A 56,008-nucleotide genomic window follows, 5' to 3' on the forward strand; every position below is an offset into this window, starting at 1 on the left:
CCGCCGGTCAGGGCGTGGCCGAGGTAGACCCGATCCTTGAGCAGGCGCCCATACTGGCGCAGTGCGCCGGACAACGGCTGGCGCGGCATATGCGCCGGCATACTTTCCGGCAAGCCCAGTGCTACCGCGAGGCCAGCCAGTGCGCTGAACCCGGTCAACACGAGGAAAATCGACTGCCAGCCGGTGGTGTTGACCAGCAGGCCGCCGAGCATCGGTGCCAGAATCGGCGCCAGGCCCATCACCAGCATCAGTTGCGAGAAGACTTTTGCCGAGCCCACTGCGTCGCATTTGTCACTGACCACCGCCCGCGAGATCACCATCCCTGCGCAACCACCCAGCGCTTGAACGAAGCGCGCGCCGATCAGCCATTGCAGATTCGGCGCATAGGCGCAGGCCAGTGAAGCCAGGGTGAACAGCGTCAGCCCGACGAGCAGCGGAATCCGCCGACCAAAGCGATCCGCTACCGGGCCGTAAGCCAGCTGACCGATGGACAGGCCAGCGAAATACGCCGCCAGGGTCATCTGCACGTGTTTCTCGTCGGTGCCGAAGGCCAGCGCCATCGAGGGAAAAGCAGGCAGATAGAAGTCGATCGCCAAGGGCCCGAAGGCGGTCAAGGCACCGAGAATCAGAATGGTACGGAAGTTCATCAGGCATCCAGGTAGACAAGTCGGCAGCCCGACAGTCTAGCTGCGCCCGGACGCCTTGAACATTCCGATAGCTCGCTAACTATAAAAACAGCAAAAGATCGCAGCCTTCGGCAGCTCCTACATTATTCAGTGCAGGAGCTGCCGAAGGCTGCGATCTTTTGCTTCTAGGCGAGTTTGACGGCGTAGCCCTCGTCGCTGATGACCTCAATCACCTGCTCGGCACTCAGCGCACTTTCCACGCCGACCTCTTTCGCCGCCAGATCGACCCGCACGCTGGCCGCCGGATCTTTGGCCTGCAGCGCGTTAGTGATGGCTTTGACACAGTGACCACAAGACATGCCCTGAACATTGAACACTTGCATGGAATGACTCCGTTGAGTGGGGTTGCCGGCAGTCTCGAGCTTGCCACGATGGCAAGGTCAAGTTCTTGAATAAACTGCCGGGCTGGCAATCGGCGCCGCGCTCGGCCAAGCTGCGTAGATCAATGACTTCAATTCAGGAGATTCAGCCATGCGCTGGTCAGTTTTCAGCCTGTTTGGCTTTCTCAGCCTTTTTACCGCCCTCCCTCAAGCGCAAGCTGCCGGCGAGGATTACGCAGTGCTGATCATTTCCCGCGAGCGCCTGGAAGTGTCGACCTCCTGCGAGATCGGCGTGTACATCCAGGATCAGCTCTCGGCGCGGCTGCTGCAGGAGCAGAGTATTTCCTTCAACCTGCCGCCGGGCACGGTGTCGCTGCGCTTGAAGTTGCTGCCGGGCCAGGTTGCCGGTTGCAACCCGGGCATGCTCGCGCCGGGTTCGCAGGAGATCAAACTGCATGCCGGTGACGTGTTGAAGTATCGGTTGGCGATGAATTCGGAAGGCGTCTATCTGAAGCGCGCCGATCTCGAATATTGAGTCGCTAGCCAAAAGATCGCAGCCTTCGGCAGCTCCTACAGGGGGATCACATTCCAATGTAGGAGCTGCCGAAGGCTGCGATCTTTTGCTTTCAGATGGCGCTTGACCTTGCCCGCATGGCAAGGTTGATCCTGTAGGCAACTTCTACAGGGAGCGTGACCGATGTCCGAATCCATCACTTTCGATCTGCCGATTGCCGGCATGACCTGCGCCAGTTGCGCCGGGCGTGTCGAACGGGCCTTGAGCAAAGTCAGCGGCGCCAGTGCCGTCAGCGTCAATCTCGCCACCGAGCAGGCCCGCGTGCAAGCGCCCGGCGACAGCTTGCCAGCGTTGATGGAGGCGGTTGAACGCGCCGGTTACACAGTCCCGCAACAGAGCCTTGAATTGAATATCGACGGCATGACCTGCGCCTCCTGCGTCGGTCGCGTCGAGCGTGCCCTGCATAAAGTCCCCGGTGTAAAAAGCGTCAGCGTCAATCTGGCCAACGAACGCGCGCACCTCGAATTGCTCGGTCAGGTCGATTCACAACCCCTGCTCGACGCGGTGAGCAAGGCCGGCTACTCGGCCAGCGTCTGGCAAGCCGAACACCCACAAACCGATAATCAGCAACGGCGTCTCAAGCATGAGCGTTGGGCATTGATCTGCGCGATCGTTCTCGCTTTGCCACTGGTAGCGCCGATGTTGCTGCAACCGTTCGGCGTGCACTGGATGCTCCCGGCCTGGGCGCAATTCGCCCTCGCCACGCCGGTGCAATTCATTTTCGGTGCGCGCTTTTATGTCGCTGCGTGGAAAGCCGTGCGGGCCGGCGCCGGTAACATGGACTTGCTCGTCGCCCTCGGCACCAGCGCCGGTTACGGCTTGAGCCTGTATGAATGGGCCACCGCCGCCGGGCGCATGCCGCATCTGTATTTCGAAGCATCGGCGGTGGTCATCGCTCTGGTGTTGCTCGGCAAATACCTCGAGAGCCGCGCCAAACGCCAGACCGCCAGCGCCATTCGCGCCCTCGAAGCCTTGCGCCCGGAGCGCGCGATTCAAGTGATCGACGGTCGTGAACAGGACGTTGCCATCAGCGCCCTGCGCCTCAACGATCTAGTGCTGGTTAAACCCGGCGAACGTTTCCCGGTCGATGGCGAAGTCATCGAAGGCCAGAGCCACGCCGACGAAGCGTTGATCAGCGGTGAAAGCCTGCCCGTGCCAAAACAACCAGGCGACAAGGTCACCGGCGGCGCCATCAATGGCGAAGGCCGTTTGCTGGTACGCACTCAGGCGCTCGGCGCGGAAACCGTATTGGCGCGGATCATTCGTCTGGTCGAAGACGCACAAGCGGCGAAAGCGCCGATTCAGAAACTGGTGGATAAAGTCAGCCAAGTGTTCGTGCCGACCGTGTTGGTTCTCGCGCTGGCGACGCTGATTGGCTGGTGGCTGTACGGCGCGCCGCTGGAAACCGCGTTGATCAACGCCGTCGCCGTATTGGTGATCGCCTGCCCGTGCGCGCTCGGCCTTGCCACCCCGACAGCAATCATGGCCGGCACCGGCGTCGCTGCGCGCCACGGCATTCTGATCAAGGATGCCGAAGCGCTGGAACGGGCTCATGAGGTCAGCAGTGTGGTGTTCGACAAGACCGGCACGCTGACCTCCGGTACGCCGCGCATCGCGCATTTCAGCGCGGTCGACGGTGATCAAAACACCCTGCTGAAACTGGCCGGTGCGCTGCAACGCGGCAGTGAACACCCACTGGCGAAAGCGGTGCTGGATGCCGCCGCCGAACGTGATCTGAACGTGCCCGATGTCAGCGACAGCCAGTCGCTGACCGGTCGCGGCATTGCCGGCACTTTTGATGGCAGGCGTCTGGCGCTGGGCAATCGGCGGATGCTCGAAGAAAACGGTTTGAGCGCCGGCCATCTACAGCACTCTGCTCAAGCCTGGGAAGCCGAAGGCCGCACCCTGTCATGGTTGATCGAGCAAAGTCCTCGACCGCAGGTGCTCGGCTTGTTCGCCTTCGGCGACACCTTGAAACCCGGCGCGCTGGAAGCCGTGCAGCAACTCGCCGCACGAAATATCCACAGTCATCTGCTGACCGGTGACAACCGTGGCAGCGCTCGCGTGGTCGCCGAGGCGCTGGGCATCCTCAATGTTCACGCCGAAGTCCTCCCGGCAGACAAAGCCGCGACCGTCGCCGAGCTGAAAAAAACCGGCGTGGTCGCCATGGTCGGCGATGGCATCAACGATGCCCCGGCGCTCGCGGCGGCAGACATCGGCATCGCCATGGGCGGCGGCACCGACGTCGCCATGCACGCGGCGGGCATCACCCTGATGCGCGGCGATCCACGGCTGGTGCCGGCGGCGCTGGAGATCAGCCGCAAAACCTACGCGAAGATTCGCCAGAACCTGTTCTGGGCATTCGTCTACAACCTGATCGGTATTCCGCTGGCGGCGTTCGGTTTCCTCAACCCGGTACTCGCCGGGGCGGCGATGGCGCTGTCGAGCGTCAGCGTGGTGAGCAATGCGCTACTGTTGAAAACCTGGAAACCCAAGGATCTGGAGGAGCACCGATGAACATCGGTCAAGCGGCCAAGCAAAGTGGCCTGAGCGCAAAAATGATCCGCTACTACGAGTCCATCGGCTTGCTCAAAGCAGCCCATCGAACCGACAGTGGTTACCGGGTCTACGGCGATGACGACCTGCACACGCTGGCGTTTATCAAGCGTTCGCGCGACCTGGGATTTTCCCTCGAAGAAGTCGGCAAACTGCTGACCCTCTGGCAGGATCGCCAGCGCGCCAGCGCCGATGTGAAGGCGTTGGCGCGCCAGCACATCGAGGAACTGAATCAGAAAATCCGTGAACTCGGTGAGCTGCGCGACACCCTGCAAGACCTTGTCGAGCACTGCAACGGCGACCACCGCCCCGATTGCCCGATCCTCAAGGAACTGGCGTCGGGCTGCTGCGCGCAACCCGCTCGCGCCTGAGTGCCAACAGTTTCACCGCGAGCAACGTGCCGAGGGGAATGCCGTGGAACAGCATGACCACGGCACCCGGCGTCCACCAGGCATAAAACGGCGCGGCGATCAGCATGCCGATGCCCAGACCGGTCATTTGCAGCAGGGTCAGGAAACTGAAGATCGGCAGGCGCAGGGATTCCGGTTCGCGTTGCAGACGTGACATCAGTCCGACCTCGGAGAAACCGTCGCCGAGGCCCGCCGGCAGTGAAAACAGCAGCAAGCCATACAGGCTGTGCTGCTGGAACATCAGGATAAAACCGCAGGACATCAGCGCCACGCCGAAAAAGAACCGGCGTTCGAGATGGATGTTGTCCGAGCCCTTCAGGCGACTGGCGATTCGCGCACCCAGCAGTTTGCCGCTGGCCCACACCGCGAGCATCAGGCCCAGGGTGGTGCTGGCGGAATCCGGGCTGAGCAGTTTCGAGATGATCGGAAAACCGACGTTGTGCGCCGCGCTGCCCAACGTATCGCCCATGCTCACGGCAAGCATCGCGGCAATCACCGGAGCGCCGCGCAGGCATTGCATGAGGGCTGACCATTCGCCGCGCCCGGGTTGTTCATCGAGGGTGGTTTTCGCGAAACGCAGCGGCAGGATCAGCAACGCGGCCAGCAGGTAAGTCAGTGCGTTCAGCGCGAACACTGTTTCGAAACCAAACCCCGCCACTAGCAACCCCGAGACCAGACTGCCACCGACCATCGCTGCCGAGGAGGCCGAGGTGATCCAGGCGTTGGCCTTGAGCAATTGATCGCTGGGGATCAGACGCGGCAACTGGCTGTTGAGGCCGATAGCGAACATCGAATTGCCCAGGCCCAGGCCGAAGGCAACCACGGGCAAGAAGATCGCCTGTTGTGCGACAGGCACGACCAGCAGCAAACCGAGCAGGCCCGCCCGCAGCAGATCGAAGGCAATCAACGGCACTCGCCCACCCCTGCGGCGGTAAAACGCGGTGCCGATCAGGCTGGCAAAAATCCCCCCACCCACGCGGCTGGCGAGAAAAATCCCGACGCTCATGGCGCTGTTGCTCAGCAGGTAGACGTAAGTGGCTAGCGCGACCATGTTGAGGAAGGCGCCGAAGTCGGAGATCAGTCGGGCGGTGACGATCAGTTGGGTGTTGCGCGGGGTGCTCACATTCAGTCCTTGAGTGTGCGGAGGCCGGTCAGATTCCCACACAACTTTCAGCAACACCACTACCCCTGTGGGAGCTGGCTTGCCAGCGATAGCGGTGGTTCAGCCTGAGAAGATGTGTTGCCTGTAATGGCCCTTTCGCTGGCAAGCCAGCTCCCACAGGTTTTTTTGGTGATCTCTGGAGAACTGCAGGGCACAAAAAACCCGGCCGAAGCCGGGTTTCTCATCAAGCGATCACTGCATCCACGGTGGTGGTGGCGGTTCGTCGGACTTGCCTTTCGGCTCGTCGTCTGCCGCGCGGATCGCCTGTTTGCGTTCCTCGTCCAGCCGCGCCGCTTCGATCTCGCGCAACACCCCGCCAACATCGGCCAGGTCTTCCGGATCATCGAACTCGCCGGTCAGCACACTGTTCGGGTGCAGGATGCCGGCTTCGTACAACGCCCACATTTCTTTCGCGTATTTGGTCAGCTTCAATTCCGGCGCAAAGCGACCGAAATACGAAGCCATGTTGCCAACGTCACGCTCGAGCATGCTGAACGCGTGGTTGTTACCGGCAGCATCGACCGCTTGCGGCAGGTCGATAATCACCGGGCCGGTCGGGGTCAGCAGCACGTTGAACTCGGAAAGGTCACCGTGCACCAGACCGGTACACAACATCAGCACGATCTGCGAAATCAGAAACGCGTGATACTCACGAGCCTGATCCGGCTCCAGTACCACGTCGTTCAGACGCGGCGCGGCATCGCCGAATTCGTCAGCCACCAGTTCCATCAACAGCACGCCGTCGAGGAAGTCGTACGGTTTGGGTACCCGCACACCGGCACCGGCCAGACGGAACAGCGCCGCGACCTCGGCATTCTGCCAAGCATCCTCGGTCTCTTTACGACCGAACTTGGAGCCCTTGGCCATCGCCCGAGCCTGTCGGCTATTGCGCACCTTGCGGCCTTCCTGATACTCGGCCGCCTGGCGGAAACTACGTTTGTTCGCCTCCTTGTAGACCTTTGCGCAACGTAACTGATTGCCGCAGCGCACCACATAAACAGCTGCTTCTTTACCACTCATCAGTGGGCGCAGCACTTCGTCGACCAGACCGTCCTCGATCAGGGGTTCAATGCGTTTTGGAGTCTTCATCAGCTTTTATTGTGGGTCCTTTATTACCAAACACGCGAATGTCACTCGTTATACGGCAATCCTCGCGTCTCGGGGAGGGGTTGCCGACCTGTGAACCTGTGAATGCACACACTGTGCCGAAAAATCGACCGCAGCGAATCATAGCCGAGCCGGCCTTGAATGTTGGTATCGGCCGTGAAGGGCATTTGCGACAGAATCTGACATCAAGATCAAAAGATCGCAGCCTGCGGCAGCTCCTACCGGGAACACAGGCTGCGATCTTTCAGCGTTCAATGATCGCGGTAACGCCTTGGCCGCCGGCGGCGCAGATCGAAATCAGGCCTCGGCCTTTGCCTGCGGCGTCGAGCAATTTCGCCAGGTTGGCGACGATGCGCCCACCCGTCGCGGCAAACGGATGGCCTGCAGCCAGGGAACTGCCTTTGACGTTGAGTCGGCTACGGTCGATCGAACCCAGTGGCGCATCCAGGCCCAAACGGGTTTTGCAGTATTCGGGATCTTCCCAGGCCTTGAGCGTGCACAGCACCTGGGCGGCAAATGCCTCGTGAATTTCGTAGTAGTCAAAATCCTGCAAGGTCAGCCCGTTGCGCGCCAGCAACCGTGGTACTGCGTAGACCGGCGCCATCAGCAGGCCTTCGGCACCGTTGACGAAGTCCACCGCCGCCGCCTCACCGTCACGCAAATACGCGAGGATCGGCAAACCACGTTCCTTCGCCCACTCCTCGCTGCCGAGCAGCACCACCGAAGCCCCGTCCGTCAGCGGCGTGGAGTTGCCGGCGGTCAGTGTGCCTTTGGCACTTTTCTCGAAGGCCGGTTTCAGCGATGCGAGTTTTTCCAGGGTCAGGTCCGGGCGCAGATTGTTGTCGCGGGTCAGGCCGAGGAACGGGGTCATCAGGTCGTTGTGCCAGCCTTCGCTGTAAGACGCTGCGAGTTGGTGATGGCTTTCCAGCGCCAGTTGATCCTGTGCCTCGCGAGGAATATTCCAGGTCTGTGCCATCAGCTCGCAATGTTGGCCCATCGACAGCCCGGTGCGCGGCTCGCCGTTACGCGGAAATTCCGGGATCAGGTGTTGCGGGCGCAGTTGCAGGAAGGTTTTCAGTTTGTCGCCGGTGGTTTTTGCGCGGTTGGCTTGCAGGAGAATCTTGCGCAAGCCTTCGCTGACGCTGATCGGCGCGTCGGAGGTGGTGTCGACGCCGCCGGCAATCCCGCAATCGATCTGGCCGAGGGCAATCTTGTTGGCGACCAGGATCGCCGCTTCCAGTCCCGTGCCGCAGGCTTGCTGGATATCGTAGGCCGGCGTGGCGGGAGACAGGCGCGAGCCGAGCACACATTCACGGGTCAGGTTCATATCCCGTGACAATTTGAGCACCGCGCCCGCCACCACTTCACCGATGCGCTGGCCATGCAGGTTGTAGCGTTCGATCAGGCCTTCAAGCGCGGCGGTGAGCATCGCCTGATTGCTGGCGGTGGCGTACGGCCCATTGGAGCGGGCGAAAGGGATACGGTTACCACCGATGATCGCGACGCGGCGCAGCTGACTCATGAATAACTCCTTTTCAAATTGATCGAATTCAATGCAGTGCCCTGTGGGAGCGGATCTTGTGGCGAGGGGATTTATCCCCGTTGGGTGGCGAAGCCGCCCCCAAACCTGCATCCGCGACAAATCAGGCACACCGGATGCGATTTGAACGCGACGGCTGCGCCGCCGAACGGGGATAAATCCCCTCGCCACAAGATCCGCTCCCACAGGGTCGTTGGTCTACTCTGCTGTTCAAGCGTAGGCCTTATTGCGTGGATCGAACGATTGATTGCCGTGGGTAGTCCACACTTTGAACCCCAACTTTTGGAGAGCGTTCCATGTCTGACCGCTATATCGACTTCGTCAACTCGTCCATCGGCCATCGTCTGGTCGGGGCACTGGGCCTGCCGTCGCCGGTGCGGCTGGAACGCTGGCAGGCCGGACGCCTGCGGCCGGTGGAAGGTGCACTGCTGATCGGTGGCGGTGCGCTGGCCGAAAAGGTCGCCGTATTTGCCAACCGTCTGACCGAGAGCATCTACCGCTACGGCGAGTTGCCGGCGTCCGCCAGCGAGTGGATTCCCGGCCACGGCCCGAAACTCAAGGCTGTGGTGTTCGACGCCAGCGACTTGCAGCACACCGACCAGCTCAAACAGCTGCGCGAATTCTTCCAGCCGTTGATGAAGAACCTTGAGCACAGCGCGCACCTGGTGATTCTCGGGCGCGCCCCGGAAACCCTGCGCGAACCCTTTGCCGCCAGCGCGCAACGAGCGCTCGAAGGCTTTTCGCGGTCACTGGCCAAGGAGCTGCGCAGCGGCGGCACGCTGCAACTGATCTATGTCGGCGAAGGTGCCGAAGATCAGTTGGAAGGTCCGCTGCGGTTTTTCCTTTCTCCGAAAAGCGCATTCATCAGCGGTCAGGTGATTCGCCTGACCGCCTGTGCGACGCCGGTCACCGACTGGACACGACCGCTGGCCGGGCGCAAAGCGTTGGTCACCGGTGCTGCGCGCGGCATTGGCGCATCCATCGCTGAAACCCTGGCGCGCGACGGTGCCGAGGTGATCCTGCTCGACGTACCGCCCGCCAAGACCGATCTCGAGGCCCTCGCCGCCCGCCTCGGTGGACGCGCGATCACCCTCGACATCTGCGCCGAAGACGCCGCCACGCAATTGATCGAACAGTTGCCCGACGGCCTCGACATCCTCGTGCACAACGCCGGCATCACCCGCGACAAAACCCTCGCCAACATGACCCCGGAGTTCTGGGACGCGGTGCTGGCAGTCAACCTCAATGCGCCGCAAGTGCTGACCAAAGCCCTGCTCGACAGCGGCACGTTGCATGACCACGCGCGGGTGATTCTGCTCGCCTCGATCAGCGGGATTGCCGGTAACCGTGGCCAGACCAACTACGCCGCGAGCAAGGCCGGCCTGATCGGACTGGCACAGGCCTGGGCGCCGTCACTGCTCGAACGCGGCATCAGCATCAACGCCGTGGCGCCGGGTTTCATCGAAACCCAGATGACCGCACACATCCCCTTTGCCTTGCGTGAAGCCGGGCGGCGCATGAGTTCACTCGGCCAGGGCGGTCTGCCGCAAGACGTCGCCGAAGCCGTTGCGTGGCTGGCGCAACCGGGCACCGGCGCCTTCACCGGGCAGGCGCTGCGGGTCTGTGGACAAAGTGTTCTGGGGGCTTAGGCATGAGCATCGAATGGCACACACTGGATCGCGAACCGAGCCTGCCCGGGCTATACGCACGGGCGGCGACGCGACGCAAAATCACCGGCACGCAATTGCCTGACAGCGGCTTGCGCTGCTGGGTTGATATCGATGGCCAACGGCTAGCGGTGTATCGCAAGGTCTGTGGTTTCGCCGACGACGGCTTGCTGCCGCCGACTTATCCACACGTCCTCGCATTTGCCTTGCAGATGCAATTGCTGACCGCAAAGGAGTTCCCGTTTCCGTTGCTCGGACTGATTCACCTGAGCAACCGCATCCGCGTGTTGCGGCCGATGGGCGGAATCAGTCGCGCGCAAGTCAGCGTGCGGGTGCACAACCTGCAAGCGCATCCCAAAGGCGCGACGTTCGATCTGCTGACGACTCTGGATGATCAGCTCGGGCCGTTGTGGGAAGCCGAGAGCCAGATGTTGTGTCGCGGCGTGAAACTCGAAGGCGAACCCCTCGAGCAAACGTGGGAACCTGCGCAGGCACTGAGCAAAGTGGCGCACTGGAAAGCCCCGGCCGATATCGGCCGGCAGTACGCCAAGGTGTCCGGAGATTACAACCCGATTCACTTGAGCGCCGCGAGCGCCAAGCTGTTCGGTTTCCCCACGGCGATTGCCCATGGTTTGTGGAACGAGGCGCGCACCCTGGCGGCGCTGGCGGATCACTTGCCCAAGGCCAATCTCGAGATAGCGGTGCACTTTCGCAAACCGGTGCGCCTGCCGAGTGAAGTGACATTGCTCGCGAGCGCGGCAGGGTCCAGTGGCGAGCTGCGTCTGGTCGGCGCAAATGATCTGGAACACATGGTCGGACAATGGCAGCCAATCGCCTGATCCCGCCCCTTAGCGCCCTCGCCACAGGTTTCACCTTAGCCATCGGATGAGTGATGCGGCTGACCTGTTAATTGTGTGTATATCACTTAAGTTTTTCCGCGCCCTGCCCCAGCCGATGGAAAACACCCAGCCTTGATTCTCAAGGCTTTTTTTTGCGCGTTTATACCTTGGGTATTAGTCCTTAGGCGCTGCACTGCGCCTTATATATAAAGGCGTTAATACCAACTTGAGAATGGTCGAATTCGCGCCAGCACCTGAAATTGCAGCAACGGACGAGGCATTGCCGGCGACAGATCGGCGAGCCATCGAAGGCAACGAACGTTGTGACAGGTGCAAGGAATCTCGATCATGAAAACTCAAGACGTGTGGTGCAAATCAGCAATTGCTCTGGCATTGATCCTCTCCCTCGGCCTCGCCGGATGCAGCAGCGGCGGTGGCGGTCATCACAGCAGTTCCGGCAGCTCCTCGCCAACCAGCGGTACTGGCGGTACAAGTGGCACGGGTGGTACTGGCGGCACGGGTGATACCGCAGGCACAGGCGGAACCGGTGGTACTGGCGGCACGGGCACAACCGATCCGACCAATCCAACCAACCCGACGAATCCGACTGACCCTACGAATCCAACCGATCCAACCAACCCGACCAATCCAACCACCACGCCGCTGGTGACCACCACCCTGGTGCACGATGTCGGCACTACGGTTGCTGGCGTCGGCACCGGTGTTGGCCAGATTGGCGACTCTCTGAGTACTGTTCCGGTGGTCGGTGGCGTGGTGCAAAGCGCCGCCAACACCGCTGGCAACGTCGTCAGCACATTGGGCGATGGCGTGGCGAATGGCATCGGCAAACTGCCGACCGACCCTAAAGGCCTGACCACTACAGTGGCTTCGGTCAGCGGCGTTGTGACCGATGTCGGCGACGGCGTCTCTGACCTCAGTGGCAAGCTGGCAACCGCTACCGGTAGCGTTCCTGTGGTGGGTGGCGTGATCACCAAAGTCGCGCCACTGCTCGATGGCGTCGGTGCGAAAGTCACCATGCTCGGCAATACCCTCGACACCACGCTGACCAACGGCCCAACCAGCCAACTGACGGATAAACTCGGCGCCGGCCTGGTGCCAGTGATCGCGATGGTCGAAAGCACCACCGACAAAATCGGCGGTGCCACCGGCCTCGGTGATCCGCTCAAAGGTGTGATCCAGAAAGTCGGCGATACCGTCAATGGCGTAGGCGACAAAGTTACCGGAGCTGGCAATGGCAATGCCCTGACCAATACCCTCGGCGGCGCACTGAGCAACGCCGGTACTGCGGTCGGCAAAGCGGGCGGTCTGGTTTCCAACGGCACCGGTTCCGGCACCGGCGGTGGTATTGGCGGCGGCCTCGGTGGTGGCCTCGGCGGCACCGGCCTGCTGCAAACCGTGGGCGGCGCAGTGGTCAACGTCGGTTCAGGTTTGAATGCCGGCAACACTAATGGCGTGGTCAGTGCCGGTGGTGTCACTGCGGTTGGGCTGGGCAACACCGTCGCTTCGCTGAACACCGTGCTCGGCGGTTCGGGCTCACCGATCACTGCGACCACCTCGCCTCTGGCCACCGTTGGTGCCACCCTGGGCGCAGGCTTGAACCCGGTTACCAGCGCTGTCACCAACCTGACCCAACAAGTAGGTGGCGCTACCGGTCTCGGCTCGCCAGTCGCCGGCCTCACCGGCCAGGTCGGTGGTGCAGTCAGCAGCCTCGGCAACACCATCGCGGCCACCAACAATCCGGTCACCACTGCTGTCGGTGGCCTGGTCAACAACGTCGGCGGCACCGTTGCAGCAGTCGGCGGCCTGGTCAACGGCGGTGCCAGCGGGGGCACTGCCGGTGGAGTGGGTGGCGGGCTGGGCGGTGTGCTCGGCGGTTTGACCGGCGCCCTGGGAGGCAACAAACGCTAAATTGCACCTGGCCGATTCGACGGCCTCACCTACAGCGCCTACGCTTGGTTGAGGGCGGAAGATTCCCACGAGTCTTCCGCTTTTTTCTTAGGAAAAAACAGCCCCGAGCTGCGATCTGACCATGGAGTGTCCTATGCGCGTTATGGCGTCCCTGCTGTTCCTCAGCCTCAGTTCCGCTGCCCTCGCCGACACCCTGCCCAGCTTCCTCAACAGCAACGAAACCATCCGCAATCTGCCAGTGCCCAACTTGCCCGCCGATGCCTATCGGCCGAGCGCGGCCCCGGTGCAAGTCCCGGATGCCGGTGCGACCACTGCGCAGCCATTGTTGATGCAGACCAAGGTCAACCTGAAAACCGTGCAGATCGAAGGCGGCACGATCTACCCGCTCACCGAATTGGCGGAAATCTATAAACCCCTGATCGGCCACCAGACCAGCCTCGCTGACCTGATCGAAGCCACGCGCAGCATCACTCGGCGCTACCAACAGGACGGTTACCTGCTGTCCTACGCGTTTCTGCCACAGCAGAATTTTGATGACGGCGTAGCCCGCGTGGTGCTGGTGGAAGGCTATGTGCGCGATATCCAGATGCAGGGTGACGTCGGCCGGGTCAAAGGCCTGCTCGACAAACTCGCGGCAAAAATCCAGGCCGAGCGGCCGCTGACGCGCAAGACATTCGAGCGCTACACCACGCTGATGACGCGCATTCCCGGCGTGACCATCCAGGCGCAAGTGCCACCGCCGGGCACCACCGACGGTGCCACGACGCTGGTTGCCGAAGCCAGCCGCAAGCCCTTCACCAGCACGCTGAGCACCACCGAAGACAACCGCAACGGCACGCAAGCCTTGCTCGGTGTCAGCAGCAATTCGCAGACGTCGATGGGCGAACAGTTGTCCCTCAGCGGACTGTTTCCGCCGGGCGACGACAAAGAACATTACTACCGCCTCGACTACAACCAGTTCCTCAACGACGAAGGCGCGCAGCTGGCGCTCTCGGCTTCGCGTTATCGCGCCGATCCCGGCACCAATGTGCTGCTCGACAATGGCCTGGAGCTCAAACCGCATCGCGAGAATGACCGCTATTCGATCGGTTTCACCCTGCCACTGATTGCCGCCTCCAACGAACTGCTCACCGCCGGTTCGCGGCTGTATGCGGTCAACGACAAGACCCGTTACAACGTCATCGGCTATCCGCTGAGTGTTGAAGAACGCACCGACATTCGCGCCCTCGCCTTCGAGAGCGACTGGCGCAAGGCCGATGCCCGGCAACTGCGGATTTTGAGTGGCGGCGTGTATCAGGGCCTGGACAGCATGGGCGCGAAAACCAACAACAGCGCCATCGATCTGGACTTCTTCCGCGTGCGCCTGTCCGGGGTGCAGAGCGACAAGTTCTTCGACAACTGGCAGGGCGTGCTGTCGGCCGCACTGTACTGGAGCGACGACACCTTGCCCGACAGCGAGCGTGCAGTATTCGGCGGGCAGAATTTCGGTCGTGGTTACCCCGACGATCAAGCGTCCGGCGACAAGGGTTGGGGCGTGGCCTACGAGATCAACTACAGCTTCAACCGCGACGGCAATTGGCTGCGCATCCTGCAGCCGTATTTTGTGCTGGACCGCTCGCGCAGCTGGTTCAACGAACTGCCGGTACAAGCCAACAGCCTGTCATCGGCAGCCATCGGCCTGCGCTTTGGCGATGCCAAGTATTACAACATCGCCCTGGAAGCGGCGAAGGCCATGTCGGATGAAGCACTCGATACCTTCAACCGCCGGCCGCGTTACAGCATCAGCTTCAGCTACCAACTCTAATCCCCGTAGGAGCTGCCGCAGGCTGCGATCTTTTGATGTTGTTTTTTAAAAAGCCAGATCAAAAGATCGCAGCCTGCGGCAGCTGCTACAGGGTGGCTCAGGATTGTGGGTCAATCCGGTCCAGCGCGCGGCTCACCGCCAGTTCGGCCAGCATCACGATTTGCTGGATCGCCTGCGCCGTGTTGCGCTGCGGGCGGCTGAGCTGGTCGGCAAAATCACTGGCCATGACGTTGGCCGAGGCCAGCGATTCGCAGGCATGGGCAAGCAGGCTTTCGGTGTCGATGTTTGGCTGGACGAGAAACATCGTGCTCGGCTGGTAGGGTTTTGCAGGGGTGGGGCAAAGGTAGAAGTCGAGGGCGCGTTTGATCGCTTCGCGGTTTTTGACTTGATCGTCGATGCGGATGGCGTCTTCGAGGGGGGTGGTGAAATCTTGGGGCGGGTCGGGAATCAGCTTGTCCATGGAAAACTCCTACTTGGCTGTGGAAGCCAACTCTTGTCGTTTCCACACGACAAAAGGTGGCAGCTATGCGCAGGGTGGAAATACCGATAAGTAGGCAACCGGCCAGACCGAAGTCTGCCCACGCACAGCCGCCGCGACACAGTTTGCAGACGAAAGAAGTCGCCGACAACGATTACGGTGGTGGTGCAATGCATCTACTTGAATTTCAGGTTTCCACACCTGGCCGCTGCAATGGCAGCGACGACCCAAGCCTTGAGAGCGCACGTCTGACGGACAACCTGAAAACCTTGTGGGAAGGTTCTTCAAAATTGAAACAACTTTAAACATCAACATGATTCGGTGGCAGGAAGGGCGGCTCCCACATTGACCGCGACCAATGTAGGAGCTGCCGAAGGCTACGATCTTTTGACGTTGTTTTTTAAAAAGCCAAATCAAAAGATCGCAGCCTGCGGCAGCTCCTACAGGGGGTTAAGTTTCAGGTTTCAGGGTTACGGGCTGCCACCGGAACCGCTGTCGACCTTGCCGCCCTGCTCCTGATCGAAGAACGCCGGGATGTCATGTTGATAACTTTTCAGCCAGCGCTGCATGGCCAGTTCGCGTTCGGTCGGGGTCACGGTTTGCGGTTTCGGCGAGGCGACTTTGTTGCGGCCTTGCAGTTGCAGCCAGCCTTCGGTCTCCTGTTGCTGGGCCGAGGCGGGGCCGGCGTCGATGGCGTGACTGGTCAGCGGCAAGGTCAGCAGGCCCAGGCAGACAAGGATGGCTTTCATCATCGCGCTCCTTACTTGAGCATCGCCGTGACGGCGACGGTGGATCGGTTCGGCAGTTTGAGTTTTTCCGCGCGGCTTTGCGCTTCGCTGAATTGCGCGGGGCTCAAACCGAGGCGGCTGACCAGTTCAGCGGCACGGTTCCAGTCGTCCTGATAGAGCAGCAAGGTCACCAGATTCAGTGCCGCCAATTGATCGCTCTGCTTGAGTTCCATGGCGGTAAGAAACTCGAAACGCGCGTCGTCGATGCGCAATTGATTGAGGTACACCACGCCGAGGTCATTACGGATTTTTTCGTCGGTGGGCGCCAGACGCGCGGCGCGTTGCAGATGCGCCTGCGCCTGGCCGTAGTCGGATTTGGCCGCAGCGAGTTGTCCCAGACCGTGCTCGGCTTCGGCCGCCAGACACGAACCGAGCAGGCTGCGATACAACGGCTCGGCCTCGCTGCGCCCGAGCAGTCGATAAACCTTGGCCTTGCGCAAGCGCACGTCGGCGATGTTGTCCGGCAAGCTTTGCAGATTGGCGAGGCTGGCGTGCAGCTTGCCATCGTTGGCCATGTCATCGGCGAGGTTCAGCGACAGTTGCTGATCGGAACTCAACTTGGCGCAACTGGCCGAACCGGTCAGCGCCTCCCAAGGCATTTGCCCGGTGTTGGCACAGCCGCCAAGCAGCAGCAAACAGGCACCTGCAATCATTGCTTTCATCACGATCCCTCTAGGCTCCCAACGCTTTCGCCAGGGCGGTGAAACCCGGGCCGGCCAGGACAATCAATAACGCCGGGAAGAGAAACAGCATCATCACGACGGACATTTTCGCGGACATCTTGGAGATGTATTCCTGCAGACGCGTCAGGCGCCGGTCATCCAGTAATTGCTTGAGCGCCAGCAACGACTTCATCGCGCCGCCACCCTGATACAGCAACTGCTGGAGTATCACGCAGGTGTCGGTGAACTCATCGACCGCCAGTAACTGCGTGGCTTTGTTCAACTCTTCGCCCAGTTCGAGGCCGGAGTCGACACGGCTCAACACCAGGCGCAATTCATACGTCAGCACCGGCAACAACGCCTGACCTTCATGGCTGAGCACGCGCAACGCCTGCTCCACGGCCATGCCGGATTCGAAGAGAATGCGCAACAGTGGAATGAACGTGCCGATCTCGCTGGCCAGTTGTTTTTGCCGACGCGCGACGGCGATCACCAACAGGCGCTTGGGCAACAGATAGCCGACGCCAAGCGCGAACAACGGCGCGATCCACTGTTTTTCCACCGCCGGGAAAAACACCGATTGCAGCAACACCGTCAGCGCCAGCAACAGCAGTGGCGAGCCGATCTGGCAAGCCGCGAACAGTGAACGCTGACGCGCACTGCGCCAGCCAACTCGGTTAAGCAGCGACTGGGTTTCGTTGTCGAGTTTGACGCTGCGCTGGCCGACCTTGCTGTCGCCGAGCACTTGCAGAAGGTTGCCAAACCGGTTCTGGCGCAGCAGATCACCTTCCAGACGACGGCTGATCTGCCGGGCGCGGCGGCGCTGTTCCAGCAGGCCGGTGAGGAGTAAGGCGGCGGCGCCGAGCAGAAGCAGCGCGCTGATCATCAAGGGTGTGGTCATAGGCTGCGCAACATCCGCCAGAGCAACAGACTGCCGATCACCTGCATGCCGAAGGCCGTGGCCAGCATTCGTTGCCCCGAAGGGTCGTGCCACATGGCGACCAGATAAATCGGATTGGCCATCAGAAAATAACCGGCCATGACAATCGGCAGCAAACCCAGCACCCAAGCAGTGAGGCGGGTTTCGCCGGTCATCGCGCGCAACTGGCGCGAGGCCTGATCGCGCTCGCGGATCATCTTGATGAGGTTTTCCAGCAGTTCGCTGGCGTTGCCGCCGTAACGGTGATTGACCTTGAGGCCGAGGGCGAACAAACGGAATTCATCACGCTCGTACAGCTCCGCCAAGTCCGACACCGCGTCCGGCAGGCTCACGCCCAACTGCACGTTGCGCTGGACCCGGCCCATGGCGTTTTTCAGCGGGTCTTCGCTGGCTTCGATGCCGCCCAGCACGGCATCGGCGAGGGTGCGCCCGGACTTCAAACTGCGCACGGTGTGGTCGAGCAATTGCGGCAGTTGTTCGATCATCCGCCGCAAGCGCCGTTGGTAACGCCAGCTGACAAACAGGCGCACGGCCAGCGGCGGCAGCACGATCAACACCAGCAAACCGAGCACACCGGCAAGGGCAAAACCGATCAGCATGGCGAATGCCCACAACAGCAACCACAGGCCTAGGCGATCCGTCGGCCGACCGAGACCTGCACGCAAAAAAGCGCGCTCCAGTCCCGCCCAACGTGGCGCGTCTGCTGTCAGTTGTGGCAGGCCCTGATTCAGCCGATCAAGCACACGCTCGGTGCCGCCCTGGCGCCAGCCGTTGTAGAACAGGCGCAGCGACAACCCGAGCAAGCCCAGGCAAATCACGATCAGCAGCAACGGTTTGAGCATGCCGTGGCCCTCAGTGCGCCAGCGTCGGTTCGCGACGCAGCTTGTCGCCCGCCGGGTTGACCGCTTCGCGCAGGAAACCGAAACCGGTGCGCCGGTCGAGGCGAAACAGCGTATTGGTCACATAGACGTCATCGCGCACGCCGACCACCTCGACCACTTCGCTGACGCAGCGCCGCCCATCAGGCATGCGCGTCAGTTGAATCACCACATCGAGCGCGGCACAGATCATCTGCCGCAACGTGCGTTCGGCAATGGTGCGACCGGTCAGGCCGACCAGGGTTTCCAGGCGCAGCAAAGCGTCCTGCGCGTTGTTGGCGTGCACGGTACTCATCGAACCGTCGTGGCCGGTGTTCATGGCGGTCAGCACGTCGACCACTTCGACGCCGCGAATCTCGCCGAGGATGATCCGGTCGGGACGCATGCGCAGGGCGTTGCGGATCAGGTCGCTGGCCTTCACTTCACCGTGGCCCTCGGCATTCGGCGGGCGGGTTTCCAGGCGCACGACGTGCGGGTGGCCGAGCTGCAATTCGGCGACGTCTTCGATGGTCACCAGACGTTCGTGCGGGTTGATCAACTGGCTGAGAATGTTCAGCAGCGTGGTCTTGCCGGTGCCGGTGCCGCCGCTGATGAGAATGTTGCAGCGCTTGCCCACCGCCTCTTCGATGAAGTCGTAGATCGCCTGATCAATGGTCTGCATCGCCATCAGGTCGGTGCTCTTGAGCATGTCCTTGCGAAATTTGCGGATCGACAGACACGGCCCGTCGAGGGCAATCGGCGGAATGATCGCGTTGACCCGGCTGCCATCCGGCAAACGCGCATCGACCATCGGCGACGACTCGTCGAGACGCCGCCCGAGTGGCGCAAGAATGCGCTGCATGACCCGTTCGACGTGGTGCGCATCGATAAAGCGCAGGTCGCTGAGGTGCAACACGCCATCGCGTTCGATGAACACCCGGTGCGGGCCGTTGACCAGAATCTCGGTCACGGCGCTGTCGCGCAGCAGCACTTCCAGCGGGCCGAAACCGGTCAGTTCGTCGACGATTTCTTCGGCCAGACGCTCCATTTCATAACGCGAAATCGCCAGGTGCAGGCGCGCGATGTATTCGGCGACTTTGTCGATGACGAACTGCGAGAGCACCTGCCGCGAGCCTTCCAGCAGGTTTTTCCCAGACTCTTCAATGGCGTCGATGATGTAGCGGTGCAGCACCAGTTTCAGACCGTCGTGGTCGGTGTTGCCGGGCGCAGCGCGCTGCGGGCCACCGAACAGTTGTTCGCTGCTCATGACGTGCCTCGCAAGCGGTTGAACCAGTTGGCCTTGGGTTTGGCCAGGCCTTCGGAGCGTTTTGCCAGGCGTTCGCCGAGGGCGCGCAGGCTTTGGCTGATGGCTTCACGCGGGGCCAGTTCGAACAGGGTGACGCCCTGGTTTTTCGCGTTGAGGCGGATCTCCGGACTGAACGCCAACACCGCGATCACTTCGAGGCCAAAGGTCTTGCCGAGGGTTTCGGAATCCGGTGCGACGTTGCGCAGGTAGCGGTCGATCAACAACCGGCCGTGGTCGAGTTTCATGCCTTTCTCGCGCCACAGATTGAGCACCGCGAGGTTGCGCCGACAGTCGAGGACGTTCTGGTCGGTGTACCACAGCAGCTTGTCGCAATGGCTGACGAACGTGCGCAGCGCTTCACTGTCGGGCTGGCCGGTGAGGTTGACGACGATGTGCTGGAAGTGTTGGCGCAAGGCGCTGAGCAACATGTACAACTCGGCGGCGCTGGTGCGCTCCAGTGGCTCGTCACTGGCGGCGTACGCGAGAATGCGCAAGCCCGCTTCGGCGCTGGTGAAGGCGCTGTCGATCAGCGTTGCATCAAGACGCCGCAAATGCCGCAGCGCATCGCCGAAATGAAACGAGCTTTCCAGCCCGAGCAAGGCCAGGCTGTCGCCGCGCGGCAAACCCAGATCAAGCAGCAACGTCTGCTGTCCGCTCTTCTGCACCACCAGCGCCATGTGGTTGGCCAGCAGCGCGCCGTCTGCGTTGCTTTGCACGCCATAAAGCACAGTCAGACCACCGAGTTGGGTATTCGGCGTGACGGCTGGCAGGCGTTTGCTCAAGCGCCGTACCAGCCCGGCGACTTCACTGGAGCGCGAGCCATAAGCGACGAAATCCCGCGCACCGGCACGCATCGCGTTGAGCACCAACTGATTGTCCATGCCGTCGCCGAGGGCGACGATGGCGAGCATCGGTTTGGCTTCGAGCACGCCTTCGATCAACGCGCTCTGCGCGACCAGATGATCGCGATCCAGCCCGACGAACACCAGGCTGGCGAAGGTCACGTCGACCAGCGCAAGCAACTCGTCAAGGCTGCCGCCACCGGCGCTGACCACTTGGCCGAGCGGCGCCAACGCGCCCTGCAACCACTCCAGATCAGTGTCGTTGCGAGTGATGGCGAGGAAGGTCTGACTGAGGCTCTGGCTCATTGCGATAACCCACTGCGTTTATCGAAGTTGCCGTTTTCAAGGAAGTACAGGCGATACCAGTTCGGGTCGTAGTTGCGCAGTTTTTCACCCGGTAGCGAAGGCAATGGCGCGTTGACTGCCAATGGCTGCACCAGGTGGGGGGTGACGATCATCAGCAATTCGCGCTCTTCGCGATTGATCGATGAGTTGCGGAAAAACGCGCCGATGATCGGGATGTCGCCGAGGCCGGGAAACTTGTTCACTTGGGACGCGTTTTGGGTGCTGATCAAGCCGCTGATGACGAAGCTTTCACCATCGGCCAGCGAGATGCTGGTGTCGGTACGGCGGATGGTGAACGCCGGCACGGTTGTGCCGCCGATGGTCACGCCATTGTTGTAGTCCAGCTCGCTGACTTCCGGCGCGACCTTGAGGGCAATGCGGTCGCGGCCAACGACGGTTGGCGTCAGGGTCAGGCGGATACCGAACTCCTTGTACTCGATGGAGTAGCTGTTGCTGTTGGCGCTCGGTACCGGAATCGGAATTTCGCCGCCGGCGAGGAAGCTCGCGCTCTGCCCGCTCAACGCCACCAGGCTCGGCCGCGCCAGGGTGTAGGCGAAACCGCTGCCTTCCAGCGCATTGACGATGCCGAGGAATTTGCTGCTGCCGCCACCCCAAACGATGTTGAACATGTCGTTGGCCAGCGGAATGCTCGGTACGGCGATGCGCGGGTCGGGCAAGTTGCGCAGCGGCACGAAACCCGGCGTAACGGCAGTGTTGGGCACCGTGCCCGGACCGCCAAACAGAAAGTTGTTGGAACCCTTGCCGTAAATCGACGTGCCCGCCTCTTTCAATTTGGTGCGGCTGACTTCAACAAAGCGAATATCAGTCTGCACTTGCGACGGCAGGGTCGGATCGTCTGTCGCCGGCAGTGCCACCGCAGTCATTGCCGCACTGGCCTTGCCCTGCACAAACACCATGCTCTGGCGCGGTGAACTGGCGCAGGCTGTCCAGATCATCAGCGTGGTTGCGCCGGGCGCGACGCCGGTGAGCAAAACACCTTGATCACCGGTCACGCGCACGTCGGCAATTTTCGGATCGCCGACCGCCACGCGGGTGATCGCCACGGGTGATTGCAGTGCCTGTTGCAGACCTTCGCCGACTTCCAGCGTCGACGGTAACGGACCAAGTGCGGCGCAGTTGCCGACCGCGGCGACCGCGCTGCCGATCGAGGCGACGCTCAGCAGCGAGGCCCGGAGCAAGCCGTTGAACAGGGGCGTGAAGCATTTGCGCATGTAAAGGCGTCCTTGCTCGAATCAGGGAGTGGGTTGAGCGTTTTCGGCACCACGGATGACTTCCACGGTCGCTTTGCGCGCCGTCGGCTGCCCCGCCACGGCGAGAGGCCTGGGCGGTGGCGAGAGTGACAGTTGGCTGAACTCGATCAACTCGCGACGCGGCGTATCGAGCTGTCTGGCGACATCGTTGGCACCGGCCCAGTATTTCGCCAGTTGCTGTTCATCGGCGCTGCGCACCGCCAGGCGCAAGACGCCGGCACCGGACGCCAGCATCAAACGGCTGAGCAAGGCTTCCGGCACCGCCAGCACCACGCTGCGTGCAGCCATTCGCTGTTGTTCCTGCTTGAGTCGTTCATCGTCGCTGCGCGCCGGGCTGGTGGGTTGACCGTCGTTGGTCAGGCCCATCTGGCTGCCGACACCGAGCACGCGCACCGCTGGCACCACCAACTGCGCCGACGGCTGTGGATTGTTTTCGTCCTTGCGCAAAAACAGCAGCACATCGACGTAATCGCCCGGCGCCAGTTGCCCGCCAGCATTGATCACTTCATCCACGGCCACCGCCAGCGCGCGCTCACCGGGACGAATCATTCGCGCCAATTGGCTGCCGGGTTCGAAGCTTTCTTCACTCAGCCAACTGCCGGCACTCAACGGCCGCCATGGTGTGCGGCCGACGACTTGATCGACAGTACTGAGGCTGCCAGCAGGCGCGGTGCGCAGTTTTTCCACGGCGACATCGGCGGCGGTGATTTTGCCGAACGGCGCGATGTCGCGTAGCAACACTACTACCGGTTGGCGGGTCGGATCTTCAACGGGCGCCGCCGGTGCAGCGACGGGGGCAACGGGGGCGACCGCAACCGGTGCGGCGACAGGTTCCACGGGCGGTTGCCGACTCAATGTCAGCCCCCAATATCCGGCAATGATGGCACCCAGCAAAAACAAGCCGGCCAGGCCCAGAGTGATGCGACTGTTCATGACGGCTCTCCCTTTCCCGCTGCGCGTTCTGTCTTATGCAATGACCCGTAACTTCCAACGAGATAAATTCGCAATCAGGCAGCTATGAACAAGTAACTATTTCGCTATTTGACGGTAGTCCAGCGCGAACAAAACGCCATTAACAGCGATGAAATATCCAACGAAAGTAGGAGGCTAAAGCGCCAAACATGGTTTTTTAGTGTAATTGCGCCAACTAATACTTTGGCGTTAATACGTTCTTACAGTTGTTGGGCCGGGGAATGCCGACAATGCTGATGCTGGCACAGGGAAATCATGTTGCGAACGCGCAACACCTGGCGTGCTCAAGGAGAATCCTCATGTCGTATTCCCACATTGCGCAAAAAATCAAATCGCAAGTCGCCTTCTTCAAAGGCCTGGCCAAAGACACCGAGGGCGCGTCCGCCATCGAATATGCGCTGGTGGTCGGCCTCGTGGCGCTGGTGATCGCAGCCTTCGGTAACGGCATCGGCACTCAGGTCACCGCGATCCTGACCCGGATCCAGACGGCACTCACCTGATCGGACCGATAACTTGTCAATGCGGCCATTGGGTTCTAACGTCAGCACTCAGTCCATTGCAGGTGTTGCCTATGAACTCTCCACACACTTCACGCCAGCAGTTGCTCCTCGTCGACGATGAGGAGGACGCACTGCTGGAGCTGGCGGAGTTGCTGGAGGGCGAAGGCTTCACCTGTCATACCGCGACGTCGGTGAAACTGGCCCTGCACCATCTCACTCGCCATCCCGATATTGCGCTGGTGATTACCGATCTGCGCATGCCGGAAGAAAGCGGCATGTCGCTGATCAAGCGTCTGCGCGAACATACCTCGCGCCAGCATCTGCCGGTGATCGTGACGTCCGGGCATGCCGATATGGAAGATGTCAGCGACATGTTGCGCTTGCAGGTGCTGGACCTGTTTCGCAAGCCGATCTATCACGTGCGCCTGCTGGAAACCCTGGACAACCTGTTTCCCAAGGCCAAGGCGAATCAAGGTTGAGGCAGGGGGTTTTAATTGTTGCCGGAACCCACTGCGATCAGTGCGCGGTCACCCGTTGACGCAAGCCGGAATTGCTCGGCGATAACGCCAGGGCCAATTGGGTGCGGTTATGCATGTGCGTCAGACGCAGCACTTGCGAGACGTAGAGTTTCACCGTGTTCTCGGTAATCCCCAGTTCGCAGGCGATCTGATAGTTGGTCTGGCCTTTGCCCACCAGCCTGGCGACATCGAGCTGGCGCGGCGACAGTTGATTGAAGATCGCGGGTATTTCCACGGTTTCGCCTTCGCCTTGCTCTTCTTCACTCGAAGACGTGGGGCCACGGCGGACTTTGTCGAGGTCCTGGTACAGGTCGTCGATCGACTCGGAGAGGTATTGCAGCTTTTGATTGAGGTTGCCGAGTTGCAGGGTTTTCTGCCGTTCGGCCAACACCGCTTCCTGACGACGCAAACCTTCAAGCAGTTCGTCCAGGTTCACCGGTTTCTGGTAGTAGTCGGCAATCCCGGCTCGCAACGCCTTGATCACGTCCTGCTTGTCGGCCCGCCCAGTGAGCATGATCGCTTCAAAGAACCGCTGCTTGCCCGCCAAGCGTTGCAGCTCTTGCACCAGCTCAATGCCGTCCATGTCCGGCATGTGCAGATCGCAAAGCACCAGGCCGATGGCAGGGTCTTGGCTGAACTGGTCGATCGCCTGCTGGCTCGATTCGCACGGCACACAGCGGTAACCGCTGCTTTCGATGAATTCGCAGAGTTCTTCAACAATCAGCGGTTGATCGTCGACCACCAGAACTTTTACAGCAGACGTTAGCTTGCTCACTTGCTACTCCATGCCCAGGCCAAAGGCTGACCGTTCCTGTAATAACGCTGATTTGAAAGTAGACCCACTTTCCTACTATGTACATAGCAGTAGTGGCATGGGGCGACTAATGGATCCAAAGCAGGGTCAGGATTGCGCCCACCAGCACGAACGGTGCAAATGGCAGCTTATTTGACTTTTCCGGGGCCATATATCGAAGACGTTCCCTAAGCCGTTGACTCATATGCAGCCAGAGATTTGGCGCCAGCAGTAACCAGAAGACGCTGGCGATTGCCGCGCCGATAAATGTGCCGAGCAGATGAGTGCCGTCCGTCGCGAAAGCGAAAGCTGTCATAAGTTTCACATCGCCAGCACCGAAACGGTTCAGCAGATAGCCTGGCAGCGTCAGCAACAGCGCCAGCAAAAAAGCCCAGCCGCCCTGCACCGCGTCTGCGCCCAGCCACGTTTGGCCAGTCAACAGCAGATACACCGCCGCCAACCCGCCAACGCCGAGGGTCAGCAGATTGCCGATGTGCCGTTGGCGGGCATCCTGCGCCGCGCATAGCGTCAGCCAGATCAGTAGGACAAAGCTGTGCATGCGGTAAAAAACGTCCGTTTTGGCCGAATGATTCTATGCTGATATTACGTAGTGAATGTCAGGGTAGACGCACTCATGAAATCCGCCCTCCCCCGCAAGCAAAAAGGCGCTGTCGCCATCGAGTTCGCCTTGGTGTTCGTCATCTTCTTCGCCGTGTTTTATGGCTTGGTGAGCTACAGCTTGCCGCTGTTGTTGATGCAGTCATTCAATGAGTCCACCGCCGAAGCCGTGCGCCGCAGCGTGGCGCTGGATCCGGCGACCGCCAACTACTCGACCGCCGTCACCGCCACCGCCCGCACCGAGTTGACCCGACAACTGGGCTGGCTGCCCGCCGCGTTGAATTTCAACGCGGCCACCGACAGTTCGATCACCTACGTCGGCGGTGTGTTGACGGTGACCATCAACTATCCCACCAGCAAATTGAATCAGGCGTTGCCGTTTCTGGTGTTGCCGGGCGTCGGCACGGTGCCGCGCCTGCCGGCAACATTGCGCGCCTCGTCGAGCCTGCAATTTTGAGTGCCGGTGAAACGCTGTTCAGCCGCTTGCTCAATCGACAACCCGGCACCTCCCCACCACTGGAAAGCCCGGTGGCGCAAAGCGTCGGCCTGCAGTTGTATCTGGATGGCGACGGCCAGGTCCTGCACCTGAGCGGGCCATTACGGCACTTGCTCGCGCAACGCATGGCCAGCACGCAACCTGCGCATCTGCTGGATTACCTGCTGCCGCACAGCAGTCTTGCCGTGGAGGGACAACCGGCCGACTGGCAAGGACAATTGCTCGACCTCGATTTTTTCAGCCTCGCCGGCCCGCCGCTGCACTTGCGCGGCTGGGTGCAAGCGCAGGGTGACGGCTGGCTCCTGCAGATGCTCGATATCGGCGATTTGCTCGGTGAACGGCGTCAGGCGCGTAGCCGCGAGCAAGCGCAAATGCTCGCCACGCAGATTCGCGATCAATTACGCCTGTGCAGCCTCGCCCGCCTGCCGGATGCGCTGGGCGAGCAGTTGCAACGCCTGAGTCAGCAATTGCACATCCCGTGTCTGGCGGTAGCGCTGCTCGACGAGCAAGGCCTGGGCTGGCAGATTCATCAGCATTACACCGCGTTGAACGCGCCCCGACTGTGGCGTGAACAGCAGCGTTTGGGCACTGGCCTCGACAGTTTGAACGGTGCAGCACCGCAACGTTTGCTGAGCAGCGAACAGCCGCGTCTGAGCGCATTGTTCGGCCCGCATGCAGGTTTCGCCGTGCCCTATCGCGATGCCCAAGGCGTGGCGGCATGGCTGCTGTGCGCCGACTACAACGCGCAACAACAGGCGCCGGACCTCAGCGATCACGACTGGCTGCTGCTAGCAGCGGCGGTGGCAGCACCGTTACTGGAGCGCTTGCGCGAGCATCGTCACCATCAGCAACTGGAACGCCTGGAAACCCTGCAAGCGCTGCTCGGCACCGGTTGGTGGGAAGTATTCAGCGACAGCAACGAAGTGCAGTTGGCGCCGACACTGGCGCAAAGCCTGGCGTTGACGACGACGCGGTTGCCGATTCAGGACTGGTTCAATCAGGTTCACCCCGCCGACCGCGATGAGCTGCGCAGTCGCCTGCAAGCGCTGCAAGACGAAGGCGTGCCGCTGGAGTTGTGCGTGCGCTGGCAAGCCGACGCGCAATCGTTGCCGCTGTGGTATCGCCTGCAAGGCCGCTCTTTGGGCATCGGTGCCCAGCGCCGGCTGGTGGGTTTCATGCTCGACATCAGCGACATCAAGAATCAGCAGCAACAGGCCGCCGCAGCCCATGCGCGGCTGGACAATCTGATCGCCAGTTCGCCCGCCGTGATCTACGTGCAACGCTACGTTGCCGGGGCGCTGCAACCGACGTTTTTCAGCGCCAGCCTGAGCGCTCTTTTGGGCTGGAGTCTGGCTGACTGCGACGATGGCCGTCTGGTCGAACACGTCCATCCTGATGATCGCCCACACTATTTCGAACGCACTCGGCAGTTGCTGCGCGAAGGCGCGGTGAGCGCGCGTTATCGAGTGCTTGACCATCAGGGCAACGTGCACTGGCTGCTCGACGAAGCCAAGTTGCTGCGCGACGATCTCGGCTTGCCGGTAGAAGCCGTCGGCCTGTGGCTGGACGTGACTGACGCCACTCTTGCCGCCGAACAGGTCAAGGCCAGTGAAGAGCGCTACCGGATTTTGGTGGAAGATTCGCCGGCGATGATTTGCCGTTATCGCCCGGACCTGACCCTGACGTTCGGCAACCGCCCTTTGGCGATGTACCTGGAATGCGCGCCGGAGCAATTGCCCGGGGTCAATCTGGGCAGCTGGATGTCGGACGAGCAACGTGAAGCATTCCTCCAGCGTCTCGCGCAACTGACGCCGGAGGTGCCGGTGAGCACAGCGGAAATCAACCTGTGCCTGCCCGGCCGTGAGCATGCCTGGTGGGTCTGGTCGGATCGCGGCGTGTTCGATGAACACGGCACACTGATCGAGGTACAAGCGGTGGGCCGCGACAACACCGAAGTGCGCCGCTCGCAGCAACAACTGACGCAAAGCGCAAAAATGGCCACCCTTGGCGAAATGGCCACCGGCCTCGCGCATGAAATCAATCAGCCGCTGAACGTCATGCGCATGGCCATCGTCAATGTGCTCAAGCGTTTGAGCAATGGCGACGTGCAGATCGACTACCTGACCGACAAACTCAATCGCATCGACGCGCAAGTGCAACGGGCCGCGCGGGTGGTCGATCACATGCGCGTGTTCGGCCGGCGCTCGGAAGTCGAACAGCAGCCGTTCAATCCGCTGGAGGCGATCGAAGGCACGCTGTCGCTGCTGTCTGAAGGATTGCGCGGCAAAGGTGTCGAATTGCGGATCAAGGAGGCTGGCTTTCAGGTTCAGGTGCGCGGTTACGTCGATCAACTTGAACAAGTGCTGATCAATCTGATGGTCAATGCCCGCGACGCGCTGCTCGGCAAGCGCGAAGCCAACCGCGACTTCCAGCCGTGGATCGCCCTGCATGCCGAGTGTGACGAACACGTCGTGCGGCTGTGGGTCGAGGACAATGGCGGCGGCATCGACCCGCGTTTGCTGGAACGTATTTTCGAGCCGTTTTTCACCACCAAACCGGTCGGTGTCGGCACCGGTCTGGGCTTGTCGGTGAGTTACGGCATCATCGACAACATGGGCGGACGCCTGAGTGTGCGCAACGGCGACGAGGGTGCGCGGTTCTGCATCGAGCTGCCGATTGCGCTGACCGATTAGATCGCCAGCATCGGCTGCCCCGGTGGCCGGCAACTGAGGTTGGCGCCGACATCGACCTTGTTCAGGGTGATGCCGAGATTGGCCAGCAAACCATCAAGAATCGGGTCGAGTACCGGGCTGAGCAGATTGTCGATGACCACGCCCAACGTACTGTTGACGCTCGCCAGCACGTCCGCAGTGGTGGTCAGCAAGCCACCGAGCAAACTCGAACCGGTGGGTTTGTACGCCTGCACCTGAACCCCGCTCAAGGTGCCTTTCAGACTATTGACCAGGCCCTGCGTACCGAAGCTGTAATTCAGCGGCGTCTGCTTGATTTCCGGTGGCTGGTTGTAGGTGTGGATGTTCTGCATGCTCGCCACTGAGGTATCGACCATAACCCCGAGACCGCCGCCGTAAAACGGTTTGCGCGTGCTCTGGTCGCACGTCGCCGAGCCCAGCCCGAGCAGCGGAATGGTGCAGGTGATGACGCCGACATCGATCAACGCCAATGGCTGCACGGTGACATCGGCCGAGGAGGAAAACGCATTGGTCGCGTCGATCTTGCCGACCTTGAGTTTGACCAGTGACGAGTTGGTCTGGGTGGTCAGGCTTTTCGTCGCATCGCTGACGCAGTTGAAATCGGTGACATGGCTGTCAGCAGCGGCAGCTTCAAGGAGGATGTCGATGCTCGAGGTCGGCAGAATTTGCAGATTGGTGCGCTGACAGGTGCCGCCCAATGCGCAGAACAACGAGTTCAGCGTGCCGGCGATGTTCAGGTGCAGCAGGTTGTTGAGGGTGTCGGTCAAGCCACCGACCAGCGGCGTACTGACGATGGCGCTGGCCAGACCGGCGACACCGGACAGCAGTGGCAGGTTCAGCGAGATCAGTGTGCGTACCTGCGCGGTTTTCACGTAGATGCGGTTGGCGCCCATCGGGTCGGCCTTGGCCAGCGCCGGGTTGCCCACTGCCGACAACTGCGGCGGCTGGATGACTTTGACTTTCACCGAACCATTGACCAGCCCCGGAATGCTCAATGGCACGGTGGCGGTCAGGGCGTTCTGACTGTTGGCCAGTTGCACCACGGCTTCGAGTAACTGGAACACCTGCAGATTGGCATTAAGCGCGGCCGAGGTCGCGCCAGTTTGCAGTTGCAGCAACTGACCGAGCACCACCGAGGTGTTGCCGACGATGGCCTTCAACCCGAGCAAGCCGCTGACCGCGACACTGGTGGTGCTGCCACCCTTGGTCAATACGGTGATGGCGGTGTCGATCAGTTGATTGATCTGGATGCTTTGACTGAGTACCTGGGTGTAGTTACCGGCGTCGACGTGGACGTCGAGCGCCAGTTGATTGAGATAACTGAGCAGACTGATATTGGTGTCCACCAGACCTTGCCAACCGGCGACGCTGAGGTTGAGGCTGCCGCCGAGCAGTCCGCCCCACAGCGCATTCAACGCGGCTGACTTGCTGGCGTCGACCGTCAGTGCGGTGGTACCGATGGTCAGTTGCGCCATCGGCGGCAGAATCGCCGACGTGCCCACCGCCGTCGCGTGCAGGCGCGTGGTCGGAGCGACGCTGCCCGGCCGGAACAACGCGTACAGTGCGGCGCCAACACTGGTGGGCACCACGCGCGTGGCGACGACGCTGATCGCTTCTTTCTTGCTGGCATCGACGGTGAAGGCACGCAGGTTGTTCGCACCGGTTTGCACGGTGCCGCAGGTCACGGCAAGGGTCGTATCCTGCGCCACGGCAAAACCATTGCGCGCGGCGCTGGCGGTGGCAAAAGCGGCGGCGCTGAGCCCTGTCAGGCAATCACCGCTGCGCGAGATCGCCTCGAGCGCGGCGACATCGACCACCCGCTGCAAGCGCCGTTGTTCCATGTACAAGCGACCGCTGTCGACCACCAGCACCATGCACACCAGCGCCAGGCCGAGGGTTAACGCCGCCATCAGACCGATCGCCCCGCGTTGCCGGGCCGGGCCGTTGAAATGCGAACGAGGCGACATGGCGCACTCCTTTGCCGTGACCTCCATTGATGCAACTGAGTGTAGACGCGCCCGGCCCTGCCTGCTGGCAACACGCCAGCCTCAGCGCAAAAACCCAGCGTTCTGTTGAAACGGCCCTTTCAAGATCAACAGATCGCAGCCTGCGGCAGCTCCTACAGGGGTTAGCGTGGGGGGTAGTTGGTGAGGATGCGGGCGACCGTCTCGCGGATGGCGTTGCTGCGATCCTCGGGGTTGGGCTTGCTGGCGAGCATTTGCTCGTCGCTGCCGCGCCACACCAGTTTGCCGTCCTTGCCGTCGAGCAGGTCGATCTGGATGGTCGCGACTTTGTAGGTGATGTTGCGCGTTTCGTTGTACATCGGCGCGCCCCAGTAGCCATTCCATGGGCCGCCCCAACCGCCGCCGTAATTGGTCGTCACTTGTTGCTGACGATCCTCGACGATCAGATAAGTCTGCACATTCAAATCACCTTTGGCGCCCGCAGCCGCCGGGCGCAGACCACGCTGATCAAGTTGATCCGTTACCGCTTGGCGAATGCGTTGCTCGGTCAGGTCGCTTTTGATCCGTGGATCATCCGGGCGATATTGCAGGGCGGGGTCTTTCCAGCTCCAGCTGCGATAGGCGGCAAAGTCGCGGCTGGCGTCGAAGTCATGATTGACCTGGTTGGCGGCGCAAGCACTGAGCAGTGCGGCCATGGCCAGTAAAGCGAGACGGCGGAACATGGTTTTTCTCCGGTTGAAGACATGAGCCTGCTAGAGCTTCTCATTTGCAGCAAGCTAACTGGGAGGATACGCCGACATGGCCTTTTCCACAGCCTCGCGAATCGAATCCGTGCGGTCAATCTGATTGCCCTTGGCGCCGGTTTCCGCGCTGGCACTCCACACCGGTTGCCCCGTGCCGGCGTCAAACAGATCGACTTGCACCACCACGACCTGCTCGGAATAGGTGCGCACCACCGGCACGCTGTTGTACATGCCGTAGCCGCGCCCATAACGATCATAGCCGCCGTATCCGCCGCCGTAGTAGCCGTAATCGTCCTGCGCCTGACGCAAGCGCGTTTGCAGGCTCAGATGGGCGCTGACCAACAGGTCGGCCGGACGATTGTCATGCAAAGGGCGCAAACCCCGTTGATCCAGCGCGTTGCTCACCGCCTCGGCCACTTGCGCCGAATCCGCCCACGCCGTACCCGGCGGCAATTGACCGTTAAGCCAGGCCCAACTGCGGTAGCGCCCGTAATCACGCGGCGGCGCCGGGTAAGCGCTGCGGTCAAAGGTGTTGGCCGCTTGCGGCGGCGCCGGCGGCAACGGCCGCGACTGCGCCACGTAAGGGTTGCTGCCCTGGCAGGCGGCCAACCCCAGACAGATCAGCAATAACCCGGATTGAGCTTTCATTTTGTGCTCCGATCAGACCGGCCGGCAGATCCAGTGCAGGTAACGCCCAAGCCCGGCGAAGCTTGGGTGACGACGGTGAGCGAGCTCCATCTCGAGCAAATCGACGAGTTCGGCGCGGGCCTGGAATTCCACCGGCATGTAGTCGTGAAAAACCCGGATCCCGCTCTGGCTTTCGACCTGCCACAGGCCGTCGAGTTGCGTTGCCAATTCGCGCGGATCGAGCGGTTGCTGCGGGGTCAGGCTCTGCTTTTCACCGGCCATGTCGTTCTTGCGCATTTTCTTGAAATGGCCTTTGAGCAGGTTGCGGTAGATCAGCGCGTCGCGGTTGTAGAACGCCAGCGACAACCAGCCGCCGGGCTTGGTCAATTGGTGCAGCACCGGCAGGATCGCGTGGGGTTCGGCGAGCCACTCGAGCACGGCGTGGCAGATCACCAGATCGTAGGGTTCGGTGAGTTGCCCGAGCAACGCCTGCCACGGTGCCTGAATAAACGTCGCGGTTTGCCCAGCCTCGGCGAAACGCTGGCGGGCGCCTTCGAGCATCGGCGCGGCCGGCTCGGTGAAGGTCACGTCGTGGCCACGTTCGGCCAGCCATAAAGACATGTGGCCGAGACCACCACCGATGTCGAGCACCCGCAACGGGCGATCCGGCAACGCTTCGGCAAGGTCGGCCTGCAACACCGCGAGGCGAATTGCGCCTTTGGCACCGCCGTAGATTTTTTCGGCGAAACGCGTCGCCAACTGATCGAAATGCCGGTCGCTCATCAGCTGAACCGCCGTTCGCTGTCGGCGAGCTTGGCGCGCACCACTTCATTCATGTCCAGGCCCAACTCGCTGCACAGCAGCAACAGATACAGCACGATATCGCCGACTTCCTGCCCGGCGTGGGCGAGTTTTTCAGCGGGCAACTGGCGCGACTGGTCCTCGCTCAGCCACTGGAAAATTTCCACCAGTTCAGACATTTCGACGCTGGCGGCCATGGCCAGGTTTTTCGGGCTGTGAAATTGCCGCCAGTCATTGCGGTCGCGAATGGCGTGCAGGCGTTCGGTCAGTTCAACAAGGTTCATCGGGCTCTCCTGAAGGCGTATAGCTTCAAGCGGATACGCCCTGAAGGCAAGACCCATGTAGGAGCTGCCGCAGGCTGCGATCTGTTGATCTTGATCTTTGAAAAACAACATCAAAAGATCGCAGCCTGCGGCAGCTCCTACAGGTTTTACGTTCGGCGCTGCATTGGGCCATACTCGTGGCAGGGAACTCGGCCACCTGCGTTGTGGCCCAAGGCTCAGCTCTTTCATCAGGATGAACACATGCAGGTAGAAAGCTTTTTCGAGTGGCTCGGCCAGGCGCTCGGCTCGATCATCCGCTTTATCGTCGACGGGCTCAGTGGCCTGTTCAACATTCTGAGCCATGCCGGCGGCAATTTTGTCGACGGGCTGGCGAAGACGCTGGGGATGGACACGTCGATCATCAGCATCATCGCGCTGATCGTCGGGCTGATGCTGCTGTGGTCGGCGATTCGCGCGTTCATGAATGCGTCGATCATTGCCGGGATCATCTGGTTGCTGCTGGGGTTGTGGTTGCTCAGCTGGATAATTCACTGACACCAAAAAACCTTGTAGGAGCTGCCGCAGGCTGCGATCTGTTGATCTTTTAAGGCAACATCAAAAGATCGCAGCCTGCGGCAGCTCTTACCTGTTTATCCGGGGCGCATAAATCCTCACCCACTACCTCCCGCACACAACTTCTCCCCTGCAAGAGTGTGGTTCAGTGGAAACATTTCTAGCTGACCCACCGTCTACAGGGGATTGTGTTAATCGCTACAATCCCCGCTCCCCCAAGGAGCCTGCATGTCCAACCTGACCACCGACTGGCGCGATCGTCCGACTCATCGCAAAGTCTGGGCGCTCGCTGCGCCGATGATCCTTTCCAATATTTCCGTACCGCTGGTAGCGCTGGTCGACAGCACCGTCATCGGTCATTTGCCCCACGCCCATCAGTTGGGTGCCGTGGCGGTGGGCGCCAGCCTGTATACCTTTCTCGCCTGGGCCATGGGCTTTCTGCGCATGGGCACCACCGGGTTTGCCGCGCAGGCGGCCGGGCGCAGCGATGGCGCGGCGTTGCGGCAGATTCTGTTGCAGGGCCTGCTACTGGCGATGGGACTGGCATTGCTGCTCGGCAGCCTCGGCGTACCGATGAGCGGCCTGGCGCTGCATTTCATGCAGCCGTCAGCGGAACTCGATCAGCTCACTCGCGACTTCTTCCACACGCGGCTGTTCGGCCTGCCGGCAGCGCTGGCCAGTTACGCGCTGGTTGGCTGGTTCCTCGGTACGCAGAACGCACGCGCGCCCCTGGCGATTCTGCTGACCACCAATCTGATCAACATCGTCCTCAATCTGTGGTTCGTCATTGGCCTGGACTGGGGCGTGGTCGGATCCGCGCGCGCCTCGGTGATCGCCGAATGGAGCGGCGCCCTGCTCGGCTTGCTGCTGACACGCAAAGCCTTACGCGCGTATCCCGGGCACATCATCTGGGCGGCGCTGAAGCTGTGGCAGAGCTGGCGACCCTTGCTGGCGGTCAATCGCGACATCTTCATCCGCAGCCTCGCACTGCAATCGGTGTTTTTCATGATCACCGTGCAAGGTGCGCGGCTCGGCGATGCGACGGTCGCGGCCAATGCGCTGCTGCTCAACGGCCTGCTGCTCACCGCCCACGCACTGGACGGGCTTGCGCATGCCGTTGAAGCGTTGTGCGGGCATGCCATCGGCGCGCGTGATCGTCTGGCCCTGCGCCGTTCGCTAGTGGTGGCCGGCGGCTGGTCATTGATCGCCAGCCTCGGTTTTGCTGCGCTGTTTCTTCTCGGCGGGCATCTGTTCATCGAGATGCAGACCAATATCCAGAGTGTGCGTGACACGGCGTTTGTCTACCTGCCTTATCTTGCCGTGCTGCCATTGATTGCGGTGTGGAGCTACCTGCTCGACGGCCTGTTCATCGGCGCCACCCGCGCCCGCGAAATGCGCAACGGCATGCTCCTGACCGTTGTCCTGCTATTGCCGTTCGCCTGGGCGCTGCAAGGGTTGGGCAATCACGGCCTGTGGATGTCGTTTCTGCTGTTCATGGTGCTGCGCAGCCTCACGCTCGGGGCGATGGCCTGGTGGCTGAAGCGCAATGACGGCTGGTTCAGCGGCGGCGTTCACTGAGTCGGCGTGTGCTGGATGAAGCCGACGATTTGATCGAGTACCGGCGCCAATTGCCGCAGCGGCCGCGACAATGTCGCGACCAGCGTCACATGGCTGGGCCGCGAGTAATACAGATCCTGCACCGGCACCCCGGCCCCGCGCAGCTTGCGCGCCAGGCCGCCGGTATTGCGTGACGGGTTGACCAGATCATCCTCGGTCGCGGCAATCAGCAAGGCCGGCGGTGCGCCTCGGCTGACATGGTTGATCGGCTGCGATTGTGGCGGTGAATCCGGCCAGAAGAACACCGGGCGCACGTCAGGATTTTTGATCGGCAGGAAATCATAAGGCCCGGCCAGTCCGATCCAGCCACGCAGATCGTGGGGTGACATGCCCACCGCCGCGAGAAAATCCGCATCGAGGGCGAGCATCGCCGCGTTGTATCCGCCGGAACTGTGACCGAGCAAATACAAGCGTTGCGGGTTGCCGGAATACTCGCGGATATGCGCCTTGGTCCAAGCCAGCGCCTGCGCGCCGTCCTCGAGAAACGCCGGATAGCGCACCTGCGGGTACAAGCGATAATCCGCCACCACCGCAACAATCCCCCGCGAGGCCAACGCTTCGCCGACGAAGGTGTAATCCCCGCGATCGCCACTGTTCCAGCTGCCGCCGTAGAAAAACACCACGACCGGCGCATCGGCGAGCGGCTGACGCGGCACGTAGACGTCGAGCTTCTGCCGTGGATCAGCACCATAGGCGATACCCGTCGTGCGGCTGAAGGTGTCGTCCGGCGTCAGCGCATTGAGGATTTTCACCGGCGAACAGCCACCGAGGCTCAACATCAGCAGGACGCTGGTGATTGCGCCGAACCACGTTGAACCGAGCCATTGCCGAAAACCAACGCTCATGGAGGCTGCTCCCTCAGGGTTATTCTTTCTGCCAGTGTCGCCGCAAATAATCGAGCCGCTCCTGTTGCGTCAGCCCCGCCGGTTGCGGCACCAAAACTTCACGCGGATGCTGCAAGCGTAGCCACAACCAGCCATCGAGCACCGCGCGCTCGGTAAATCCCAGCGCCATGCCTTGCCCGGCATGCAGCGACAACTGCGCATAGGCGATACCCATGGATTGGCTCCAGCGCCAGATATGCTGCTCCAGCAGGCAAGTCTGCAGGCGCTCGCACTGGCGCGGGCTCAGCGTTTCCTCGATTGCCAGGCGTTCGACCGGCAGGCGCGGGTTGCGTAACTGTTGCCAGCCCTCAGAGCCGACGCCGCGATCCGCCCAGGTGCCACCGAACCAGCGCACCTGCCGGATCGGCCCGAGCCAGCGGCTCAACTCGCGGGCATCGCAGGCATCGAAGAAGTAGCTGGCGGTCTGGCGGTTGTAAAAGCCCAGCAAGGCCCGATGGCTCAGGCCGAATGAAACGGTGAGCATGCGGCGCAAATGCCCGAGCAACGGCTCCACAGGCGTTGTGCTTTCGAGGAGCAGGCCGCGCCAGGTCTGTGGATCGCTGTGACACAAGGCCGCCAGCGCCGGGCAGTTCTGCAGGCTGATCAACAGCGGCCCTTGCTCACGAATGGATTGAAACTCGGTGCCGTCGAACAGCCAGAAACACTGCACGCCAGCGAAGCCTGCGCGTAACGTGGTCAAGGCCTGCGGCGCATCGACACTGTCGAGTAACAACCACTGCGCGACGGCGCTCATCGTCCGCCGCTCTGTTCAAGGGACGTCACCAGCCGACAGGTACACACCGCCTGCGAACAATGCACGAAGCTGCCGCCACCCGGCATCAGACACAGCAGCATCAAAGGTTCCGCCGATTGCAGCAGGCGTTGCAGCCCGTCATCGAGTCGGGTTTGCGGCGGTAATGGCAAGGGCTGGTCTGCGACCGGCGCCGCAGCGACTTGCAATACACCAGTGATCATCGGTTGATCCGGATCACCCTCGAAGAAACTCACCACCACTTCGACACCCTCGGCCAGTGCATTCATTGGCGCCTCGGCCAGGGTTGGCGACATAGGCAGCCAGCAATGGCTGTCGGCGGCACCCTCGCCCTGATACGACCAGTCGAACTGCACCGCGACCGGACGCGATTGATCAGGACGCGGTTCATCGACGGCAACCACCCAGGCCCGTTGCAGACTGTGCATGCGCTGGCGAACAGCAACCGTCGCCGACGCAGCAACCCAGGACTGCTCCAGCGCAAAGATCCGGTTGCTGTAGGCCGGGATCTGAAGTTGATCGGCGTGATGCTCGATTCGGTTCAACAACCAGCGCCGGTTGCATTCACCCAGCGGATGGCCGCTCAGTGCCAGCCACCGGCCGCTGCGCAATCGCGCCAGCTCACTGCAGCCTTCGGCCGTGCGCGTCGACTGCGCGCCGCTGGCCAAGCTCTGACGTTGGCCCTGCAACCGCCATTGGTGGATCGCCTGCGGCTCACTTTGCCCGTCACCTTCGCCGCAAAACACCGCCGCGACGGCTTGCGGCAGTTGCGTCGGATCATCGCCGAACACCAGGCAATGTCCGTCGGGACGATGCTCGAAGTGATAGTGAATGCGCGCCTGCCGGCACAAGCGCTGGAGCAGTTGCAGATCCGATTCGTGGTACTGGGTGCAGAAGGTCCGGACCGGATGATCGACGCGGCACTCGAAGCGGCGCTGCGCGCCAACGATGCCGTGTTCCCTGAGCACTTGATCAAGGATCTGCGGCACCGAGCGGCCACTGAATATGCGCTGGCTGAAGCGCAGACTCAGGTAACTCAACCTCGGCCCCAGACGCACTCGGCACAACCTCGCAGCATGGCCGTACTCGTGCTGGACAAGGCTTTGCAATTGCCCGTGCACACCCTCCCCCAGCGCGCCGAAACAAAGAAACGCTGATCGGTAGAGCAAACCGGCAAGGTCCAGTTGCGCATCGTCGATCAACACATCGATCTCGAACGCAAACGGCTCACTGAGCGCTTCGTTACCGGTAAAGGCCAGGACTTCGAGGGGGTCGGACAGACCCGCTACATCGAGACGAAACAACGACTCGTTGAATGGATCGAACATTGGCGGATCTCTACAGGAGGGGCGGCCGAGGATTCTCGCCGAGAGGCATGGCCGAGTAGAGTGCCGAAGTACAACTTAGGAAATGACCTACGCGAAAAGCAGACCGGATGACTTTGCTGACCCGGATAGACAAGGATTTCACACGGAACTTGGGATATGTCCCACCGGGATATCCGAATTTTCCCCGGCTAGCGGGGAAAACTTCAGACAACCCGGTGAAACGACAACCTGCCGTCAGGAAGACAGGTAGGAGGAACGGGTCAGGCCCAGACGCAAGGCATCGAGGAATTGCGTGCGCTCGCCGGCACTGATGCGCGCGCTGGCGCACTTGTCGCGGTAGTGCGTCATCAGTTCTTCTGGCGACAAGTGCACGTAACGCAGCATGTCTTCGATGGTGTCGTGGGTCTCGATACCGGCGTGGTACACGCTGCCATCGGCGTTCTGGTAGATGTTCACCGAGTCGGTGTCACCGAACAGGTTGTGCATGTCGCCAAGGATTTCCTGATAGGCGCCGACCAGGAACACGCCCAGCAGGTAGTCTTCACCTTCGTTCAAACCGTGCACCGGCAAGCTGGTTTCGATGCTCTGCTCGTCGACGTACTGGTTGATCTTGCCGTCGGAGTCGCAGGTCAGATCCTGCAGCACGGCGCGGCGCAGCGGTTCTTCGTCAAGACGGTGCAGCGGGATGATCGGCAAGACCTGATCGATCGCCCAGGTGTCCGGCAGGCTCTGGAACACCGAGAAGTTGCAGATGTACTTGTCGGCCAGCTTGTCGTTGAGCTCGTCGAGCACCTGACGGTGCGAACGCTGACGCGCTTTCAGCGAGTTGTGCAGGCGACGGCAGACCGCGAAGTAGCACTGCTCGGCCAGGGCTTTTTCGGCCAGGGTCAGTTTGCCGTCAGCGTACTGCGCAGCCACGTCGCTCATGTAGTGCGTGGCGCGCCAGTAGGTTTCGGTGACCATTTCGATGTCGGTCGGGCCGAGCAGGTCAACCAGCCACTGCACGGTTTCCGGCAGCGATTCCTTGTTTTCGATCTGCGGGATTTCGTCGTTGTGCTTCTCGACGTCAGTCACCTGCACAACCAGCATCGCGTGGTGCGCGGTCAGCGAGCGGCCGCTCTCGGAGAAGATGTGCGGATGCGGCAGGGCCTGCGCATCGCAGAACTCCTTAAGCATGCCGACCACGACACCGGCGTAATCGTCCATGTCGTAGTTGATCGAACTGGCGTTGCGCGAGTGGGTGCCGTCATAGTCGACACCGAGACCGCCGCCAACGTCGATGTGATCGACCGGCAGACCGAGGTTGCGCAACTCGCCGTAGTAACGGATCGCTTCCTTGAAACCGTGCTGATAGTCAGCCAGGTTGGCAATCTGCGACCCCATATGGAAGTGCAGCAGGCGGATGCCCTGATCGAGACCGGCCGCGCGAAAGCGCTCGACCACCGACAGCAGTTGTGCCGCCGACAGACCGAATTTGGATTTCTCGCCACCGGTGTCCGCCCACTTCGACGACGCCAGCGACGACAGGCGCACGCGCAGGCCGACCTGTGGCTTGACCTTCAGCGAGGCGGCTTCTTCGATCACCAGAGCGACTTCGGATTCTTTCTCGATCACGATGAACACGTTGTGACCAAGCTTCTGACCGATCAGCGCCAGACGAATGAATTCGCGGTCCTTGTAGCCGTTGCAGACGATGGTACCGCCCTTCGGCGCCAGCGCCAGTACGGCCAGCAATTCAGGCTTGGAGCCGGCTTCCAGGCCGATGGAAACGTCCTGGGTGGCGATGATGTTTTCGATCACCGCTTCTTGCTGGTTAACCTTGATCGGGTACAGCGCGGTGTACTTGCTCTGGTATTCCAGACGCTCGATGTTGGCATCGAAGGCGCCGGTCAACTGGCGGACACGGTCTTGCAGGATGTCGGGGAAACGAACCAGCAACGGCAAGGACAAACCGCTTTTGCGCAGTTGGTCGACTTGCTCGAACAGGTCAATCGGCGAGCTGCTCGGGCCGTTCGGACGAACTTCGACGCGACCGGCTTCATTGATCGCGAAATACCCGGCCCCCCAATGGCGAATCCCGTAAACACTGCGGCTGTCCGCAACTGTCCATTGGCTGCCATCGTCTTTACGTGTGCGTCGTACGGACATCGAAGTCCCCTATAAAGAAGTCATAGTGCGTCGCCTGATCTCAGGCCGGCGCAGTCTAAAGAATGAAAATGACGGTTCGTCAGCGCGGCGGTAGACCGCACTGACTGCGTGGAGTTTAGAAACCGGTCATGAACAGGCTCTGTGAAAACCATGGAGACGACGCCGGATCTGAAGTATTTCAGCGCCGGATCAAGCCGCAGATGGATTTCACAGAGGCTGCTAGCCGCCGGACTTCTTCGCTTTGAAACCGTGCTTGATCAGCTCAGCCAAGAGTAGCTCGACATGATCGCCCTGGATTTCGATGATGCCGTCTTTCAACGCGCCGCCGGTGCCACAACGTTTCTTCAACGTTGTCGCCAGCTCCTTGAGCGCGTCTTCGGCCAGCGGCACGCCGGTGATGGTGGTCACCGTCTTGCCGCCACGGCCCTTGCTCTCGCGGCGCACGCGGGCAATGCCGTCGCCGGCCGGGATCACGGTTTGTTTGCAGATACAGGCGTCCACCGGCTTACTGCATTCCGGGCAATGACGACCTGCGTCGGTGGAAAATACCAGGCCACCTAAGGCGGCGAAGGATGCGGCTTTTTTGGCCACCGGCAATCCTCTCGGGAGGACAAAGACTGATCGCGACCTTGGGCAAGGTCATCGACCGCGAAGCCCCACTCAGGCAGGGGCAGCGCTACTGCACCGGATATCGATTCCTGGACTGCTCAATTGCTGAAATGTAGGAGCTGCCGAAGGCTGGGATCTTTTGATCTTTTTTTAAGGCCAAGATCAAAAGATCGCAGCCTTCGGCAGCTCCTACATTCCCCTACAGGCCATCAATCAATCAGGCCAACCTCAAACTATCCGGTGCAGTTTGAAAAAAAGGTCGCGCAGTGTAACGGCAAAAAACCCGATTGCTAAGTGCCAATCGGCGCCAATTCATGTGTTCTTTGCGACGTCGCTTTGCTGCGCGTTCAGATAGCGCTTCAACGCGGCCAAAGAGTCCGGGCAATAGGGCTTTTGTTGGATTTCCTGCATGACCTGCTCGACCGGGATGAACCGCGCTTCCAGCACCTCTTCCGGCTGCAGTTTGAGCGGCCCGTCCCACACAGCGGAAAACGCCGAACACCACAAACGGTTGCCGGTATCTTCAAAGAAGAAATGGTCGTGCGCAGTGAGTTCCACGCCACTGACCCCCAACTCTTCTTCCAGCTCCCGGGTAGCGGATTCGGCGTAGGTTTCGTCGGCCTGCACCATACCGCCTGCCGCGACGTCCCAGTAACCGGGATAAATCGCCTTGCTCAACGTGCGCCGATGCACGCAAAGCTCACCCGCAGAATTGAACAGCATGATGTAGGTGCCGCGTCCGATCAGCCCGCGCTCGCGCAGATCGGCACGCACCAAGGCGCCGAGCAGGTTGTCCTGTTCGTCGACCCAGGCGATCTGTTCAGCATCGGAGGCGGCGCGATGGGCCGCCTCTTTGGCGTTCTGACTCATGAATCAGCCCTGATTGAGCAGTTGACGCAAATCGATCACAGCAGCGTTGGCCCGGGAAATATAGTTGGCCATGACCAGCGAGTGGTTGGCCAACACGCCGAAGCCGCTGCCGTTAAGAATCATCGGACTCCAGACCGGTTCCTGCGAGGCTTCCAGTTCGCGGATGATCTGACGCACGCTGACCGTGGCGTTCTTCTTCGCCAGTACATCGGCGAAGTCGACTTCGATGGCGCGCAGCAGATGCGAGAGCGCCCAGGCCTGACCGCGTGCTTCGTAGAAGACGTTGTCGATCTGCATCCACGGAGTCTCGACGACTTCTTCGTCAACCTGCGGCACTTCGCCGATGGCCGGTACTTCGGTTTTCAGTGCGGTGTTGAGTTTGACCCGGCCAACACTGGCCGACAAACGTTGCGACAGCGAACCGAGACGGGTGCCCACATCGCCCAGCCAGTTGTTCAGGTTGTCGGCGCGGGCATAGAACAGCGCGTTCTTTTGAGTAGGGTCGGACAGGCGTGCCTGATAACGGCTCAGGGAGTTGATGCCTTCCTGGTACTCCGACTCACTCGACGGCAGGATCCAGCTCTTGTTGTCGAAGTTGAAACGCGGTTCGGCTTTGGCCAGATCGGCATCTTCCGCCGACTGCGACTGCGAACGGGCGAAGTCTTTGCGCAAGGCGCGGGTCAGGTCACGCACCTGCACCAGCACGCCGTATTCCCAGCTCGGCGTGTTGTCCATCCACAGGCCTGGCGGGAAGCGGTCGTTGGAAATGTAGCCGCCCGGTTTGTTGAGCAAGGTGCCGGCAACGGTCTTCAGGGTTTCGACCGTGGTGTAGCCGATGACCATCTGCTTGCCTTCTTTCTCGGCAGCCACTTGCGCGTTTTGTGCGACCGGAAACAGCGCCGGCTCTTGGCTCCAGTACCAGCCAAGGCCGATGGTCACCAGCAGATAGAGGCCGATCAGCGTGGCCAAAGCGCGGCTGAACAGCACCCCACCGACATAGCTGCGGGTGGCCGACTTGGGCTCGGCGGCACGTTCAGGCGCGCTGCCCGCGCGGTTTTTCCAGTCCAGCATGGCGATATCCTTTCAATCACTTGGGTTCAACGGTTCGACCACAACCATACAACAACGTGCCAAGGCCGGGCACCCGGTATTGGGAGGCTGAGGGAAAACAAGTGGCTGCTGCCCGAGAGCGAAAGGATAGACGCGCGATTCAGACGTTGAAAATTTTCAGGGAAATCTGCCGGACATCTTCCGGGGTAAATAGATGTGCAATGCCCGCTGCGTCAGTCTTGCGCTGGCTGGGGACGCCGTCGACCGTTGCGGTGTACGCCTGCTGTGGCAGCGGCTCGCCGGTCATGCTGTCGACCAGACGGTAGATCCGCGGAGTTCGGGTGGGTTGCGCCGGGGGATTATTCATCAGCTCCAGCACCGCCTGATCGAAGACCGACGCTGCGACAGGCCATTGGCCGAATTCGGCTCGCGATCTGAGCAGCAGCCAGTCGCCACGCTCGACTTCGCCCAGCACTTCGCTGTCCAGATTGATCATCAAGCCCGATCGCAACTCATCCAGCCCGTCGAGGGGGCAGCGCTCCAGCAGAGCCTGACAGACGCGCTCCAACGCCTGATCCTGCGGATAGACATGCTGACGATCGGCCTCGCTCAGGTCCGCGTGATAAACCAGCCTCATCCCTGGCCCTCGCCTTGCCATTCGTCGGAACCCATCGTCCGGCTGACTTCGTGGCGCCAATAGATACGCCGATAGCGGAAATGGATTTTCTCCAATTGCGTGAGATGAGCAGTGTCGGGGTCCTGGCAGTGCGGCATCAGTATTTCAGCACCAACGATCACCGCGTCTTCCAGTTCCATCGTGTAGAAGTGTTCCTGAACACCTTGAGCCGAGGTACGAAACCACTCCACCCGGCATTGGCTCAGCAGCTCGCCGGAACACAGCGCGGTATTGATCAGCGGTGAGGCCTTGTCGATGGTCTTGGTGACGATCAGCGGCTTATGCATCCGCCGCCCCGCCCCGGCGTTCTTCGGCACAAAAATCCCGTGGCTCAAGGCCTGAATCATGATCTTGTCCTCACGCCCGCTCTGGTAGCTGTTGCCCACTGACGCCTCGGTAAAAGCGCCGGCACTGATCAGGCCCTGTCGGCTGCCGTGGAGGGTCATGAAGGCAGGGATGGGCATGGGGTGGCTCCTTTTTTGGGTTGGGGTGGGGGGGAATGGTGAGGTTCGAAGCGACGTTCGTCTTCTTCAAACAGCCGCCACGCTTCACCGATATCAAGAGTGATGAGATAGCGCTCCTGGTCGAGATGCCGGGAGTCTCTGAATCGCGCCAATATCAGCATCACTTGATACTTGTCACCGGCCTGCCAATAGGCATGTCCTTGGAGCACCCCTGGTCTGAGATAGGCCCGCCACTCGGGCGTATCAGCAATGGTGGGATAGCGCCGGGTTCCCACCGGCCTCCAGCCTTTTGCGCACCATTGGGCCTGCAGGTCGAGAACAACTTTCATGGCATCATCGATCAGCAACGGCTCTATTTGTGGGGACATGCGGATGTCATCGACCACGTTGTCGTTGAAACCTACCGACAAAAACCGCGCAAGAGGCGTCTCGAAACCGTACTGCGAATCGACCAAGCGCAAACGCGCATCCGTCTTCGGAATGCCGCCCCAGACGTGACCCCGGATTAGTGGACTAAAAGGGGCCGTTGAGTGTTCGCTCATATTTTCATAAGTTCCTCCCAGCTCCAGAGCGATCACGGGGTCATCCCATAATGGTTGCGTCAACCGGTGCGCGACGGCCAATGCCAAAACGGCACAAGGCACCAGCCACGCCCAACATCGCCGTTTGGACAAAGCGATACGCCAGGTCATCAAGTGCCCTCCATGGCGGCGATTTCACTTATGGACTGCGCCAATGAATCTCTATTCTCGTCATTGAGCATGTGGTCAAAACGAGCTGCCGCCCGGAGCACGAACTCCATTCGCTGATCAATGTCGGACAAATCTGCGAGTGGATAACGACTAAAACTGATCGTCCGTCCGCCATCGGCCCGCTGGCATTGACTGGTCATCGTCAACTCTATGGCCTGCGCAACGCCGGAAGGAAAACCAGTAACGAAAGAAAGATGGTTGCCACGTAACAGGGTTACCAGATGGCGATTTTCGTAAATGGTCGGCTGAAGAATGTTTCGCTGCTCATGTCTCGCCAAATGTTCCACACTTTGGGCAATATTCCCTGCGTCTATAGCCTCAAAAGCTTTTCTAATTTCTTCAAAATCTTTCCCAAACCCAAGCGTTTCCTGCCCCACCGGCCAAAGCACAGGAAACTTCGCGTGCCCATAAATCTGTTTTCTCGTTTCCAAACACCTCTTCAACTCCCCCAACCCACGCACCGCATAAAACTGATGCAAAGGATAAACATCCAGAAACAGCGTGGTATTACCCATCGCCATCATCTCGTAGACATGCTGGAACTGTTGCTGCACCAATGACAGCTCTTCGCCGCTGGCGCGAAAATCCACGGACGGCACGGGATTACGCGCCTGCGCCTTTTCGTATTCCCGCAAGTCTTCGGCCTGCTCGGGCATTTTTCCCGGTGTCAGCAATCCGGACTCACGTCGCCCTTCGCGCATTCGCTGGCGCGCTTCGTGCTCTTCGCGGATACGTTCGATGCTTTCAGCGGCATGGAGCAATCCACAGCCCACCTGCTTGGAAGCGAACGCCGCCAAACCGGCCCACTGAAAACGTTTGTCGTGTTGCCAGAGTCGGGCATAAGCAGCGTTGATCGCCCGGTTGCGTTTGACCGGGTCGGCTATAAAGACGCCCTCGGGCGCAACGATTTCCTCGGCCTGGCGCTGATACTCGCGCCACAGGCACTGGCAGGTGAGCACCGGTACCTCGGTCACGCGCACTTTCTCGCCATACAGCAACTCTTCACTGCATTCACAATCGGCTACGGGCACGGTGCTGTGGTTAAGGCGTTGTTCATCGCTGGCATGCTCGTTGAAACACTGGCTCATGTCGGGCGCAAAGCCTATAGGGGAATCCCTGAACCCTACCAAGCAAAACCCGCTGTGAAACCGCCTCGACGAAAAATCAGAAAGCCCTGTCAGACGATGTCTCTCAATGACTGCGAAGCTTCCTCTCAAATGACAGGAAACATCCCAAAGCCCCCGAAGGCCGGGGACTTCACCGACGAACAGGTCAAAAACAAAACCAATCGGTCAGAAACTGAATTGTGTCGCACTGCAGATTATTGACGTACGACACTCGTCTAAGGGAAAAGAGGTGCTAGCATAGAGCCACCAGTCGATCTCAGCAGCCTAACTAGTAGTCAGGATATGACCGAGCCAGAAGACCCCAGCCGTGAGCGTCTCAAGCACCACTTTGCCCAGCGGGTAATTCATCAGGCACGTCAGATTCTTGAGATATGGCAGCGCCTGCAACGCAGTGAATGGTCCACCGTCGACCTCGCCGAACTGAGCGAGGCCAACCTGCGCCTGCTGCGTTTTGCCGAGCGTTTCGAACAGCCCGAACACACCCAGCTCGCGCATCACATCAGCCAATCGCTGGAAGCGGTGGACGCCAATCGCGGCCGTCTCAGCAGCGGCCTGATCACCGACCTCAATCGCTTGATGCAGCGTTTGTCGCGCACCGGCCTGCGGCATGGCGATCAACTCGACCAGACTTTCCTGCCACCGCTGCGCAAACCGATCTACGTGATGTTGCAAGATCATGACCGTGCCGAACGGCTGGCCAAGCAACTGGAGTTCTTCGGCCTCACCGCGCAGGCTCTCGACAGTGTCGCGGCGTTTCGCTCATCGATGGTCGAGCGCTTGCCCGCCGCGATTGTCATGGACGTGGATTTCAGCGGTGCCGGCATCGGCCTGAAACTCGCCGCCGAAGCCCAGGTCGGTCTGGATGAACCGCTGCCATTGCTGTTCTTCAGCCTGCACGAAACCGACACCCCGACCCGTCTCGCCGCCGTGCGCGCCGGTGGCCAGGAGTTCCTCACCGGCACCCTCGAAGCGTCGAGCCTGCTGGAAAAGATCGAAGTCCTCACCTGCGTCGCCCAGTACGAACCTTATAAAGTGTTGATCATCGACGACTCGCGTGCGCAGGCCTTGCACACCGAGCGCCTGCTCAACAGCGCCGGCATCGTCACCCGCACCTTGATCGAACCGATTCAGGCGATGGCCGAACTGGCGGATTTCCAGCCCGACCTGATCATCCTCGACATGTACATGCCAGCCTGCACCGGCACTGAACTGGCCAAGGTGATTCGTCACAACGACCGATATGTCAGCGTGCCGATCATCTACCTGTCGGCCGAGGACGATCTGGACAAGCAGCTCGATGCGATGAGCGAAGGCGGCGACGACTTCCTGACCAAACCGATCAAGCCGCGTCATCTGATCACTACCGTGCGCAACCGCGCCGCCCGCGCGCGCAATCTGAAAGCACGGATGGTCCGCGACAGCCTCACCGGCCTGTACAACCACACGCACATTCTGCAATTGCTCGAAGACTGCTCGTTCCGCGCCCGCCGCGAGAGCAAGCCGTTGAGCTTTGCGATGCTCGACATCGACCACTTCAAACGGGTTAATGACAGCCATGGTCACCCGATGGGCGATCGCGTGATCAAGAGCCTCGCACTGTTTCTCAAGCAGCGTTTGCGCAAGACCGACTTCATCGGCCGCTATGGCGGTGAAGAGTTCGCTATCGTCATGCCCGACACCGATATAGAAGCTGCGCACAAAGTGCTCGACGAGATCCGCCAGCGTTTCGCCGAGATTCATTACCCGGCGCAGCCGCAGGACTTGTGGTGCACCTTCAGCGCCGGCGTGGTGGAAATGCACGACGACTGCGACAGCCTGATGATGGCCAGTCAGGCCGATGAGGCGCTGTACCGCGCCAAGGGGGCCGGGCGCAATCGCGTGCAAGCTGCGCGGGAATCAAAGCAAAGTGCCACTTTTTCATCGGATTCCACCGATTCGGTCATAACCCTGTAACAGAACCGCAATAAATTCAGGCGCTTACCATTTCTGCCGTTGGTAGCCGTCATGCGCCTGAAGTTGCTCACCAATCTCAATACGCTGCTGCTGGTCGCCGTGTGCCTCGCACTCGGCGCCACGCTGTGGTGGTCGCAAAAAGCCCTCGAACGCCCGTACCTGTTGATGGAACGCTATCTGGGGTTGTCGCAGCAATTTCAGAACGAGGTCGCACGCAACGTCGAGGATTACCTCGCCAGCGGCGACGCCTTGCGCCTGAGTAGCGCCAGTCAGGCCATCGACGGCTTGCGCAAAGAACTCGGCGAACTGCCGCCGGCGCTGGCCGACACCCTGCGCCCGAGCCTGACGAGCCTGGATGAATTCAGCAAAACCGACTTGCTCGCGGCCGGCAAACTGGCCGGTGATCCGCAGGCCTTGCTGTTGCAGGCCGAGCGGGAATTGAGCGCAAGTCTTGATCAGCTCAGCACTTATGCCAACGGTAACGCGGTTTATCTGGCGCCGCTGCTCGCCGCATCGCAGCATTTGGGCAAACTGTCGCTGGCACGGGACAAATTGGTCAGCAGCGGGCGCAGCGAACTGGCGGCCGACGTTGAGCGCGAGGTCACCCACATCCGCTCGCAGGCTCAAGCGATTGATGCCCTGCCCCTGCTCGGCGTCGTGACCAAAAGCGAATCGGGCAGCGACGATTTCGCGGCGATGATGGGCATCGAGAACACCGAAAAAGCCGTTGCTGAAGACGCCGGCGTCGGCCTCAAGCGTGAACTCAACAGCTTGCTCGGACGTTATCCGGCGGAGCTTGAGCGCACCCGCGATCAGATTCAGAAACGCACTGACCTCAGCGCCGCCACCCACCAGAAAATCGCCGCGGTGCAGCAAGCTATTGCTGGACTGGAGCCGGTGGTTCGCGCCCAACACGGGCAAATTCAAGGCGAAGTGCGCTTGATGCAAGGTGTGATGATCGGCTTGATTCTGCTGATTGCGTTGCTGATCGACACCTTGCAGCGGCGGCTGGCCCGTACGCTGACCAATCTCGCTCCGGCACTGTCGACCTGGGCCGAAGGCGATTTCAGCCGCGATATTCACTTGGGCAAGACCAACCGCGAACTGCACGACATTGAAGCCTCGCTCAACCGCTTGCGCGCCTATCTGGTGGATCTGGTCGGGACGATTCGTGGCAACGCCGAACAAGTCGCGGGCAGCAGCCGCACCCTTGCCGAACTGAGTAATGACCTGCACAGCGGTGCCGAGCACCAGGCCGGTGACACCGCGTTGATCCGCGATTCCCTCGGCGAACTCGAAGCGACAATCCAACAGGTTGCCGGCGATGCGCAGCAGGCGGCGGATGCCAGCCGTCATGCCGGACTGGCCGTCGAGCATGGCCAGACCGTTATTGGCCAAAGCCTGACTGGCCTGCACGCGCTGGTTGGTGAGGTTCAGGGCAACGCGCAAATGATCGAGCATCTGGCCGAGGAGTCAGCGACCATCGGCGGCGTGCTGACGGTGATTCGCTCGATTGCCGACCAGACCAATCTGCTGGCACTCAACGCGGCGATTGAAGCGGCGCGTGCCGGGGAAATGGGTCGTGGTTTTGCCGTGGTGGCCGAGGAAGTGCGCTCACTGGCACAACGCACCGCTGGCGCGACCGCCGAGATTCAGGCGCTGATTGCCGGCCTGCAAACCGCCGCCCGGCAATCGGTGGAAGGCATGCGTGCGCAGGTCGAGCACGCCGAAGCCACGGCCAATCAGGCGCAAGCGGCGGACGGTGCGCTGGATAAAATCGTCGGGGCGATCCAGACCATTTCCGACACGGCGGTGCGCATTGCCGACGTGACGGCGCAGCAGAGTAGCGCGGTCAGCGAGATCCGTGATCACAGCGAGCGGATTCATCAGTTGGGTGGGGATAACTTGCTGCGGATCGGTCGAGGGCGCGAACAAGGCGAGAACTTGCTGGTACTCGGCGGCCAACTGCATACAGCCGTACAAGCCTTCCGCGTCTGACGAAAATCCCTGTAGGAGCTGCCAAAGGCTGCGATCTTTTAATCTTGCTTATAAAAATCAAAAGATCGCAGCCTTCGGCAGCTCCTACAGGGATTGCCGCAAATGACCGGATTCAGAAACTCGGTCACATATTTTGCGCAAACATCGCCCATCGTGCTGGCTATTGCATAGAACTGGACAGTCACAAAGTCTTTGCGGCATAGTCGCCGGGTTCTGACGAATGCTCATTGATAACAAGGACTACGCAGATGGCAACCCTCCTGGTGCTGCACGGCCCCAACCTGAACCTGCTCGGCACCCGCGAACCCGGCACCTACGGTTCAACGACCCTGGCGCAGATCAATCAGGATCTGGAGCGCCGCGCCCGTGAAGCCGGCCATCATCTGCTGTATCTGCAAAGCAATGCCGAGTACGAATTGATCGATCGCATCCACGCTGCGCGCGGCGAAGGTGTCGATTTCATCCTGATCAATCCAGCGGCTTTTACACACACAAGTGTCGCATTACGTGACGCGTTGCTGGGAGTGAGCATCCCATTCATCGAAGTGCATTTGTCCAACGTGCACAAACGCGAACCTTTCCGCCATCACTCTTACTTCTCCGACGTAGCGGTGGGAGTGATCTGCGGCCTTGGCGCCAGCGGTTACCGACTGGCCCTGGAGGCTGCACTAGAACAGCTTGAAACACCGGCAACGACTTGAACTACAAGCGTTAAGCGCCCCTGACCGACCCTTGGGAGTTGATGATTCATGGATATCCGTAAAGTTAAGAAATTGATCGAATTGCTGGAAGAGTCCGGCATCGACGAGCTCGAGATCAAGGAAGGCGAAGAGTCCGTACGCATCAGCCGTCACAGCAAGACCCCGGCTCAGCAGTACTACGCGCCGGCTCCGATGCAAGCACCGGCCGCTGCGCCTGTTGCTGCTCCGGTTGCTGCTGCAGCCCCTGCTGCCGCTGCTGCTCCAGCGCTGAACGGCACTGTTGCCCGTTCGCCGATGGTCGGCACGTTCTACCGTAAATCTTCGCCAACCTCGCCGTCCTTCGTTGAAGTCGGCCAGACCGTGAAGAAAGGCGACACTCTGTGCATCGTCGAAGCCATGAAGATGATGAACCACATCGAAGCTGAAACCAGCGGTGTGATCGAGTCCATCCTCGTCGAAGACGGCCAGCCGGTTGAGTACGACCAACCGCTGTTCACCATCGTTTGAACTGCGGAGAGCCTTTGATGACTGCGAAGTTGGAAAAAGTTCTGATCGCTAACCGCGGTGAGATCGCCCTGCGGATTCTGCGTGCCTGCAAAGAGATGGGCATCAAGACCGTCGCCGTTTACTCCAAGGCCGACAAAGAGCTGATGCACCTGGGTCTGGCAGACGAATCCGTCTGCATCGGCCCGGCTTCTGCCGCGCACTCTTACCTGCACATCCCGGCAATCATCGCGGCCGCTGAAGTGACCGGCGCTACCGCCATTCACCCAGGCTACGGTTTCCTCGCGGAAAACGCTGATTTCGCCGAGCAGGTCGAGAACTCCGGCTTCGCTTTCATCGGCCCGAAAGCCGACACCATTCGCCTGATGGGCGACAAGGTATCGGCCAAGCACGCGATGATCGAAGCGGGCGTACCGACCGTTCCAGGTTCTGACGGCCCGTTGCCGGAAGACGAAGAAACGGCACTGCGCATCGGTCGTGAAGTCGGCTACCCGGTGATCATCAAAGCCGCTGGCGGCGGTGGTGGTCGCGGCATGCGCGTGGTGCACAAGGAAGAAGACCTGATCGCCTTCGCCAAACTGACCCGCACCGAAGCTGGCGCGGCGTTCGGCAACCCGATGGTCTATCTGGAAAAATTCCTGACCAATCCACGTCACGTGGAAGTTCAGGTTCTTTCTGACGGCCAGGGTCACGCGATCCATCTGGGCGACCGCGATTGCTCGCTGCAACGTCGTCACCAGAAGGTTCTCGAAGAAGCGCCGGCACCGGGCATCGACGAGAAGGCTCGCGAAGAAGTGCTGGCGCGCTGCGTCAAGGCGTGCATCGACATCGGTTACCGTGGCGCGGGCACTTTCGAGTTCCTCTACGAGAACGGTCGTTTCTACTTCATCGAAATGAACACGCGTGTTCAGGTAGAGCACCCGGTTTCGGAAATGGTTACCGGTATCGACATCGTCAAGGAGATGCTCAGCATCGCCGCTGGCAACAAGCTGTCGTTCACCCAGGACGACGTGGTAATCCGCGGTCACTCGCTGGAATGCCGGATCAACGCTGAAGACCCGAAAACCTTCATGCCGAGCCCGGGCACGGTCAAGCATTTCCACGCTCCAGGCGGCAACGGCGTTCGCGTCGATTCGCACCTGTACAGCGGTTATGCCGTTCCGCCGAACTACGACTCGCTGATCGGCAAGCTGATCACTTACGGCGCGACCCGCGACGAAGCCATGGCACGCATGCGCAATGCCCTGGACGAAATCGTGGTTGACGGGATCAAGACCAACATCCCGCTGCACCGTGATCTGGTTCGTGACGAAGGCTTCTGCAAAGGGGGCGTGAACATTCACTACCTCGAGCACAAGCTGGCTGCCGAGAAGCACTAAGCTTCAGCCCGCACCAGACAAAGCCGCCTTCGGGCGGCTTTGTTGTTTCTGGAGTAGAGAAGATCAAAAGATCGCAGCCTTCGGCAGCTCCTACAGGGGATCGCGTTTCAGCGTAGGAGCTGCCGAAGGCTGCGATCTTTTGATCTTCAACCATGTTCGTGTTCTGCCGCTCGCTCGCGTAAACTTGCGCGCTTCTCGCCGGCCGCTAGGCTGCAATCAATATTTTTCAAAGGTGCCCGCCATGCCTTGGCTGCAAGTACGTCTCGCCATCAGCCCGGAACAAGCCGAAACCTACGAAGACGCTTTCCTTGAAGTCGGCGCTGTGTCGGTGACCTTCATGGACGCCGAAGATCAGCCGATCTTCGAACCGGAACTCAATACCACCCCGCTGTGGGCGCACACGCATCTGTTGGCGCTGTTCGAAGGCGGCACGGAACCGGCACCGGTTCTGGCCCATCTGGAACTGCTGACCGGCAGCCCGCTGCCCGAGCATCACAGCGAGGTCATCGAAGACCAGGATTGGGAACGTAGCTGGATGGACGGTTTCCAGCCGATGCGTTTCGGCCAGCGTCTGTGGATCGTGCCGAGCTGGCACGCCGCGCCTGAGCCGGACGCGGTCAATCTGCTGCTGGACCCGGGCCTCGCGTTCGGCACCGGCACTCACCCGACTACCGCGCTGTGCCTGGAATGGCTCGACGGCCAGGACCTGAAAGACTGCAACGTGCTCGATTTTGGCTGCGGCTCGGGGATTCTGGCCATCGCCGCCCTGCTGCTCGGCGCGAAAGAAGCAGTCGGCACCGACATCGACGTGCAGGCGCTGGAAGCGTCGCGCGACAACGCCGGGCGCAACAACATTGCCGAAGAGCTGTTCCCGCTGTACCTGCCGGAAGATCTGCCACAGGTTCAAGCCGACGTGCTGGTCGCCAACATTCTGGCTGGCCCGCTGGTTTCGCTCGCGCCGCAACTGTCCAGCCTGGTGAAATCCGGTGGCCGTCTGGCGCTGTCGGGCATCCTGGCCGAGCAAGGCGATGAAGTTGCCGCCGCTTACGCTCAGGACTTTGATCTCGACCCGATCGCCAATCGCGATGGCTGGGTGCGCATCACCGGCCGTCGGCGCTAGAATGACCGCCTGCATAATCCGGATCGCCGCATGACCGACAGTTTCGTCACCCAGTGCCCGCATTGCCAAACCAGTTTCCGTGTCAGCCATGCTCAATTGAGCGTGGCCCGCGGGGTGGTTCGCTGCGGCTCCTGCCTGCAAGTGTTCAACGCGGCCAAACAGCTGCTGGAACAACACGCCGGCAAGGATGCGGTGACTCCTGTCGCGCCGCCCATTGCCGAACCGCCAGCGATTACGCAGCCAGCGCCGACCATCGAACTGCCCTCCAGCGTCGAACCACCAGCACCGCGCGCCATTAGCCAAAAGCAGTGGAGCGCGTCCGAGCTGGATCTCGACAGCCTCGATCTGGATGAAGAACTCGCTCGCCTCGAACAGCGCGAAATCCAGCCAATCACCGAATTCGGTCGTCAACGGGAAGACTCCCTGAGCGCTCGTCGCGACAGCCCTGAGCCGGATGAAACACTCTGGCGCGACACCTTGTTCAGCGAACGTTCCGATGAGCACACTGCCGAGCCCGAAGAAGACGAGCCAGAAACCGTCGACATCGAGCCGGTCAAAACAGCACGCACCGAGCCTTCGTTGTCGCTGGAACCGGTAGACCTGGACGACGAGCCGGCCATTCCGCAATTGCGCCTGCACGATCCGATTGACCCAAAGGCCCGTCGCGAACGCTTCACTGCCAGTGACGAAAGCGATGACGACGACCTGCCAGTGATCGAACCGCTGCGCAAAAAACGCGAGCGTGGCGAACCTGGCGTGCGCGCCGAAGTCCTCCAGGACCTGACCGACGACCCGCTGCAACTCGACTGGCAGAAACGCCGCTCGCCGTGGGGCCGACGCCTGCTGTGGCTATTGTTGGTGCTGCTGGCAGCCGGCGGTCTCGTCGCCCAATACGTTTCTTACCATTTCGATGAACTGGCGCGACAGGATCAATACCGTCCCTGGTTCCAGCAAATCTGCCCGCAGATCGGCTGCACGGTGCCATCCAAGGTCGATATCGCGCGGATCAAGAGCAGTAATCTGGTGGTACGCAGCCACCCTGAATTCAGCGGCGCCCTGGTGGTCGATGCGATCATCTACAACCGCGCAACGTTCTCCCAGCCCTTTCCGCTGCTTGAACTGCGTTTTGCCGATCTCAATGGTCACCTGATCGCCAGTCGTCGCTTCAAACCCGGCGAGTACCTCAGTGGCGACCTGGAAGGTCTGGCGGAAATGCCGCCACAGACGCCGATCCACATTGCGCTGGATATTCTCGATCCAGGCCCGAAAGCGGTGAATTACAGCCTGAACTTTCACTCCCCCGAGTGAAACGCCTCACCGTTTCTGAATTGACGGCGGTTTTCTGACTTTGCCCTGCGCAACCAAACCGCTGGCAATAACAGAATAACTGTTCAGATTTTGTTCAATTCAGCCTTTATCCAGTCATCGAGAGCGGGTATCATGCCAACCCTTTTTCGAACTCTCATGATCCGGCCCCACTTCAGGGAAGTCCTATGTCGGCGGTACGCATCGGCCCATACACATTGCAGAACGGCTTGATTCTCGCCCCGATGGCGGGGGTCACCGATCAGCCCTTTCGTCAGCTGTGCAAGCGTCTGGGCGCAGGGCTTGTTGTCTCGGAAATGGTCACCAGCGACATGAGTTTGTGGAACACCCGCAAGTCACGCATGCGCATGATCCACGAAGGCGATCCCGAGCCACGTTCGGTACAGATTGCCGGTGGCGATGCGCAGATGCTCGCGGATGCAGCCCGGGCCAACGTCGAACTGGGCGCACAGATTATTGATATCAACATGGGTTGCCCGGCGAAGAAGGTCTGTAACAAGGCCGCCGGCTCCGCGTTGTTGAAAGATGAAGCACTGGTGACCGAGATCCTGCAGGCCGTTGTGGCTGCGGTTGATGTGCCGGTCACCCTGAAGATCCGCACGGGCTGGGATCGCGACAACAAGAACGGCCTGACCGTGGCGAAGATCGCCGAGCAGGCCGGGATCACCGCGTTGGCAGTGCATGGCCGCACTCGCGCCGATCTGTACAAGGGTGAAGCCGAATACGACACGATTGCCGCGATCAAGCAGGCGGTGTCGATCCCGGTGTTTGCCAATGGCGATATCGATTCGCCGGAAAAGGCCCGTTACGTCCTCGACGCAACCGGTGCCGATGGCCTGTTGATAGGCCGCGCTGCCCAAGGGCAGCCATGGATTTTTCGCGAGATCGAACACTTCCTGCGCACCGGCGAGAAATTGCCGGCGCCGGAGTTGGTCGAGGTGGAACACATTCTGCTGGAGCATCTGGCCGCACTTCACGCTTTCTATGGGGACGTGATGGGCGTGCGCATTGCCCGGAAGCATGTGGGCTGGTATCTCGCAACCTTGCCGGGCGCCAGGGAGTTTCGCG

The 56,008-nt window shown here is 60.9% G+C and carries 53 protein-coding genes (2 of these 53 running past the window's edge); 21 read left to right on the plus strand and 32 right to left on the minus strand.

Annotated features, from left to right (window positions below):
* Both QOL84_RS15945 and QOL84_RS15950 read right to left on the minus strand, forming a co-directional pair.
* On the minus strand, positions 1 to 647 hold the 5' portion of the coding sequence (locus QOL84_RS15945) for a multidrug effflux MFS transporter (protein WP_129388656.1). Its footprint begins 556 nt before the window's first position; the window shows 647 of its 1,203 coding nt (coding positions 1-647); its start codon is at positions 645 to 647; its stop codon lies beyond the left edge, outside the window.
* 164 nt (positions 648 to 811) lie between these two features.
* A complete protein-coding gene (locus tag QOL84_RS15950) occupies positions 812 to 1,009 on the minus strand; it encodes a cation transporter (RefSeq protein ID WP_283437822.1) in 198 nt (65 codons plus the stop codon).
* Between the two features lie 148 nt (positions 1,010 to 1,157).
* Between QOL84_RS15950 and QOL84_RS15955 the strand changes: the two genes are divergently transcribed.
* From QOL84_RS15955 to cueR, 3 genes are all read left to right on the plus strand, one after another.
* Positions 1,158 to 1,541: a hypothetical protein gene (locus QOL84_RS15955; protein ID WP_129388650.1), complete on the plus strand. Its 384-nt coding sequence runs from the start codon at positions 1,158 to 1,160 to the stop codon at positions 1,539 to 1,541.
* Between the two features lie 162 nt (positions 1,542 to 1,703).
* Positions 1,704 to 4,097, plus strand: a complete 2,394-nt coding sequence (cueA, locus tag QOL84_RS15960) for a copper resistance metal-translocating P1-type ATPase CueA (protein ID WP_283437823.1) — start codon at positions 1,704 to 1,706, stop codon at positions 4,095 to 4,097.
* Positions 4,094 to 4,507: a Cu(I)-responsive transcriptional regulator gene (cueR, locus tag QOL84_RS15965; RefSeq protein WP_283437824.1), complete on the plus strand. Its 414-nt coding sequence runs from the start codon at positions 4,094 to 4,096 to the stop codon at positions 4,505 to 4,507. The genes cueA and cueR overlap by 4 nt, the downstream gene beginning before the upstream one ends.
* Here cueR and QOL84_RS15970 read toward each other — a convergent pair.
* From QOL84_RS15970 to QOL84_RS15980, 3 genes are all read right to left on the minus strand, one after another.
* Complete coding sequence (locus QOL84_RS15970; RefSeq protein ID WP_283437825.1) at positions 4,461 to 5,669, minus strand: MFS transporter; 1,209 nt, start codon at positions 5,667 to 5,669, stop codon at positions 4,461 to 4,463. The genes cueR and QOL84_RS15970 overlap by 47 nt on opposite strands.
* Before the next feature lie 231 nt (positions 5,670 to 5,900).
* Positions 5,901 to 6,797, minus strand: a complete 897-nt coding sequence (locus QOL84_RS15975; protein WP_129388633.1) for a PA4780 family RIO1-like protein kinase — start codon at positions 6,795 to 6,797, stop codon at positions 5,901 to 5,903.
* Positions 6,798 to 7,059: 262 nt separating this feature from the next.
* The gene (locus QOL84_RS15980) at positions 7,060 to 8,337 is read right to left on the minus strand and encodes an acetyl-CoA C-acetyltransferase (RefSeq protein ID WP_283437826.1); all 1,278 of its coding nucleotides are present in this window, start codon (positions 8,335 to 8,337) and stop codon (positions 7,060 to 7,062) included.
* Positions 8,338 to 8,651: 314 nt separating this feature from the next.
* Between QOL84_RS15980 and QOL84_RS15985 the strand changes: the two genes are divergently transcribed.
* The 4 genes from QOL84_RS15985 (at position 8,652) to QOL84_RS16000 (ending at position 14,594) form a co-directional block, all read left to right on the plus strand.
* Positions 8,652 to 10,004: a 3-oxoacyl-ACP reductase gene (locus QOL84_RS15985; RefSeq protein WP_283437827.1), complete on the plus strand. Its 1,353-nt coding sequence runs from the start codon at positions 8,652 to 8,654 to the stop codon at positions 10,002 to 10,004.
* Positions 10,005 to 10,006: 2 nt separating this feature from the next.
* On the plus strand, positions 10,007 to 10,861 hold the full coding sequence (locus QOL84_RS15990; RefSeq protein WP_283437828.1) for a MaoC family dehydratase: 855 nt from the start codon (positions 10,007 to 10,009) through the stop codon (positions 10,859 to 10,861).
* A 348-nt stretch (positions 10,862 to 11,209) separates the two neighbouring features.
* Positions 11,210 to 12,790, plus strand: a complete 1,581-nt coding sequence (locus tag QOL84_RS15995; RefSeq protein ID WP_283437829.1) for a collagen-like triple helix repeat-containing protein — start codon at positions 11,210 to 11,212, stop codon at positions 12,788 to 12,790.
* A gap of 133 nt (positions 12,791 to 12,923) precedes the next feature.
* Positions 12,924 to 14,594 carry a ShlB/FhaC/HecB family hemolysin secretion/activation protein gene (locus tag QOL84_RS16000; protein WP_283437830.1) on the plus strand — a complete coding sequence of 557 codons (1,671 nt, stop codon included), beginning with the start codon at positions 12,924 to 12,926 and terminating at the stop codon, positions 14,592 to 14,594.
* 97 nt (positions 14,595 to 14,691) lie between these two features.
* Here QOL84_RS16000 and QOL84_RS16005 read toward each other — a convergent pair whose 3' ends face one another.
* From QOL84_RS16005 to cpaB, 9 genes are all read right to left on the minus strand, one after another.
* The gene (locus QOL84_RS16005) at positions 14,692 to 15,054 is read right to left on the minus strand and encodes a DUF6124 family protein (protein WP_283437831.1); all 363 of its coding nucleotides are present in this window, start codon (positions 15,052 to 15,054) and stop codon (positions 14,692 to 14,694) included.
* Positions 15,055 to 15,542: 488 nt separating this feature from the next.
* Complete coding sequence (locus QOL84_RS16010; RefSeq protein ID WP_129388613.1) at positions 15,543 to 15,821, minus strand: DUF3613 domain-containing protein; 279 nt, start codon at positions 15,819 to 15,821, stop codon at positions 15,543 to 15,545.
* Between the two features lie 11 nt (positions 15,822 to 15,832).
* A complete protein-coding gene (locus QOL84_RS16015; RefSeq protein ID WP_129388610.1) occupies positions 15,833 to 16,522 on the minus strand; it encodes a tetratricopeptide repeat protein in 690 nt (229 codons plus the stop codon).
* Between the two features lie 10 nt (positions 16,523 to 16,532).
* On the minus strand, positions 16,533 to 17,423 hold the full coding sequence (locus QOL84_RS16020; protein ID WP_283437832.1) for a type II secretion system F family protein: 891 nt from the start codon (positions 17,421 to 17,423) through the stop codon (positions 16,533 to 16,535).
* Complete coding sequence (locus QOL84_RS16025; protein WP_283437833.1) at positions 17,420 to 18,304, minus strand: type II secretion system F family protein; 885 nt, start codon at positions 18,302 to 18,304, stop codon at positions 17,420 to 17,422. The genes QOL84_RS16020 and QOL84_RS16025 overlap by 4 nt, the downstream gene beginning before the upstream one ends.
* A 10-nt stretch (positions 18,305 to 18,314) precedes the next feature.
* Positions 18,315 to 19,586: a TadA family conjugal transfer-associated ATPase gene (locus QOL84_RS16030; RefSeq protein ID WP_129388601.1), complete on the minus strand. Its 1,272-nt coding sequence runs from the start codon at positions 19,584 to 19,586 to the stop codon at positions 18,315 to 18,317.
* Positions 19,583 to 20,773, minus strand: a complete 1,191-nt coding sequence (locus tag QOL84_RS16035) for a CpaE/TadZ family protein (RefSeq protein WP_283437834.1) — start codon at positions 20,771 to 20,773, stop codon at positions 19,583 to 19,585. Before QOL84_RS16035 ends, QOL84_RS16030 begins: the two co-directional genes overlap by 4 nt.
* Positions 20,770 to 22,044 (minus strand): type II and III secretion system protein family protein, encoded by a 1,275-nt coding sequence (locus tag QOL84_RS16040; protein WP_283437835.1) that lies wholly within the window; start codon positions 22,042 to 22,044, stop codon positions 20,770 to 20,772. The genes QOL84_RS16035 and QOL84_RS16040 overlap by 4 nt, the downstream gene beginning before the upstream one ends.
* A 21-nt stretch (positions 22,045 to 22,065) precedes the next feature.
* Positions 22,066 to 23,016 carry a Flp pilus assembly protein CpaB gene (gene cpaB / locus QOL84_RS16045; protein ID WP_283437836.1) on the minus strand — a complete coding sequence of 317 codons (951 nt, stop codon included), beginning with the start codon at positions 23,014 to 23,016 and terminating at the stop codon, positions 22,066 to 22,068.
* 338 nt (positions 23,017 to 23,354) lie between these two features.
* Between cpaB and QOL84_RS16050 the strand changes: the two genes are divergently transcribed.
* On the plus strand, positions 23,355 to 23,555 hold the full coding sequence (locus QOL84_RS16050; RefSeq protein WP_008078249.1) for a Flp family type IVb pilin: 201 nt from the start codon (positions 23,355 to 23,357) through the stop codon (positions 23,553 to 23,555).
* A gap of 71 nt (positions 23,556 to 23,626) precedes the next feature.
* Positions 23,627 to 24,034, plus strand: a complete 408-nt coding sequence (locus QOL84_RS16055) for a response regulator (protein WP_129388589.1) — start codon at positions 23,627 to 23,629, stop codon at positions 24,032 to 24,034.
* 37 nt (positions 24,035 to 24,071) lie between these two features.
* On the opposite strand, the gene QOL84_RS16060 is transcribed toward QOL84_RS16055, so the two are convergent.
* Together QOL84_RS16060 and QOL84_RS16065 are read right to left on the minus strand one after the other, a co-directional pair.
* Complete coding sequence (locus QOL84_RS16060; RefSeq protein ID WP_283437837.1) at positions 24,072 to 24,848, minus strand: response regulator transcription factor; 777 nt, start codon at positions 24,846 to 24,848, stop codon at positions 24,072 to 24,074.
* A 106-nt stretch (positions 24,849 to 24,954) separates the two neighbouring features.
* Positions 24,955 to 25,425: a prepilin peptidase gene (locus tag QOL84_RS16065; RefSeq protein WP_283437838.1), complete on the minus strand. Its 471-nt coding sequence runs from the start codon at positions 25,423 to 25,425 to the stop codon at positions 24,955 to 24,957.
* A gap of 75 nt (positions 25,426 to 25,500) precedes the next feature.
* On the opposite strand from QOL84_RS16065, the gene QOL84_RS16070 reads away from it, so the two are divergent.
* On the plus strand, positions 25,501 to 25,941 hold the full coding sequence (locus QOL84_RS16070; RefSeq protein WP_129388581.1) for a TadE/TadG family type IV pilus assembly protein: 441 nt from the start codon (positions 25,501 to 25,503) through the stop codon (positions 25,939 to 25,941).
* A complete protein-coding gene (locus QOL84_RS16075; protein ID WP_283437839.1) occupies positions 25,938 to 28,673 on the plus strand; it encodes a PAS domain-containing sensor histidine kinase in 2,736 nt (911 codons plus the stop codon). The genes QOL84_RS16070 and QOL84_RS16075 overlap by 4 nt, the downstream gene beginning before the upstream one ends.
* Here the strand turns inward: QOL84_RS16075 and QOL84_RS16080 are convergent.
* From QOL84_RS16080 to QOL84_RS16100, 5 genes are all read right to left on the minus strand, one after another.
* Positions 28,670 to 30,658, minus strand: coding sequence for a TadG family pilus assembly protein (locus tag QOL84_RS16080; protein WP_283437840.1), 1,989 nt, complete (start codon positions 30,656 to 30,658; stop codon positions 28,670 to 28,672). The two genes, QOL84_RS16075 and QOL84_RS16080, sit on opposite strands and share 4 nt — an antisense overlap.
* Positions 30,659 to 30,819: 161 nt before the next feature.
* A complete protein-coding gene (locus QOL84_RS16085; protein WP_008078236.1) occupies positions 30,820 to 31,377 on the minus strand; it encodes a DUF4136 domain-containing protein in 558 nt (185 codons plus the stop codon).
* 54 nt (positions 31,378 to 31,431) lie between these two features.
* Entirely contained in the window at positions 31,432 to 32,046 is a 615-nt protein-coding gene (locus tag QOL84_RS16090; RefSeq protein ID WP_283437841.1) for a DUF4136 domain-containing protein, read from the minus strand.
* A gap of 12 nt (positions 32,047 to 32,058) precedes the next feature.
* Positions 32,059 to 32,808, minus strand: coding sequence for a methyltransferase (locus QOL84_RS16095; RefSeq protein WP_283437842.1), 750 nt, complete (start codon positions 32,806 to 32,808; stop codon positions 32,059 to 32,061).
* Entirely contained in the window at positions 32,808 to 33,110 is a 303-nt protein-coding gene (locus QOL84_RS16100) for a MazG-like family protein (protein WP_283437843.1), read from the minus strand. Before QOL84_RS16100 ends, QOL84_RS16095 begins: the two co-directional genes overlap by 1 nt.
* Before the next feature lie 240 nt (positions 33,111 to 33,350).
* Between QOL84_RS16100 and QOL84_RS16105 the strand changes: the two genes are divergently transcribed.
* Both QOL84_RS16105 and QOL84_RS16110 read left to right on the plus strand, forming a co-directional pair.
* On the plus strand, positions 33,351 to 33,644 hold the full coding sequence (locus QOL84_RS16105; protein WP_129388561.1) for a hypothetical protein: 294 nt from the start codon (positions 33,351 to 33,353) through the stop codon (positions 33,642 to 33,644).
* A 246-nt stretch (positions 33,645 to 33,890) separates the two neighbouring features.
* On the plus strand, positions 33,891 to 35,240 hold the full coding sequence (locus QOL84_RS16110) for an MATE family efflux transporter (protein ID WP_283437844.1): 1,350 nt from the start codon (positions 33,891 to 33,893) through the stop codon (positions 35,238 to 35,240).
* On the opposite strand, the gene QOL84_RS16115 is transcribed toward QOL84_RS16110, so the two are convergent.
* The 11 genes from QOL84_RS16115 to QOL84_RS16165 form a co-directional block, all read right to left on the minus strand.
* Entirely contained in the window at positions 35,234 to 36,124 is an 891-nt protein-coding gene (locus QOL84_RS16115) for an alpha/beta hydrolase (protein ID WP_283437845.1), read from the minus strand. The genes QOL84_RS16110 and QOL84_RS16115 overlap by 7 nt on opposite strands.
* 19 nt (positions 36,125 to 36,143) lie before the next feature.
* The gene (locus QOL84_RS16120; RefSeq protein ID WP_283437846.1) at positions 36,144 to 36,917 is read right to left on the minus strand and encodes a DUF4123 domain-containing protein; all 774 of its coding nucleotides are present in this window, start codon (positions 36,915 to 36,917) and stop codon (positions 36,144 to 36,146) included.
* The gene (locus QOL84_RS16125; RefSeq protein ID WP_283437847.1) at positions 36,914 to 38,263 is read right to left on the minus strand and encodes a type VI secretion system Vgr family protein; all 1,350 of its coding nucleotides are present in this window, start codon (positions 38,261 to 38,263) and stop codon (positions 36,914 to 36,916) included. Before QOL84_RS16125 ends, QOL84_RS16120 begins: the two co-directional genes overlap by 4 nt.
* Before the next feature lie 234 nt (positions 38,264 to 38,497).
* On the minus strand, positions 38,498 to 40,411 hold the full coding sequence (speA, locus tag QOL84_RS16130) for an arginine decarboxylase (RefSeq protein WP_129388549.1): 1,914 nt from the start codon (positions 40,409 to 40,411) through the stop codon (positions 38,498 to 38,500).
* A gap of 219 nt (positions 40,412 to 40,630) precedes the next feature.
* Complete coding sequence (locus QOL84_RS16135; RefSeq protein ID WP_007914613.1) at positions 40,631 to 41,002, minus strand: translation initiation factor Sui1; 372 nt, start codon at positions 41,000 to 41,002, stop codon at positions 40,631 to 40,633.
* 330 nt (positions 41,003 to 41,332) lie between these two features.
* The gene (locus QOL84_RS16140; RefSeq protein WP_283437848.1) at positions 41,333 to 41,890 is read right to left on the minus strand and encodes an NUDIX hydrolase; all 558 of its coding nucleotides are present in this window, start codon (positions 41,888 to 41,890) and stop codon (positions 41,333 to 41,335) included.
* 3 nt (positions 41,891 to 41,893) lie between these two features.
* Positions 41,894 to 42,961 carry a DUF2333 family protein gene (locus tag QOL84_RS16145; protein WP_064388778.1) on the minus strand — a complete coding sequence of 356 codons (1,068 nt, stop codon included), beginning with the start codon at positions 42,959 to 42,961 and terminating at the stop codon, positions 41,894 to 41,896.
* A 139-nt stretch (positions 42,962 to 43,100) separates the two neighbouring features.
* On the minus strand, positions 43,101 to 43,577 hold the full coding sequence (locus QOL84_RS16150) for a hypothetical protein (RefSeq protein ID WP_283437849.1): 477 nt from the start codon (positions 43,575 to 43,577) through the stop codon (positions 43,101 to 43,103).
* The gene (locus QOL84_RS16155; RefSeq protein WP_129388540.1) at positions 43,574 to 44,080 is read right to left on the minus strand and encodes an Hcp family type VI secretion system effector; all 507 of its coding nucleotides are present in this window, start codon (positions 44,078 to 44,080) and stop codon (positions 43,574 to 43,576) included. The genes QOL84_RS16150 and QOL84_RS16155 overlap by 4 nt, the downstream gene beginning before the upstream one ends.
* The gene (locus QOL84_RS16160; RefSeq protein WP_283437850.1) at positions 44,059 to 44,772 is read right to left on the minus strand and encodes a hypothetical protein; all 714 of its coding nucleotides are present in this window, start codon (positions 44,770 to 44,772) and stop codon (positions 44,059 to 44,061) included. Before QOL84_RS16160 ends, QOL84_RS16155 begins: the two co-directional genes overlap by 22 nt.
* Positions 44,772 to 45,920, minus strand: a complete 1,149-nt coding sequence (locus QOL84_RS16165; RefSeq protein WP_283437851.1) for a DUF2515 family protein — start codon at positions 45,918 to 45,920, stop codon at positions 44,772 to 44,774. Before QOL84_RS16165 ends, QOL84_RS16160 begins: the two co-directional genes overlap by 1 nt.
* 321 nt (positions 45,921 to 46,241) lie before the next feature.
* Between QOL84_RS16165 and gcbA the strand changes: the two genes are divergently transcribed.
* The 8 genes from gcbA to dusB form a co-directional block, all read left to right on the plus strand.
* Entirely contained in the window at positions 46,242 to 47,912 is a 1,671-nt protein-coding gene (gcbA, locus tag QOL84_RS16170) for a diguanylate cyclase GcbA (RefSeq protein ID WP_283437852.1), read from the plus strand.
* Between the two features lie 954 nt (positions 47,913 to 48,866).
* A complete protein-coding gene (locus QOL84_RS29540) occupies positions 48,867 to 49,910 on the plus strand; it encodes a methyl-accepting chemotaxis protein (protein WP_430458733.1) in 1,044 nt (347 codons plus the stop codon).
* A gap of 248 nt (positions 49,911 to 50,158) precedes the next feature.
* Positions 50,159 to 50,611, plus strand: coding sequence for a type II 3-dehydroquinate dehydratase (gene aroQ, locus QOL84_RS16180; RefSeq protein ID WP_008078187.1), 453 nt, complete (start codon positions 50,159 to 50,161; stop codon positions 50,609 to 50,611).
* A 48-nt stretch (positions 50,612 to 50,659) separates the two neighbouring features.
* Positions 50,660 to 51,118: an acetyl-CoA carboxylase biotin carboxyl carrier protein gene (gene accB, locus QOL84_RS16185; protein ID WP_242208443.1), complete on the plus strand. Its 459-nt coding sequence runs from the start codon at positions 50,660 to 50,662 to the stop codon at positions 51,116 to 51,118.
* Positions 51,119 to 51,135: 17 nt separating this feature from the next.
* A complete protein-coding gene (gene accC / locus QOL84_RS16190) occupies positions 51,136 to 52,494 on the plus strand; it encodes an acetyl-CoA carboxylase biotin carboxylase subunit (protein ID WP_129388522.1) in 1,359 nt (452 codons plus the stop codon).
* 241 nt (positions 52,495 to 52,735) lie between these two features.
* Positions 52,736 to 53,614: a 50S ribosomal protein L11 methyltransferase gene (prmA, locus tag QOL84_RS16195; RefSeq protein ID WP_129388519.1), complete on the plus strand. Its 879-nt coding sequence runs from the start codon at positions 52,736 to 52,738 to the stop codon at positions 53,612 to 53,614.
* A gap of 30 nt (positions 53,615 to 53,644) precedes the next feature.
* The gene (locus tag QOL84_RS16200) at positions 53,645 to 54,922 is read left to right on the plus strand and encodes a DUF3426 domain-containing protein (RefSeq protein WP_283437854.1); all 1,278 of its coding nucleotides are present in this window, start codon (positions 53,645 to 53,647) and stop codon (positions 54,920 to 54,922) included.
* Positions 54,923 to 55,107: 185 nt separating this feature from the next.
* Positions 55,108 to 56,008 carry the 5' portion of a tRNA dihydrouridine synthase DusB gene (gene dusB / locus QOL84_RS16205; protein ID WP_129388513.1) on the plus strand. The gene runs 110 nt beyond the window's last position, so the window shows 901 of its 1,011 coding nt (coding positions 1-901); it begins with the start codon at positions 55,108 to 55,110; its stop codon lies off the right edge, out of view.

Source organism: Pseudomonas helmanticensis (assembly GCF_900182985.1).
Lineage (GTDB): Bacteria > Pseudomonadota > Gammaproteobacteria > Pseudomonadales > Pseudomonadaceae > Aquipseudomonas > Aquipseudomonas helmanticensis.

Excerpts from the sequence above, each read along its gene's own strand:
- QOL84_RS15950 (WP_283437822.1), bottom strand. The coding sequence starts at position 1,009 with ATGCAAGTGTTCAATGTTCAGGGCATGTCTTGTGGTCACTGTGTCAAA.
- QOL84_RS15955 (WP_129388650.1), top strand. The coding sequence starts at position 1,158 with ATGCGCTGGTCAGTTTTCAGCCTGTTTGGCTTTCTCAGCCTTTTTACC.
- cueA (WP_283437823.1), top strand. The coding sequence starts at position 1,704 with ATGTCCGAATCCATCACTTTCGATCTGCCGATTGCCGGCATGACCTGC.
- cueR (WP_283437824.1), top strand. The coding sequence starts at position 4,094 with ATGAACATCGGTCAAGCGGCCAAGCAAAGTGGCCTGAGCGCAAAAATG.
- QOL84_RS15975 (WP_129388633.1), bottom strand. The coding sequence starts at position 6,797 with ATGAAGACTCCAAAACGCATTGAACCCCTGATCGAGGACGGTCTGGTC.
- QOL84_RS15980 (WP_283437826.1), bottom strand. The coding sequence starts at position 8,337 with ATGAGTCAGCTGCGCCGCGTCGCGATCATCGGTGGTAACCGTATCCCT.
- QOL84_RS15985 (WP_283437827.1), top strand. The coding sequence starts at position 8,652 with ATGTCTGACCGCTATATCGACTTCGTCAACTCGTCCATCGGCCATCGT.
- QOL84_RS15990 (WP_283437828.1), top strand. The coding sequence starts at position 10,007 with ATGAGCATCGAATGGCACACACTGGATCGCGAACCGAGCCTGCCCGGG.
- QOL84_RS15995 (WP_283437829.1), top strand. The coding sequence starts at position 11,210 with ATGAAAACTCAAGACGTGTGGTGCAAATCAGCAATTGCTCTGGCATTG.
- QOL84_RS16000 (WP_283437830.1), top strand. The coding sequence starts at position 12,924 with ATGCGCGTTATGGCGTCCCTGCTGTTCCTCAGCCTCAGTTCCGCTGCC.
- QOL84_RS16005 (WP_283437831.1), bottom strand. The coding sequence starts at position 15,054 with ATGGACAAGCTGATTCCCGACCCGCCCCAAGATTTCACCACCCCCCTC.
- QOL84_RS16010 (WP_129388613.1), bottom strand. The coding sequence starts at position 15,821 with ATGAAAGCCATCCTTGTCTGCCTGGGCCTGCTGACCTTGCCGCTGACC.
- QOL84_RS16015 (WP_129388610.1), bottom strand. The coding sequence starts at position 16,522 with ATGAAAGCAATGATTGCAGGTGCCTGTTTGCTGCTGCTTGGCGGCTGT.
- QOL84_RS16020 (WP_283437832.1), bottom strand. The coding sequence starts at position 17,423 with ATGACCACACCCTTGATGATCAGCGCGCTGCTTCTGCTCGGCGCCGCC.
- QOL84_RS16025 (WP_283437833.1), bottom strand. The coding sequence starts at position 18,304 with ATGCTCAAACCGTTGCTGCTGATCGTGATTTGCCTGGGCTTGCTCGGG.
- QOL84_RS16030 (WP_129388601.1), bottom strand. The coding sequence starts at position 19,586 with ATGAGCAGCGAACAACTGTTCGGTGGCCCGCAGCGCGCTGCGCCCGGC.
- QOL84_RS16035 (WP_283437834.1), bottom strand. The coding sequence starts at position 20,773 with ATGAGCCAGAGCCTCAGTCAGACCTTCCTCGCCATCACTCGCAACGAC.
- QOL84_RS16040 (WP_283437835.1), bottom strand. The coding sequence starts at position 22,044 with ATGCGCAAATGCTTCACGCCCCTGTTCAACGGCTTGCTCCGGGCCTCG.
- cpaB (WP_283437836.1), bottom strand. The coding sequence starts at position 23,016 with ATGAACAGTCGCATCACTCTGGGCCTGGCCGGCTTGTTTTTGCTGGGT.
- QOL84_RS16050 (WP_008078249.1), top strand. The coding sequence starts at position 23,355 with ATGTCGTATTCCCACATTGCGCAAAAAATCAAATCGCAAGTCGCCTTC.
- QOL84_RS16055 (WP_129388589.1), top strand. The coding sequence starts at position 23,627 with ATGAACTCTCCACACACTTCACGCCAGCAGTTGCTCCTCGTCGACGAT.
- QOL84_RS16065 (WP_283437838.1), bottom strand. The coding sequence starts at position 25,425 with ATGCACAGCTTTGTCCTACTGATCTGGCTGACGCTATGCGCGGCGCAG.
- QOL84_RS16070 (WP_129388581.1), top strand. The coding sequence starts at position 25,501 with ATGAAATCCGCCCTCCCCCGCAAGCAAAAAGGCGCTGTCGCCATCGAG.
- QOL84_RS16080 (WP_283437840.1), bottom strand. The coding sequence starts at position 30,658 with ATGTCGCCTCGTTCGCATTTCAACGGCCCGGCCCGGCAACGCGGGGCG.
- QOL84_RS16085 (WP_008078236.1), bottom strand. The coding sequence starts at position 31,377 with ATGTTCCGCCGTCTCGCTTTACTGGCCATGGCCGCACTGCTCAGTGCT.
- QOL84_RS16090 (WP_283437841.1), bottom strand. The coding sequence starts at position 32,046 with ATGAAAGCTCAATCCGGGTTATTGCTGATCTGTCTGGGGTTGGCCGCC.
- QOL84_RS16095 (WP_283437842.1), bottom strand. The coding sequence starts at position 32,808 with ATGAGCGACCGGCATTTCGATCAGTTGGCGACGCGTTTCGCCGAAAAA.
- QOL84_RS16100 (WP_283437843.1), bottom strand. The coding sequence starts at position 33,110 with ATGAACCTTGTTGAACTGACCGAACGCCTGCACGCCATTCGCGACCGC.
- QOL84_RS16105 (WP_129388561.1), top strand. The coding sequence starts at position 33,351 with ATGCAGGTAGAAAGCTTTTTCGAGTGGCTCGGCCAGGCGCTCGGCTCG.
- QOL84_RS16110 (WP_283437844.1), top strand. The coding sequence starts at position 33,891 with ATGTCCAACCTGACCACCGACTGGCGCGATCGTCCGACTCATCGCAAA.
- QOL84_RS16115 (WP_283437845.1), bottom strand. The coding sequence starts at position 36,124 with ATGAGCGTTGGTTTTCGGCAATGGCTCGGTTCAACGTGGTTCGGCGCA.
- QOL84_RS16120 (WP_283437846.1), bottom strand. The coding sequence starts at position 36,917 with ATGAGCGCCGTCGCGCAGTGGTTGTTACTCGACAGTGTCGATGCGCCG.
- QOL84_RS16125 (WP_283437847.1), bottom strand. The coding sequence starts at position 38,263 with ATGTTCGATCCATTCAACGAGTCGTTGTTTCGTCTCGATGTAGCGGGT.
- speA (WP_129388549.1), bottom strand. The coding sequence starts at position 40,411 with ATGTCCGTACGACGCACACGTAAAGACGATGGCAGCCAATGGACAGTT.
- QOL84_RS16140 (WP_283437848.1), bottom strand. The coding sequence starts at position 41,890 with ATGAGTCAGAACGCCAAAGAGGCGGCCCATCGCGCCGCCTCCGATGCT.
- QOL84_RS16145 (WP_064388778.1), bottom strand. The coding sequence starts at position 42,961 with ATGCTGGACTGGAAAAACCGCGCGGGCAGCGCGCCTGAACGTGCCGCC.
- QOL84_RS16150 (WP_283437849.1), bottom strand. The coding sequence starts at position 43,577 with ATGAGGCTGGTTTATCACGCGGACCTGAGCGAGGCCGATCGTCAGCAT.
- QOL84_RS16155 (WP_129388540.1), bottom strand. The coding sequence starts at position 44,080 with ATGCCCATCCCTGCCTTCATGACCCTCCACGGCAGCCGACAGGGCCTG.
- QOL84_RS16160 (WP_283437850.1), bottom strand. The coding sequence starts at position 44,772 with ATGACCTGGCGTATCGCTTTGTCCAAACGGCGATGTTGGGCGTGGCTG.
- QOL84_RS16165 (WP_283437851.1), bottom strand. The coding sequence starts at position 45,920 with ATGAGCCAGTGTTTCAACGAGCATGCCAGCGATGAACAACGCCTTAAC.
- gcbA (WP_283437852.1), top strand. The coding sequence starts at position 46,242 with ATGACCGAGCCAGAAGACCCCAGCCGTGAGCGTCTCAAGCACCACTTT.
- QOL84_RS29540 (WP_430458733.1), top strand. The coding sequence starts at position 48,867 with ATGATCGGCTTGATTCTGCTGATTGCGTTGCTGATCGACACCTTGCAG.
- aroQ (WP_008078187.1), top strand. The coding sequence starts at position 50,159 with ATGGCAACCCTCCTGGTGCTGCACGGCCCCAACCTGAACCTGCTCGGC.
- accB (WP_242208443.1), top strand. The coding sequence starts at position 50,660 with ATGGATATCCGTAAAGTTAAGAAATTGATCGAATTGCTGGAAGAGTCC.
- accC (WP_129388522.1), top strand. The coding sequence starts at position 51,136 with ATGACTGCGAAGTTGGAAAAAGTTCTGATCGCTAACCGCGGTGAGATC.
- prmA (WP_129388519.1), top strand. The coding sequence starts at position 52,736 with ATGCCTTGGCTGCAAGTACGTCTCGCCATCAGCCCGGAACAAGCCGAA.
- QOL84_RS16200 (WP_283437854.1), top strand. The coding sequence starts at position 53,645 with ATGACCGACAGTTTCGTCACCCAGTGCCCGCATTGCCAAACCAGTTTC.